Source organism: Neorhodopirellula pilleata (assembly GCF_007859915.1).
Lineage (GTDB): Bacteria > Planctomycetota > Planctomycetia > Pirellulales > Pirellulaceae > Rhodopirellula > Rhodopirellula pilleata.
The window spans coordinates 1-57671 of the sequence record NZ_SJPM01000016.1 but is presented as its reverse complement, the minus strand read 5'-3'; the positions used below and the strand labels follow the sequence as shown (position 1 = coordinate 57671).

Sequence of the window (57671 nt, the reverse complement as noted above, 5' to 3'; positions counted from 1 at the left end):
TACCTGATAAACCAAACTCAGAATTGTTCTCAAAGTACCGTGCCAAGGAATCGGGGCCGCTTCCTCTAGAGATCAAGCCGGCTTTTCAGTTCGATCCGTCTCGATAAGTCCGGGCGAGTTTTTTGTGGGTGAAATGCATTGGAAATGAAAATCAAAATGATGAGCTTCAGTATCAGCAAGCGTAGTCAGTGTTTTGCTCAGGCGATCCGTTTGGGTTTCCTAGCAACAGTTGTCGTTTGCATATCGTTCAGCAGCCAACGCGGTTCCGCAACCGCGCAAGAAATCGATTCGCCCAACACACTCCATGCAGCGCCGGCTGGTCCTGGCGATTGGTCCAAAGTGCGACTGTTCGGTCATGCCTTTCGGAATGACGATTACACGCCCGAACAATATGATTTCATACGGGACCATTTCCACATTTTTACGATCGAAAAGCGGCACGCCAAGAATATTTACGGCGCAATGAGCACTGAAAAAGCTGCGGCGGAAACCGCAACGAAACTGTTGAAAAATAATCCGGATATGCGAGTTCTGCTCTACTGGAGCACCAACACCGCATACACTCAGTTCTATACCACTGTCCGCGATACGGTTGCTGAACACCCGGACTGGATTGAGGAGGTTCGGGACGGGACTCTGCGCTGGACCTATCCCAACAACGCCGCTCGCAACTGGTGGGCCGACATGGCCGACCAGCTTGTCAAAGAAAGTGATTTGAACGGAGTTTTCGGCGACGGCGTCCCAGGTGCCAACGCTCGCGGCCAATTAGGAAGTGCCGAAAACTGCCTGGAGAGACTATCCAGTTTCGTTATCTATAACGGTTACCGCGTCCAGTCCTCCAGCAAATGCGCAGCCGGGGCGAGCACACTCGTTCATGCAGACGGCGTCTTCTGCGAAGCCTTCTTTCGCTCTTCGGTTGAGACCGCTGATGAAGGCGTGAAGCTGATGGAGGAGTTACTAGCCATTCCATCCGACAAATACATTCTATGCCGCGGAGCCGGTGACAGCGTCTTTGGTTCCACCCACGACTTTACACTCGCCTGCTACTTGATCATCGCCAACGACTACTCTTTCTACAGTTGGGGCGGCAGCAAGAATTCCTACGCCGCCGACGACTCCCTCATTTACTGGTCCGACGACTTTGACCAAGAGATCGGCAATCCGTTGGGTAAGGCCACCAAAAATGGCTACGCCTATCACCGAGATTTCCAGCACTGCAGTGTCGATGTAAACTTGGAAACAAAAAGTTCGTCTATCGTCTGGAAACGCGCAGATAAAAGTACCACTCCGGCAAAAGAAAAATGATGAGAATTGCTGTTTTCGCAAGTCTACTGTTGTCAGCATTGGTGAGCACCGGGTCGGGGCAGACAGAAAAGCCTGCCTCTGAACCAACGGTTTTCAGCGTTAAAAGCTTTGGTGCTATCGGTGATGGTGTTGCGATGGATACCCAAGCCGTTCAAAAGACTATCGATGCTTGTCACGATGCCGGCGGCGGTGTTGTTCGGGTGCCGGCTGGCGATTTTCAAATCGGTACGATCATCTTGAAGAGCAATGTCACCCTCTCGCTCGACTACGGGGCTAGCTTGCTCGGAAGCACGGATGTGGCTGACTACCCAACAGCGAACCTCAGCAGACCTCGCGAGGGCGACGCCCATTGCCTGATCTACGCTGGAAACGCAAAAAACATCACCATCGAAGGGCTCGGCGTGATCGATGGAAGGGGGACTCACGAGAATTTCCCCAGGAACAGGAGGGGTGGAAAAAACGCTGGTATCCGACCACGTTTGATGCGTCTGGAGAGTTGTGAGGATGTCACCTTTTCTGGCGTGACCTATAAGCGTCCGGCGTTCTGGGGGCTGCACCTGATCGACTGCAAACACATTCACTTCAATGCGGTGACCGTGCGATTCCGTAACAACAACTACAACAATGATGGATTTGATCTGGACGGTTGCGAGGATGTGCTCATCGAGAATTGTGATATCAGCACTGGCGACGACGCGATCTGCTTGAAGAGTTCATTAAACCCTTGCCGAAACATTGTCGTGCGTGGATGTCGGATGGACAGTAACACGGCGGCACTCAAGTTCGGCAGCTCATCCCGAGGTGGGTTCATGGATGTGACGGTGACCAACTGTTATTTTCATGACTGCCCCATGGGTGCAATCAAGCTGCAGTCCGTGGATGGCGGACGCTTGGAGAACGTCTACATCTCCAGAATAGTAATGAAAGATGTGGGCTGTCCGCTCTTCATGCGATTGGGCAATCGCGGCAGTACCTTCGGCGAAAGTGGAGAAAGTCCCGCGGTCGGTACATTGAAAAACATTCGCATCAGCGATGTGGTTGCAGAGGTCGTCGTCGAGGATCGGGCCAAAGCTGCTGAGGCTGTGTACAAGAATCTTAAAGTGGATGCGACCCCGGGGGTGACTGACAACGAGAAGTCCAAAGCCGGGCCGATTATGATCACGGGCATCCCCGGTCACTTCATCGAGAACGTCGTCCTGGAGAACATCGAGATCTTCTTTCCAGGACATGGCACGGAAGGAGATGCTGTGCGAGTTGTGGCGGAGGATGAAGATCGCTATCCCGAGCAGTTCTTCTTTGGTGTGTTGCCAGCTTGGGGTGCCTATGTTCGCCATGCGAAGAACATTGAGTTCGTCAACGTGAAGCTGGAAACACGGGCACCAGATGAGCGAGAGAGAATCCATCTGGAAGATGTCGACGGTTTTGTCGAACGATGACCCATTGCCCGTTATGAACGACACTATCGAACCAGCCCATCAGTGGAAACTGCAACCCTGAGTAGCTACCGTCGCCAGACGGTGGATTTGCCACAAACCCCACGCTCTGGTGAGCGTAGCCACCTCTAACCGAAACAAGTGAATGAAAATTCAGACGATCGCTGCCATCATGATTGCTATTGTGGCAACCAGCGGAATCACAGCTCAAGAAACACAGCGTGAGAGCAACGCATCGCGTGCGCCTAAGGGAGCCAAATACCTGGAGACGGGAGGAGAACGCAAGCTGGAAGTTGTCTACAAAAAGGTTTCAGGAAAAGAACTGAAGCTGGACCTGTATTACCCGGCGGACAAACCCTCCGAGAAATGTCCGGTAATTGTCTTTACTCACGGTGGCGGATGGGCCGCCGGCAGTCGGTACAAGGCCGCTAGCGGATCTTTCGCGACCGTTTTTGAACAGTTGATAAAAAATGGTTTTGCGGTAGTACCCGTATCGTATCGACTGGCGAAGAAGGACAGCGACGTCGTGATGCGTGATTGCGTCATCGATTGCAAAGATGCCATTCGGTATTTGGCAAAGAACTGTGAAGCATTGGGGATTGATCCCATGCGGATTGGTGTAATGGGAGATTCCGCAGGCGGCCAGATCGCACAGTTGCTGTTGCTGGCATCGCCGGAGCAATTGCCCGGAGATCCAGTGCTGGCCGAGGTGCCTTACCGAATGGTTGCCGGCGTCTCTTGGTATGGTCCGTGTGATTTTGAGAAGATAGATCTGTTCAACCACGATGACCGAGCCAACTTTATAGATCGGTTTGCCGCACGCATTCTTGGCTCGGATTCAGCGTCAACCGACAAATTGGCACGCTATCGGGAAGTCAGTCCAATCAACTACCTGAGTAAAGACAGCCCGCCGTTGCTGATGATTCAGGGTGACAAGGATACGACGATTCCCGTCAAGCATGCTTACCACATGAAGCAGAAAGCTGAAGCGGTCGAAGGGCCCGTTGAGATCATGATCATCAAAAACTCTGGTCACAACTGGCGCAAGGTCGATGCGGAAATCGATCCGTCCAGGGAAACGATTATCGAACGCACCGTGCAGTTCTTTGTCGACCATCTTTAGGATCGCTCGATGACACAGTGACGTGGAAGGCGACCGGTCCTGCCATCTTGCTCCGCAAATCTATCAAGAACCAACCCGATGAAACGTACCCTCGCCCTCCTCACTGTCCTGCTGCTGGCTCCGATGGCCATGCTGCGCGCCGCCGATCAACCAGCATCGCAGCGACCTAACGTCTTGATCGTCATCACGGACGATCAAGGGTATGGCGAGCTTTCGTCTCACGGCAATCCAGTTCTGCAAACACCGAATCTCGACAGGCTCAGTTCCGAAAGCATCCGGTTGACCGATTTCCACGTCGCTCCGATGTGCACGCCAACGCGCGGTCAACTCATGACGGGCGTGGATGCTCTGCGTAATGGAGCTTCGAATGTCAGCAGCGGTCGCACTCTGCTTCGCCGCGAGTTTCCGACCGTGGGCAACGTGTTCGCGGACTCGGGCTGGAGCACGGGTCTGTTCGGCAAATGGCATTTGGGTGATACCTATCTCTACCGCCCGCAGGATCGCGGATTTCACGAAAGCCTCTGGTTTCCGTCGTCGCATATCGGTTCCGTTCCGGATCATTGGGAGAATGACTATTTCGACGACACCTACATCCATAACGGCCACCGCCAAGCCTACAACGGTTACACGACGAATGTTTTCTTTCGAGAAGCGATGACGTGGATGAAAGGCGAAGCCGACGCCGGGCGACCGTTTTTCTGCTATCTGGCGACTGCCGCGGCGCACCAACCGCACTTCGTACCAGAGAAATACCTCGGGCCAGTCCGCGTAGCTCTGAATGCAGTTCGATCCAGGCTCCCGTCGCTTGAGCCAGCGACGGAGGAACAACTCGTCCGCTTTCTCGCGATGTGCGTCAACATTGATGAAAACATGGGCCGGCTGGACGAATTCTTGATCGAGCGGGGGCTGCGTGACAATACCGTGGTCATCTTCCTCACCGACAACGGCAGCACCTTCGGGCCGAAATACTTCAATGCCGGCATGAAGGGCGGCAAGACGGCGCTTTGGGAAGGCGGCCACCACGTGCCTTGTTTTGTTCGTTGGCCGGGCGGTGGGCTGCAGACAGCGGGCGATGTAGACGGGCTGACCGAGGTTCAGGATCTGCTGCCGACGCTGATCGAACTGCTCGGGCTAAAGATCCCAGCTGATACTCGTTTTGACGGCATGAGCCTCGCTAGCGTGCTGCGGGGCAATGCAGTTGTGCCGGAGGATCGCAAACTGGTGATCAACTACAGTCGGATGCCGTTCAAGACGGTTCGAACAACGCCACAAAATCCGGCGGTTCCGCGCCGCGAAGGCGCAGGCGTGTTGTGGCAGCACTGGCGGTTGTTAAAGGATAGTGAACTTTACAATCTCCAAGAGGATCCTTTGCAACAACATAATGTTATCGACAGCCATCCCGAGGTGGTGGCCGTGATGCGCTCGTATCTCGACCAGTGGTGGAATGGCCTGAAGGAAAACGTGAATGTCTTCGAGAGGTCCATCGTCGGAGACGATGCGGAGAATCCGGTACAGCTCACGGCCTGTGAATGGGCAGACGTGTTCATTGACCAACAGGCACAGGTACGACGCGGCGAACGCAAGAACGGGCTGTGGCACATCGAAGTGGCAGAGGCGGGCGACTACGCGTTTACTTTGAGCCGCTGGCCCCACGAGGCTGGACTTCGGCTCCAGGACGGCATCGGAGAAACCCGCGTGACAGACGGTGTGCTGACAGGCGGACTGGAGTGGCCGGTCAGCTCGGCGCGACTTCGCGTCGGCGATGTGGAGCAACTCGCAAAAGTGAATAAGGATTCCAGTTCGGTGCGATTCAAAATGTCGCTTCCCGCCGGACGCTCGACGATGCAAACGTGGTTGCACGACGAACACGGCAGGGAAATCGGTGGTGCCTACTATGTTGCGGTCGAGCGTCTCCGAACCAAGCCACCGGTGAGACTCATTCTCGACACTGACATGTCTGGCGACGCAGATGACGCGGGAACTCTGGCTATGCTTCACGCAATGGTTGACCGCGACGAGTGTGAGTTGCTCGCCACGATCGTGAATCGAGCCGATCTCACCAAGGCTTCGGCTGCGGCGGTCGACGCCATCAACACTTACTATGGACGGCCCAACATCCCGATCGGCACTGACAAGTTCGGCCCGACCGCGCTGCAGCGAACCAGTCTGTATGCGCCCGGCCTGCGTGACGGATTCCCGAGCGACGTCGGGCCAGACGACCAAGCTCCCGACGCGCTCGACGTTTACCGCAGCGTGCTGGCCGCGCAGCTAGACGGCAGCGTGACGATCTGTAGCGTGGGCGCTTTGTCCAATCTGGCGGAACTGTGGCGACGCGAGCCGGATTTGGTTCGTGCGAAGATCCGTCGTGTGGTCGTAATGGGCGGCCAGTTTCCTCCTGCGGCGAACCCCGAAACTAACATCGCGACTCACCCTGATGCGGCGCGTCTTGTCGCGGCGCAATGGCCTACAGAGATTGTGTGGCAAGGCTTCGAGGTGGGAAATCCCGTGATCACTGGCGAAGCACTGAAGCGAACACCGCGCAGTAATCCCGTGCGACGGGCCTTCGAACTGCGTCTCTTTCGCAAGCGACCTTCGATTGAGGGCGGCCAACCCAGCTATGATCAGGCAGCAGCGTTCTATGCAGTACGTGGCGAGAATGCAGAACTCTGGAATGAGGAACGCGGCGGTCGCGTGGTGATCGACGAACAGGGCTTTTCCCGCTGGGTGTCCGATGCGACCAGTCGACAGGTGATGGTGACTCGCAGTTGTCCTCCCGAACTCTTGGCTCGGCAAATCGAAGCCTTGATGGTCGCTCCGCCGAAGGGCTCAACAACCAAGCAGCCACAGTGACCCCCGATATCAACGACAGATTTATCAACGACAGAAGATGAACAATCAAATAGAAACAATGATGAAGGCAATCCACGTGTTCGTTTCAGTCGTTTTCTCGTTCGCGCCGCTCGAGGCTGCCATGGCGCAGGATTCGACGCTCGGGCTTGCTCCGCCAGATGGCGCAACCGTGCTGTTTGATGGATCGAATTTCGATGCGTGGAAGCCATTCTCGTTTCAGACGGTCAATGCGAAAGGCGATCAGAAAGAAATTCAGTGGCAGCTTGTCGACGACGAGGCGATGCAGATCAGCTTTGAATTCGAGGGCAAGAAACGCAAGCAGTTTCTTTGTACGAAAGAAAAGTTTGGTGACTACCGTTTGCATCTCGAGTTTCAGTTGCCGGAGGAAGGCGACGGCAACAGTGGAGTGTTCTTCGGACCGTTGTACGAACTGCAGATTCTCAATAGCACCGGAAAAGACCAGCTCAAGATGACGGACTGCGGCGCGATCTATCAAATTCGAACGCCCAATGAGAATGCATGCTTGGGACCGGGTGAGTGGCAAACCGTTGACTTAGAATATCAAGCGGCTCGGTTCACGGCGGCTGGCTATATTAATGAGAAAGACTCTGCCCGCGTCACCATTCGGCTGAACGGCAAGCTGATCCATGACAACTTCAAGCTTTCGCTGCGGAGAAACAAGTATGCTGCCTACCCCGAAGAACCGCTCTCGCCCATCGTGGTGCAAGAGCACGGCTCCGCAGTGAAGTTCCGAAATATTTGGCTACTTGAAAATGCGACCTACCATTAGGCGGATGCCTGTCTATCGTAGCTACGCTCGCCAGAGCGTGGATGGTCCGCCGTCTGGCGACGGCAGCTACGAATAATAGGACACTGAATTCACGCTCAATCTTATATTTACAGCGTTAACATTATGAAAAACATCGTTCTGCTGTTCCTCTCTGTTATTGGTGTCTCACTGACGCCAGCGTCACTTTTACGTGCTGCCGAGACGCCACCCAACGTGGTTTTGATCTTCGCCGATGACTTGGGTTATGGCGATCTTGGTTGTTATGGAGCAACCAAAGTGCAGACGCCCAACATCGATCGACTTGCAGCCGAGGGACGTCGGTTTACGGATGCGCATTCCGCGTCCGCAGTCTGCACGCCATCGCGGTATGCCTTGCTCACCGGGCAATACCCTCTGCGGGCAAGCGGGGGCAAGGGCGTATGGGGACCTGCGCCAGTGACTGCGCCGCTATTGGTCGACACCGAGAAGACCACGATCGCCGATGTTTTCAAACGCGGTGGCTACGAGACGGCCGTCTTGGGGAAATGGCATCTGGGATTTGGTAAGGGAAATAACGATTGGCAGGAACCGCTGCGTCCCGGCCCGCAGGATCTCGGATTTGATTACTACTTTGGGTTGCCGGTTGTGAATAGCGCCCCTCCCTACGTCTTTGTGGAAAACGATCGGATCGTCGGAAGCGATCCCGACGATCCGTTGGTTTTTCTCGGCAGGAATGCGGAGGACGCTACGCCGATCACGCCGATTCCTCCGGAAGCCGCACAACGCAGTCCAAATCAATTCGGTGGGGCAAAGGCGGCTCACAAGCTGTTCAACGATTACCAGGTTGGCACCACGTTGGCGGAGAAGTCCGTCGAGTGGATCAAAGAACGCAAGGATCAACCTTTCTTTCTGTATCTCGCGACAACCAATATTCATCACCCCTTCACACCGGCCAAGCGTTTTCAGGGGACCAGCCAGTGTGGACTCTATGGAGATTCCATCCATGAACTCGACTGGGTCGTCGGTGAGATCCTTTCATGCTTGGAAGACAACGGATTGAGCGACAGCACCATGGTGCTCTTTACCAGTGACAACGGCGGCATGTTCAACCACGGCGGACAGGCCGCTTTCACAGTCGGGCACCGGCAAAACGGCGACTTGCTGGGATTCAAGTTCGGCGTCTGGGAAGGCGGCCAGCGAGTGCCGTTCATTGTACGTTGGCCGGGCAAGGTGAAGGCAGGAACTACCTCGAACCAGGTGATCGGAAACGTCGACATGCTAGCGACGTTTGCGGCCTTGACTCAGCAGAAGCTGGATAAGGTCGAGCAGGCTGACAGTGTCAATATGTTACCCGCCTTCGTTGGCGAACCGAAGGAACCGATTCGTGATCATCTGGTTCTCGCCCCGCACAAGGGCACGCACCTGTCGGTGCGGAAGGGAAAGTGGATGTATATCCCACAGCAGGGCAGCGGCGGATTCACGGGGAGGAAACCGGGCGATCACACTTTCGCCGGACCGCCAGCGGTCAGCTTCGTGGGTTCGGTCAACAGCGATATCGAGAATGGAAAGATCAAAAAGGACGCGCCGCCTGCACAGCTTTACGATCTCGACGCGGATGTGAACCAGACACGCAACCTGTACAACGAGTATCCCGAGATCGTCAAGGAAATGAACGAGTTGCTTGCAAGCTACGCACCGCCGAAACAGAAGCTAGGTGCGGTGAAAGGAAGACCGAGTGCGCCGGGCAAGCCTGCAAAGAAGACACAGTGACACCGAGCACTATTTTGGTAGCTGCCGTCGCCAGACGGCGGAAACTCCACGCTCTGGCGAGCGTAGCCACGCCATTAATTTCCCGTTCACGAGAGAGAAAACGAATGATCCGAGGCTTCGGATTTGACAGGAAAATGTGGGCAGGAAAATCTCTGCCGGCTATTGTTTTGCCCCCATTTTCTTGCCCACTCATACTGTTGCTCCTCGCATGCGTCTTTGCAAACGCGGCGGACCGACCACCCAACTTCGTCATCATCTTCACCGACGACCAGGGCTACGGTGATCTGAGTTGTTTCGGCGGTAAACATGTCAGTACACCTCGCATTGATCAGATGGCAGCCGAAGGCTCCAGACTGACTAGCTTTTATGTCGTCGCCCCGGTTTGCACTCCATCGCGTGCCGGTTTGATGACCGGGTGTTATCCAAAGCGGATCGATATGGCGATGGGATCTAACTTCGGAGTGCTTCTCGCCGGAGACCCCAAGGGATTGAATCCCGATGAAATCACCATCGCCGAAGTTCTGAAAACGGTCGGCTACAGGACTGGGATCTTCGGCAAATGGCACCTCGGGGATCAGCCGGAGTTTCTGCCGACGAAGCAGGGGTTCGATGAGTACTTTGGGATTCCGTTCAGCCATGACATTCACCCGTTTCATCCTCGGCAGGATCACTACAAGTTTCCACCGTTGCCGCTGCTCGAGAATGAGCAAGTTATCGAGATGGATCCCGACGCCGATTACCTGACGAATCGAATCACCGAACACGCGGTGTCATTCATTGAGAGAAACAAAGACGAACCGTTCTTTCTCTATATCCCGCATCCCATTCCCCATGCGCCGCTTCACGTTTCGCCTCCGTTCATGGAAGGCGTTTCTGACGACATCGTGGCGACGCTGAAGGCGGAGGACGGCAATATTGACTACAAGACGCGGGACAATCTCTACCATCAGGCCATCTCCGAAATCGACTGGTCCGTCGGAAAGATCCTCGACACTCTCAAGGCCGGCGGTCTTGACGAAAACACGCTCGTCCTTTTCACGTCCGACAATGGCCCCCCGAAGAACTCTCTCTTCGCCAGTGCCGGCCCATTGCGTGGCAACAAGGGGACGACGTTCGAAGGCGGCATGCGAGAGCCAACCGTCGTTCGCTGGCCAAGCAAAATACCGGCGGGCAAGCCTAACGACGAACTCATGACGACGATGGATTTGCTGCCGACATTTGCAAAGCTGGCTGGTGCATCGATCCCAACGGATCGGGTCATCGATGGCAAAGATATCTGGCCAACGCTCCTCGGAGTGGCGAAGACCCCGCACGAAGTGTTCTTTTACCATGGCGGAAACGCGTTGAAGGCGGTGAGATCCGGCAAATGGAAACTGCATGCAAACCAAGGAAAGCCCACGCAACTTTACGATCTGGAGAATGACATCGGCGAGACAAAGAATGTCATCGAGTCGCACCCGGACGTCGCGAAGAAACTCGCTCAGCACTTAAGGACGTTCGAGAAGGAAATCGCCGACAATAGCAGGCCCGCCGCGTTCGTTAAAGACCCGAAACCACTCTCGCAGTAAATTTTTTCAAGACATCCTGCCACTCTGAGAAACAACCACCAGACTGACGGGAAACGCCGCCGCATCAGAGAAACTGAAATGAGAACCACGATTGCTGTTCTGTGGCTGACTTTTGGCTGGATCGACTTCGCCCAAGCTGAAACATCCACAACGCAGAAGGGAGTCCGCCCTAATGTCATTCTGATCATGACCGATGATCAGGGCTACGGCGACATGGCTTGTCACGGCAATAGCATTCTCAAAACGCCAAACCTCGACCGGTTGTATGCGGAGTCCGTTCGACTGACGGATTTTCACGTCAGCCCATTTTGCACACCGACGCGAGCGGCGTTGATGACCGGGCGCTATCCAGGTCGAACGGGTGCATATCGGACCAGCAGTGGCCGCACGATGATGCACACCGATGAGCGAACGGTTGCGGATCTGTTTGCGGAAGCTGGCTATGTCACAGGAATGGTTGGAAAGTGGCATCTCGGCGACAATGCTCCCCATCGACCTCAGGATCGTGGGTTTCAAGATGTGGTTTGGCATCGTTGTGGTGGCGTCGGCCAGGCGTCGGATTACTGGGGCAACGATTACTTCGATGACACCTACGAACGAAACGGAAAGTTTGAGAAGTTCGAGGGCTATTGCACCGACGTCTGGTTTCGAGAATCGATGCGATTCATTGAAGCGAATCAAACCAAGCCGTTCTTTCTTTATCTTGCGACTAATGCGCCGCACGGTCCTTACCTCGTCGATCGAAAATGGAGCCAGCCGTATGAAGAGGGTGCCAAGTGGGGAAGCGGCGCGAAATTCTACGGCATGATCGCAAACTTCGACCACAACCTTGGCGAGTTGCGTCGGAGACTCGACGAGCTTGAATTGACGAAGAACACGATCCTGGTGTTCATGACCGACAACGGCACGGCCAATGGAGGCAAATTCCAGGGGCTTGATTCGGAGACCGTTGAAGGATTCAACGCAGGCATGCGCGGTAAGAAGTCTTCCGTTTACGAAGGCGGGCATCGTGTTCCATTGTTCATTCATTGGCCGGCGGCTGGAATCATCGGAGGCCGCGACGTTGACTCGTTGGCAGCCCATATCGATGTTTTACCGACTCTGGCCGAACTGTGCTCGATCGAAGTTCCAGCGAATCACCAACCCGATGGCGTCTCTTTTGCTAAACAGTTGACCGCCGCAAATGCACCGTCGCATCGCGACCACCTGATCGTTCAGTTTCAAGGCGGAGCGTACTTTCGTGACGCTCCCCAGCCGTGGAATGACACGTGCATCCTTCAGAAAAACTGGCGACTGATCAACGGGAAAGAACTCTTCAATATCCAGTCCGATCCTGCTGAGCGCAACGATGTGGCGGCGGATCATCCCGAGATCGTCAAGCAATTGCGTGCGTACTATTTGCCATTTTGGGAGTCCGTTTCGCCTCGCATGACGCCTGTTCGCATCGACATTGGCAATCCAGCAGAAAGTCCAACGGTGCTTTGCTCGCAGGACTGGTACATGCCCAACGGAAACCCGCCATGGAACTTCGGCGAGATCAATAGGCTCCCGCGCACGACCGGGCCGTGGATGCTCGATGTGAAGCATGCGGGACGCTACCGCATCACCTTGCGGCAGTTTCCTGAAGTAGCCAACAAGCCAGTGGTCGCGGCCCTGGCAAAAATACAGATTGCCGGCTTGGAGAAACAGTCCATGGTCGAGCCGGATACCAGGGGCGTTGTGTTCGAGATCGATCTTCCTGTTGGTCCGACCGAACTGATGACTTTTCTCTACGACAAACAAGATCGCGCTGGTGGCGCCTACTTTACCGAAGTCGAAGCACTGTAATGCAACAAAGAGTGAGTCTATTCAAATTCGATCGCATCGCGATACTGTTGGTTCTGCTTGGTGCTTTCGATCCAACCGCTAAGTGTGCACAGCCAGCTGCGTCGAGCCTTTCGAATCCCAATGTCATCTTCTTTCTGACCGACGACTTGGGCTATTCGGATATCAGTTGCTATGGCGCGAAGAAGGTCATGACACCCAACATCGACGCCCTGGCGGCGGAGGGAGTCAAGTTCACTGACTTTCATACCGGGGCTTCGATCTGTTCGCCATCGCGTGCGGCGTTTTTGACCGGCGCCTATCCGCAACGATGCGGGCTATACATGGGCATCAACGAGAACCGCGAGGAGCATTGGTTTCTAGGATTGCATCCTGACGAGCTCACGTTGGCGGAGCAATTCAAGAAACAGAACTACCGGACCTTCATGATCGGCAAATGGCATTTGGGCAGCGAATCTGAATTCCATCCACTCAAGCAGGGGTTCGATCAATACTACGGCATGCCCAGCAATGTTGGTCACTCGCCCAAATTTTTCGACGGCGAGAAAGTACTCTTTGCGCAAGCCCCATTGAATCAGCTAACAAACCTTTACACGCAACGGGCTATTGATATCATCAAGCGGCGCAGCGACCAACCGTTTTTCCTTTACTTCGCCCACAACTATCCGCACACGCCGTACCAAGCCGGAAAGGAATTTATCGGCACGTCCAAGGATGGTATGCGCGGTGACGTGATCCAGGAACTCGATTGGGGTTTCGGTGAAATGATGAAGACCCTTAACGATACTGGCATCGCAGACAATACGATCGTCATCTTTTCATCCGACAACGGTCCAGTGAAACCGGAGTACGCCGCGCCGTTTCGCGGAACCAAGTACGTTACGTTCGAAGGTGGACATCGCGTTCCGTTTATCTTCCATTGGCCAGCGTTGATCAAACAGGGTTTTGAATCAGTGACTCCAATAGTCGCCATGGATCTTTTCCCGACATTGTCGGAGATCATAGGTGCCCCGCTTCCTGCGGATCGCAAGTTCGATGGTGTGAGTTTGGTGCCTCTGCTCAACGGCGAGGACTTGGCGCGGCAGGACACCGAGCCTTTCTATTACTACAACTGCGAGAACCTTCAAGCGATTCGCCAAGGCAACTGGAAATTGCACCTTCCTCGAAGTCAGGAGCAGGTGCCGTTTTGGGAAAAGAACAAGGCTTTCTTCCGTCTGACAAAGCCAGTTCTCTACAACCTGCGCACTGATCACGGGGAATCGCAAGATGTCGCCGCGGATCATCAAGAGATCGTGCAACAGATGCTGCAAACGGCCCAAGGTGCTCGCGAAGAACTTGGCGAATACATGCAGCGCGGTAGCGGCCAGCACCCGACCGGTTCCGCCATTCCCCATGCCCCGATCATCAGCACCCGGAAAGATTGGCAGGCGGTCGATGCCGCCACGCGGGCAGCCATCCAAGCAGAGCGTCTCAAGAGACATCCGGAATCCGAATCTGCGAGAATGAAAAATGCGAACAAGCAGAAACAAAAGGCGGGTTCCTTGAATAGCCGGAAGAATAACAAGCAATGAAAATAAGCTCATCGTTGGCGAGATGCCTGTGTCTCGCTGTTCAAATCGTGGTCTGCGGCTCAACGCTAGCTGAGACGGAACAAAGGCCTAACTTCGTGATCATCTTTACTGACGACCAAGGCTACGGCGATGTCGGTTGTTACGGCTCACCCGATATTCGTACGCCGCGTCTGGATGCGATGGCAGCCGAAGGGATGAAGTTTACCAGCTTCTACGCGCAACCAATTTGCGGTCCATCACGTGCGGCGCTGATGACCGGTTGTTATCCCATGCGGGTCGCGGAACGAGGCGACACAAAGCAGATCCACCCGATTCTGCACAGTGACGAAATCACCATCGCGGAAATCCTCAAAACGAAGGGCTACGCTACCGCTTGCTTTGGTAAATGGGATCTCGCCAAGCACGCTCAGGAAGGGTTCTTCATGGACCTTTTTCCTACACGGCAGGGATTTGATTATTTCTTCGGTACTCCGACGAGCAATGACAGAATTGCCAATCTATACCGTAACGAAACGCTCATCGAGCCCAAAACGGATATGGCGACGCTGACCCGACGTTACACCGACGAAGCGATTGGCTTCATGCGGAAGCACAAGGAGGATCCGTTTTTCGTGTACCTCCCGCATACGATGCCGCACACCCGACTGGATGCGTCGCCGCAATTCAAAGGCAAGAGTAAGCGAGGTCTTTACGGTGACGTGATCGAAGAGATTGATTTCAATGTCGGTAGAGTGCTCGACGCCGTCACAGAAATGGGGCTGGCGGACAATACCTACGTCATCTTCACCAGCGATAACGGGCCGTGGCTGACTAAGAATAAAGATTATGCGAACGGACGATTACCAAGCGACCACGGCGGATCAGCGGGGCCGCTTCGCAGCGGCAAAGTATCGACGTTTGAAGGCGGCGTGCGAGTGCCTTGCATCGTCTGGGGGCCCGGTCGAGTTCCCGCCGGGACAACGTGCGACTCCATCGCCAGTACGCTGGACTTGCTGCCAACGCTGGCTGCATTGGCGGATGCTGAAACCCCTTCGGATCGAGTGATCGATGGCGAGGATATTCGGCATCTGTTCCATGGTGAATTCGATAAGGCGACGGCCGACAAAGCGTACTACTATTATTTGCGAGTCCATCTGCAAGCCGTTCGTCAGGGCCAGTGGAAGTTGCACTTGCCACGAGATGCCGAACCGATCGGGGCAGCCCCATTCCGTCGGAACACGCACATCGCGCCAGCTGACCGCATTGGTTTCGACAGTCCGTTTCTGGTGGATCTTGAAAACGATCTTGGTGAAACAACCAACGTGGCTGACGAACATCCGCAAATCACTCAACGATTACTCGGTTTGGCCGAGACGATGCGAGAGGACTTGGGAGACTACAATCGAGTCGGAAAGAACATGCGGTTCTTTGACACGAATGGTCCACGGCCGACCACACCGCCAGTCCCGCAATAAGCCAAAGCAACGTCGAAGGAAAGCCCACGTATGAGACACCTCCATTACATCGTTGCACCGCTGTTGATGGCAGCAATCGTCGGTTCAATGCCGGGGAGGTTACGTGCCGAATCCATTTCAATTGAACAGTTCAAATTCAGTGGAGGAATTGTCGTCGTACTCGATTTCGACGACGGCAAGTTCATTGCGGACCTGGCAACCGACAAGCCGTTCATCATTCACGTACTGTTGAGTGATGAGGATCATGTCGCGGCGGCTCGAAACGCCATTCAAGAAGCTGGTGTTTATGGCAAGGTTTCGTGCGATCTCTACAACGGGCGCGATCTTCCGTATGTGGATGGACTAGTGAATCTGGTGCTTCACAAAGAATCCTGCCAGGTGCCGGAAGCGGAACTGATGCGAGTATTGGTGCCCGGTGGTCGTCTGGTTACGGAAGTGGCAGACGGCTGGAAGAAAGAGGCGAAGCCGGTTCCTGATGGGCTCGACGAGTGGAACCAGTTCTTGCATGGTCCAGACAACAACGGTGTCTCGCTGGATGATGTCGGTCCTCCCCAGCGATTGCGTTGGCACGACACGCCGGAATTCGGACGCTCCAAGGCGCTTTCACCCTCGTTCACGAACATGGTCTCCGCCGACGGAGTGCTGCTAACCATCGAAGACCGAGCGACGACCGAAGACATCAATGCTCCAGTCGATTACTACTTGGTGGCCCGCGATGGCTTCAATGGCATCGAGCTGTGGAAGAGGCCGATGAAACAGTGGAGCGAGTGGCAGACCGGCAGCATCAAATCGATTCCGACTCAGCAACAACGCTGCTTGGCGGCGGTAGGCAAAACGGTTTACGTGTGCTCGGGTTTTGGTGGACCCGTGATGTCATTCTCGATCCGCACGGGTGCGCCGAGGCAAGTCTACGAACACTCGAAAGGGGCGACGGAGTTTGCCATCGATGGCAACGTTCTCTACGTGATCAAGGGCACGCCGTACAGGCTTCCGAGAGCGGAAGCAGTCGACAGTGTTGCTGAGCTTTGTGCGATCGACCTTGAGAAAGGCAATGTCGTGTGGAGCCACTCGATCGATGACGAATACACCGGAGGCACGTTCGCGGTGAAAGGCAATCGTGTGGTCTATCACAGCGCGAGTGGGCTGACGTGTCTCGACAGCTCGAACGGCGATGTGCTCTGGACGGACACCGTTGCGATCGAGACCGAGCCGACAAAAACGCCCAAGCAGTCCACTGCTAACAAACGGAGAAAGCCCGTCATTTCGCCGCTGGCGTTTTCCGCCAACATCCATCCGACGTTGGTGCTGACCGACGATTCAGTCTTCTGCGCGGTTCATAAAACGATGATGGCGAAGAACCTTGCGAATGGCAAAACGCTGTGGACGGCGCCAGCGGGCGAGAATTACATGAAGAGTACTGAGATCTTCTTCACGGATGGATTGGTGTGGAGCCGTGATTTGAAGGGACATGATCCGATCACGGGAAAAGTCGTGCGAACGCTGACGCAAGAGATGAATGGTCCGATGTCGCACGACCGTTGTTACCGGAATCGCATCACCCATCGCTTTTACTTAAACAGCGCTTCGGGCGGCACCGACTTCATGAAGCTGGATGGGAAAGTAGAAAGTCCGAATCCGTGGGCACGCTCCACTTGTGGTCTTTCAGTGATGCCAGCCAATGGCATGGTCTACAACGGCCCGTATGTATGTCAGTGTGCGATTGCAACGATGGCCACTGGTGTGAATGGCTTCTACAACGGCTCGGGTAACACGGAAGAGCGATTCACTGTCGAGATTGAACCGCAATTGGTGAAAGGGCCAGCCTTTGGAAGCGTGGCTGGTGCGGCCGCGACGATTGGTGACTGGCCGACGTATCGATATTCCAGCACACGCAGCGGGATCACTTCGACCAGCACACCCGAAACCCTTGCAACGCGGTGGAAGGTCGATATCGGATCGCATCCCACTGCGCCTGTGGTCGCCGGTGACAGTGTTTATGTCGCGGATCGAGATGGCTACACGCTTTACTCATTGGATCGTGAGACCGGCGTGGCGCGATGGTCGTTTGTTGCGGATGGTCGCATCGACAGCCCACCGACCTATCACAATGGAATGATTCTGGTCGGCTCTCGCGGCGGTTGGGTTTATGGCCTGCGGGCGTCCGATGGTCACTTGGCTTGGAAGTTTAACGGGTTGCCCCAGCGGCGGTTGATCTGTGATACGGGACGCCTCGAATCCGCGTGGCCAGTTCACGGTAGCATCATGTTGTTGAATGATACGGCTTACTTCGCAGCCGGACGCAGCACGTTCCTCGATGGTGGCATTGCCGTATTTGGACTCGACCCGATGACCGCCGCGATCAAGCACAGCAGAGTCATGCAGGGTCCGTATCAAGACGACGTTCGAAGTTTCCCGGTGCAAGCCAGTGGACAGTTCCAGCTGGAGGGTTGCAAGGCGGATATCTTTTCTTTCGCCGGAGACGAGTTGTTCATGCGGAATCAAGCCTTCAAGCCCGATCTCCAGCCGATCGTTTCCGAGAGTGTGAAGACGCTGCACTTGCTGGCTTCTCCGGGATTGTTGAATAGTTCGCCCCAGCATCGCACTTACTGGACAGTGGATCGCGACCTGCGATACGGTGGCGCCATGGGAACGTTTGGTGCTGGTCCTGCGGGCGATACGATCGCGTTCGATGGCAAACGGTTTTACGAAATCCGTGGATACGCTCCCGGTCGCAATCTGCCAGGCCGAGGACGCGATCTGGATCAGCTAGAGCTTTACTCCGTCCATTCGGGAAGTTACGGAGGCATGACCGAGAAAGAAGACAAGTCCGCCATCCCCGCGATGGGCAAGTGGACGCAGCGTTGGACGACGCCCACGCCCTTCGCCGGTCATGCAATCGCTGCCGCCGAAAATACTGTGATGGCGGCTGGTGTTCCCATGCTCGATGGTTACTCGGTCGAAGACACCAATGCATCTTATGCAGGACAGAAAGGCGGCATCGCGTGGCTGCTGGATGCGAAAGACGGTCACCAACTTCAGGAATTGCGTTTCGATGCAGCGCCAGTCTGGGACGGCATTGCGATTGCTCACGACAGTTATTTCATGTGCCTGAAAGATGGATCAGTTGTTTGCCTTTCCGCTACTGCTCCGAGAACGAACTAGTCTTCGCTAGAGTGGCGTAAGCCAATGTGTCGCAAATCATCAACGCGACGACGCATTTTCCTCTCGCAACGCTAGCTTCTCGTGCAACAATGGATCTTAACGGCACGTTCAACGCTCACACATTCCTCGGCCAAACACCAATGGAATCGTTGGGAAAAAGAGTGTCGGATTCGACGTCGAAGAAATGCCGTGCTCTCGCGTACTTAGCTACATCGGTCATCGGTTGTGGTGATATTCAAAGAAAGGACAGTTGCAGTATGCGACGCACGCTTCCATTGATCGGTTCAATCGTTTGCTGGGCCGCCGTCGTGACCTCATCGAAGGCGGCAGATCCAGCAACCGAGACTCCGACGGCTACCGAATCGAGTTGGTCGGGTGCTCCATGGGATCGAGTTCCCCTCAATATCCACTTCGGTAAACGGTCAGGTGACTTGACGGATGATGAGGTCGATTTTGTTGCCCGACAAAGCAGGCTAATTGTTTTAGAGAAGAGTCACGGGCTATCTGTGCATGGCAGCACGGAAGCGGGGATTGCGGACTCCGCACGACGAATCACGACTCTCAATCCTGATGCGAAGGTGTTGTTCTATTTCAATGCGTTCATCAACTGGCCAGGCTATGACGCTTTCAAGACGTATCGTCCCGAATGGACGTTGAAAGATGCGAACGGCAAGATCGTCAAACACAATTCGGGGACGCCGCGACCGGATCCTTCCAACCCTGAGTTTCGCGAGTGGTGGTCCGAAGTGGTCGCTAAGGCGAACCGTTCTGCACCACTTGGTGGCGTTTTCATTGACGCAATCCCACAAGCCTTATCGCCGGCACTGGTCGCACAAGTCGGTGATGTCAAGGCACGCGAAGTCGTTGCTGGACTGCGCGAGATGATCGCGTTCACGAAGCGTAAGTTAGGACCAGAAAGTATCGTTCTCGCCAACGGATTGCGGACGACAGATTTTCGAGAGATTCTCGATTGGGATGGTATTGATGGTGTGATGATCGAGCATTTTGGCGCCTTCAAGACCGCGCAGCCTCAAGATATGAAGGCTGATCTCGATTCGATCGAACTTGCCGCAGCGAAAGGGAAATTCGTCGTCATCAAAGGCTGGCCAGGCTTCACATGGCTAGACCAGGACATGATGCGGCGTCCGAATGCGGAACTGTTGGAAATGGCGCGTCAACGCATCACGTTTCCGCTGGCGTGCTTTCTGATTGGCGCACACAGCAGTTCCCATTTCTGTTACTCCTGGGGATACACGGATCGACACGGCATGCTTGAGTCCTACCCGGAGTTCGACCGTCCACTTGGTCCGCCAAAGTCGGCTGCAGTGTGGCAGGGACTCATGGCGACTCGAGAATTCGAACATGCGTCCGTATGGATCGATTTGATTAAAAAAGAAGCCCGCATCAATTGGAATCACAAATGAACATGAATCGAAAACAGATACCGCTTCCACTCGGAGTCATGCTATTCGTGATTGTTTTGTTTGCATTCACACAAGTGGAAGCTGACGACGTCAAGCCACATGTTGTGTTGGTCGTGGGGACGCAGCACTATTCGCCTGAACTCAGTATGCCGTTATTTGCTAGAGAGCTAGAGCGATTCGGTTTTCGCACCACGGTTGTGATGGGCGAGGGCGATCCCGAAAAGAAAACCGAGAATGTGCTTCCGGGTATCGAAGCACTCGCCGATGCCGACTTGGCGATTTTTTTCATGCGGTTTTTGAATCTTCCAGACCGAGAATGGCAGCCGATCGAGGATTACTTGAAATCAGGCAAACCGGTCATCGGTCTTCGTACCGCCAACCATTCATTCAAGTACCCGAAGGCACATTCACGGTACGAGTGGAATGACGGCTTTGGTCGCCGCGCTTTGGGCACGCCCTACATTGTTCACCAGACGACTCCCACCCAAGTCAGCGTGATCAACAAATACACGTCGCATCCGATTATGTCACACGTCTCGCAAGCAGACTGGGTGTCGGCGGGCACGCTCTATTTGACCCGACTCGAAGGCGGTTGCGTGCCACTGCTTTCCGGAACCGGGCAAGGTAAGTCGCGTCTGCTCGAAAAGAGTTTTGGCGTTTTTTTGGCCAATGAAAGCGAAGCGGACATCGTGGCTTGGGCGTGGCAGAACGAGTGGGGCGGCAAAGTGTTCGGTACAACATTGGGACACCCAGCCGACTTCGGCGAGGAATCGTTCTCTCGCATGCTCGTCAACAGTGTGTGCTGGGCGACTGAGCAGCCAATACCGACTGCCGATGAGAAAATCACGACATGGACGCTCCAGCGGGCTGACAAGTAACCAAAGTCATGAGAAATCTAAACCAATCTCCTGTCCACGTTCTGACGATCGTAGCTACGTTCGCCAGAACGTGGACCGCCTCGCTGCAAGTTCTCCTCGCCAGCATGTTGGCCGTCGGGACGATCCAAAGTGTCCGCGCCGAGTCACCAGTTCGCGCGGGCGATCACATTGCGATCATCGGCAATACGTTCGCGGATCAATTGCGAATTCACGGCTATCTCGAAACGATGCTATTGCAGCATTGGCAGGACAAACCGGTATCGATCCGCAACCTTGGTTGGGGTGGCGACATGCTCACGGCTCGTGACCGTCCGACGGGTTTTCCGACCGAGGAATCAACCCTGAGAGAACATCAGACCGATGTCATCATCGCATGTTTCGGAATGGGCGAATCGTTTGCCGGTGAAGCCGGTTTGGATGCGTTTAAGAGCGACGTTTTGTCGGTTCTTAAAGCCTACTCTGGCAAGACGTTCAACGGTAAATCCGAAGTGCGGTTGATACTGGTATCGCCGATTGCAAATGAAGACCTTCAAACGCTGACGCCAATGCACGAACAGCGAAACCGCGAGCTTGCAATGTACAGCCGAGCAATGAGCGAAGCCGCCACCGCAACAGGAGTTCCGTTGGTCGATCTATACGAGTCCTCCCGCTATTGGATGGATGAGCCGATAGGACCAAACTTCACGACTAATGGAATTCATCTCAATGCGTTCGGATATTGGGCCGTGAGTCATCTAATGTTCCGCAATCTAGTCGTCGATCATCAAAAAGACGTTCGACAACCTTGGCAGATGCGAATTGACGCGATGACGACTGCCACGAGTGCTCGCGGAGTCGAGGTTACAGACGTCGTACACGATAATTCGTCGCTCACATTCGTCATCAAGGAATTGACGCCACCAAGTGCGCCGCCTCCGACGGTCGAGATTCTACCTCCTCAACTCATGCATGAGCGAGACACCCTGACGGTCGCAAATCTTGAACCCGGAAGCTACACCCTAATAGTTGATGGTACGACCGTTGTTTCGGCACGGCATGACGAATGGGCGAACGGCGTTGCCGTGGATGCTTCACCTGCCCACCTCGAAACAGAGTTGCTACGGAAAGCGGTGAATGACAAGAATTTGCAATTCACGTACGGCTGGAAAGCGCTCAATCAAGTCCACATTGTTGGCGAGAGAAAGTCATCGCCGAGCGGTAAAGCATTGCCAGCCGAAGTTATCGAGTTCAAAAACATTTCTAGTCAGCGCGACCGTCAGCTAAGCGGTTTGATTCAATCGAAGACTCGCAAGTGGCGTCTTGACCGTGATGGGACGTAGGAACGATCACCGGTACGTAGATGAACCTTTGTAAAACTGATTTCCCCAATCGACCTATGACTATTCTAAACATTCAAACGATCCGCAGTTTGGCGACCGCAGTTGCGTGTTTACTCGCATTCACGGGCAGCGTGCTTGCCCAAGACGCGACTGGCATCAAGAACTTGGACGGTGCCGAGGTGGACTTGATGAACAATCATGATCCAACGTCCGAGCTCGAGAACTTTGAGCTCCTTGATGGTTACCAGGTCAATTTGTTTGCCGCAGATCCGATGCTCGCAAATCCTGTTCACATGATCTGGGATTCGAGAGGGCGTCTCTGGGTCGCGTGCTCCTGGGCTTACCCGCAACTCAAACCCGGCGACGTGGCGAATGACAAGATCATCATTCTCGAAGACACCGACGACGATGGTGTTGCCGACAAGTCAACCGTGTTCGCCGACGGGCTTTATCTGCCGACTGGGATCGAATTGGCCAATGGTGGTTGCTATGTCGCCCAGTCACCCGATGTGTTCTTTTTCAAGGACACGGACGGCGACGACGTTGCGGACGTGAAAGAGTTGGCGCTGACAGGGTTTGGAATTGAGGACAGTCATCATTCGATTAGTGCCTGGCGGCGCGGACCCGACGGATGGCTCTACTTTCAAGAAGGAATCTTTTTACACGCCCAAGTTGAAACCCAGCATGGTGTTGTGCGAAATGCAGAAGGCGGCGTCTATCAGTACAACCCGCGGACGCAAGAGTTGCGGGTCTTCTGTACTGGCACCGGCGGGAACCCATGGGGGCATGTGTTTGACGATTGGGGCCAGTCGTTCATGGTCAACAATCCGAGGATCATGTACCTCTCGCCTGCGACAGGGAACAGTGGCAAGAAAGTGCCTGTGCCTGTCTTGACTAGCACGGAAAAACAATGTGGTGGCGATCTTGCGACGGGCACGCATGTCGGAGATGACATTCGCGGTAACTTGCTCAGCGGACGTTTTAAGAGCCGCACGGTTATCCGCTATGAGTTCATCGAGAACGGGGCGGGATTCAGTGCCAACGTGTTGCCGCCGTTGATGACATCCAAGCATCCAAACTTCCGCCCGGTCGATGTGAAGGTTGGTCCCGATGGCGCGGTTTACGTTGCCGATTGGTACAACTCGATCATCAATCATGCCCAGCACGACTTTCGCGACCCACGCCGCGATCATGAGCATGGACGCATTTGGCGAATCACGCATAAGGATCGACCGCTGATCCAAAAGCCGAGTTTCGTCGACGTTTCGATTGAGGAATTGATTGAGCATCTGAAGAGCCCCGAGGCCTGGACGCGTCACCAAGCGAGAAAAGAGCTGAGCGAGCGAGACGCTGACAAAGTGCTCGCGGCTTTAGAACGTTGGGTCGACACGCTTCATCCCGATGCATCGGAGTACAGCCACTGTTTGGTGGAAGCGATGTGGGCATGCCAGAATGTTGAACGACCCAGCGAGAAGATTCTTAGAATGGTATTGAATGCCAGCGATGGAAACGCTCGATCCGCTGGCGCGAGGATCATTCGTTACTGGCACGAGCACTTGAAGGATCCGATTGCGATGATTGCCCAGACGAGTGGAGATCCGTTCCCGCGAACGCGGATGGAAGCGGTTCTATCGGCGGGTTTTATCCCCAAGGCTGAGGCTTTCGCCGCCGCACTGAATTCCCTCGACTATCCCAGTGACGAGTTTCTAGATCGCGTCTTACCGCAAACAATGTCGGCGCTGGAAAAGTATTGGCGTCCGGCACTCGAAGCAGGCACACTGAGTTTTGCGAAGGAATCACATCGAGCGTTTGCTCAGCAGGAGGCTGGGATTGGATTTGATCGTCGACTAGTTGAGTTTCTGCAGCAAACGTCGCCGAGCCTGCAAGACATTCGTGGAGTTTGCGATCAACTGAAGGCAAACGGCACCGAGAACCAGATTCTGCAAGTCGTGTCTGCCGTCACGTCACCGTCCAGCGTCGCATCGTCTGAGGCGAGTATCGCGTTACTAGAAACGATCCGAGGGCTCGCTGGTGAGCACAGTTCGAGGAAACTAAGTCGTCAAATGCGAGGCCTCGCAAAGTTGTTGGGTCACCCGAACGAAACCATCGCGAGTCTAGCTGCCGAGAATATCGGCGTGTGGGGTGTTACTAGCGCCGACGCGAATCTTGTTACTGTCTTAATCGATGTCGAACGACCAGCAGCCGTGCGGCGATCAGCGGCCGTGGCGATCGCAATGCTAGGTACCACGAAAGACATCGAGACGTTGGTCGATCTTACAAATCGTGGTGATATCGAGACACGCTACATCGCACTGGTGGGACTCGCCACGGGAGACTTGGGTCGTGGTGTACTCGCCGCGGCACGTTTACTGGCCGAAGATCCGAGCGAATCAAATCCAGTTCCCGCCGTTCAGACAATCTTGAAGAATCGTGGAGGCGTCAAGAGTTTTTCAGAAGCTATGGTTGGTGTCGCGATTCATCCGAAGGTGAAGTCACGCGTGAGTGAGTTCCACCGAGCATCAGGGGCACTCCCCGTTGAAGTAGCCGAGTTGTTCCAGAGCGCCAATGGAAGTGCATCGCTGAGTGCAACGCTATTGGCGGAAGACAAATATAAACTAACCAGTGACGTTGAATTGTTTGGTGACGCCGAGCGTGGAGAAATGGTCTATCGTAGAAAAGAACTCTCCTGCACGAATTGCCACGCGATTGGACCTGTGGGATCGCTCGTCGGTCCGAACTTGGTGGCTGTCGGTGCGGCGGCAAAAACGGACTACATCATCGAGTCGATTCTCCAGCCGAACAAGGCCATTGCTGAGCACTACGAAAATCGCATGTTTGTTCTCGAGGACGGCACCACGCAAACAGGAATTATCACATTCAAGAGTGACGATGAAGTGGTAGTGCGAGATGCGGCCCAGGGGGGCAAGGAAATCCATTTACCCTTGGAAGAAATCATCGCTGAGAAACCCATGATCTCAGCCATGCCAGCGGGGTTGACGGATCAACTTGCAAGCCGGCAAGAATTCCTCGATCTCGCGAAGTTTGTATCGGTGTTAGGCAAGCCGGGAGCGTTTGCGAATGACGAAAGTCCTGTGATCCGGAAATGGCGAGTCGCGGCAAACCCTGTAAGTGACAATGTTAGCAGTGACTCCGCCGACTGGATCACCGCCTACAGCAAAGTCAGCGGCGAGTTGCCCAGCAGCGATTTCCCTCGCGGTGCACGCATCACGGCGATCGGTTTCGTCAACGTCCAAGTCCCTGGCGAAATAAAGCTACTGATTAACGACGTGACCGGCCTCCGAGTCTGGATCAACGCAGCAGAGTTGCTTGACCTTTCAAGTCCGCATGAATTTGCAAAAGGTCGCCATTCGTTAACATTTGAGATCGACGTCGCCAAACGTGGCCAAGCCGGCTTGCGTGTCGAACTGGTCAACGCAACAAAATCAACAGCCAAATTTCAAGCCGAGGGCGGCTTTTAATTGCGTTCGCCAGAGCGTGGGGTTTTCGGAAGCTTGCTCGACAACGAGCAGATAGATTGATTCCTGGATTACAAAGTGCACTCGCTTGCTGGCATCCCCAATTCTTAAAGATTGAAGAACAAAACAACTGCCACGTTAGTTTCTTGACGTGGCAGTATTCATTCATTGGACCGACTGGCTGGTTAAGCCAAGATGTCTTTGATGACGTGACCGTGGACATTGGTTAGTCGACGTTCCAAGCCGTTGTGGTAGTAGGTCAGTCTTTCGTGGTTGAACCCAGGTGGCTGCTCGGGAATATCCCACGAACTCGACGGAATCTGGCGCACGACGCGGCCCGGTTGCCTAAGTAACCCTGAGGGGAGGTCAGCTCATTCACGTGAATGGCAGTTCGCACCACGCGGCTCAACGACAACGTTAAGAACTTTTTCCCAAAACGATCGATCTGCTTCGCCGTTCGAGCCCGCGAGTCGGAAGGTCTAGAGGTAGCGAAGTCTTGTTGGTCGTTTAGGTGTGGTGAATGCAGCACTTGTTCCCGAAATCGTCTCGAGTGAACCGTCCGTTCTTACGTGAACCGCGCAGTTTTAGGAGCACGGAAGCAATTTGCTTCCGCAGCGTTTTGGTGAAGCATGGCATCGAGCGCGCATCGGGTTAAAGTACGGCATAGGTAACCTGAGAGGGAAGCATCGAAACGCTCGCAAATTATTTTGCGTTTTTTGGCCAGGTCTTCGTGATTCCGACCGTTCTTCCGGTAGGTCTACAAGTAGAGAAGTCGAGGTTGGTGTTTGGAGCACTGAGCCGATTAATTTTGCAAAGTTCTACTTTTTCCAACGGAGGTTTTCGTGACAGCAATAATTCCCACATCTCAAGAACCATTGGCGAGATAGAGACCGTGTTTTCCGTGGTTTTACGACCGCTCGCGACCACACGGACATCAACCGACCGGCCTTTCCGCTGCGAAACGAGCTCGTTACAGCGGCGGTTGGCCGGACCGCCGAACGCTCTGTTCTTTTGCATTTTGACCGTTTTTTGCCGTGTCAAAGCGTTTTCGTGGTCAGCGAAATAACGTCGCCAATCGAAGCGATAAAAGAAGTTTGACAAGCCTCCTTCAATTCCCATAATCCCAATCGCTCGACCACCGAGCCACTCAGCCAACCAACCAGCGACCAACTCAGCCACCCGGCTCCTCGCCCGCCCGCGATTCTTCGCGGCGAGCTTCTTTTGAATCTGCCACTGACGCCTGCATCGGGTGACTCCGCAGATTTTGGTCCCTCTCTTTTGTGGCTTCGCCGCCTGCCCATCAACTGGCAACCGCTGCGAGGCCTTCCCTCGCGCAAACAGGAAATTTATGTCACAGCCCCCGTTGTTGTTAACCGTCGGTGAAATCGCCCGACGGTTGGACACCAAAGTTCACCGCATCGAATACGTCATTCGGTCAAGACGCATCGAAGCGACCGGCTGGGCCGGCCACGCCCGCGTGTTCTCCGAAGCCAACTTCGATCACATCGCCAGCGAGCTGATTCGCATGGATGCAGATCGCCACCCTTCCACTCGCTCCAACGGTTGAGGAATAATCGAATGACGAAACAAACCCAAGCCAAAGCCGCCAGCACGATTCGGGATGCGGCATATCGGTATATCGACGCAGGGTATCGCGTGCTGCCGGCCAATGCACGACGCAAGTTCCCAACACTCAAGTCTTACAAGCAGTATCGCAACAAACCGCCAACGGAAAAACAAAACGAAAGGTGGTTCTTATCAGCCAACGCGGTCTGCATCCTGACGGGCGAGGTGTCGGGCAGTTTGGAAGTGCTCGACTTTGATCAAGGTGGTCGCGCGTTCGACGCTTGGTGCGATTTGGTGGAAGAACATGACCCACGTTTGTTACAGCGTTTGGTGGTGCAAAAATCGCAGTCTGGCGGCCGGCATGTGTTCTTCCGCAATGAGCTCTTTACGCCAAAGAGCGACGTGCTTGCCCGCACGCTGACGCCTGAAGTCGACGGCAAAACCGTTTTGATCGAAACGCTTGGCGAAAGCAGCTTAGTGATGTGCGATCCGTCTCCGGGCTACGTCGTTCTGCAAGGCGACTTGACCAAGCTGCCAGTGATGTCGATCGACGAGCGGGCGATCTTCGTCGACGCGGCTTGCTCGCTCAACGAAGTGAAGCTGACCAATGGAGATGCACCGACGACGAAAGCCACCAGCGATGGAACCCAGCCGGGCGACGACTTTAGTGAACGAGGTGACGTCGCCGCGATTCTGACGAAACACGGCTGGCGATTGACTCGTGATGGCAACAACCAGCAATGGTGCCGGCCAGGGAAGACGACCGGTTGCAGCGGGACATTGAAAGACGGAGTGTTCTATGTGTTCAGTTCCAACGCGTCGCCGTTTGAACCCAACCAGTCGTACTCGCCGTTTGCCGTCTACGCGTTGCTCGAACACGGCGGTGACTTCTCCGTGGCGACGAGGCAGCTTGCTGGCGAGGGTTACGGGAAAGCGGAGGACAATGACGTGAACCTGTCGAGCTTTCTTAATGGCTTATCGGGTACGAAACAAACAAAGACGAAACTGCCGGCGGAACCTGAGTTGCCTGACCCCGGCCCGGTTCCCGAGCTGTTACTGCAAGTTCCCGGCTTCATTAGCAACGTCATGTCGCACTGCCTCGACACGGCTCCCTACCCAAACCCCACACTGGCATTCGCCGGTGCGATCGCGTTGCTCGCCACTTTGGCCGGCCGCAAGGTGCGTGACCCCGGTGACAACCGAACCAACCTGTACTTGCTGGGTCTGGCCCATTCGGCCGCCGGCAAAGACTGGCCGCGAAAGTTGAACGTGCAGATACTGCACCAAGTCGGTTTGGCCGACTGCATTGGCGAACGATTCGCATCAGGCGAAGGGATTCAGGATGCGTTGCATTTGACACCGTCGATGCTGTTTCAAACCGATGAGGTCGATGGCATGTTGCAGTCAATCAAGAAGTCCAACGACGCGCGTTACGAGAATGTGCTCTCAACGCTGTTGACGATGTATTCATCCGCCAACACGATTTATCCAATGCGTCGCAAGGCGGGCAAGGAATCGCCGGGAACCATTGACCAACCGTCGCTAGTGGTTTTCGGCACCGCGATTCCCAACCACTACTACGCAGCACTATCGGAACGAATGCTGACCAACGGCTTCTTCGCCCGCATGATGATTCTGGAATGCGGCCAACGGGGTGAGGGCCAAGAACCTAAGATCGCCGAAGTGCCTAGTGCGATCATCGACGTGGCAAAGTGGTGGGCGGACTACCAACCCGGCGGCGGCAACCTTAGGACATGGCATCCACGACCGAGAATTGTGCCACACGATGATGCCGCGAAGAAAATCCTGGTCGAAGCGAGATTGCATGCCGAGCGTGAGTACGCCAAGGCGGAGCGAAAGAACGATTCGGTGGGCACCACGGTTTGGGGCCGCGTCAACGAACAGACTCGCAAATTGGCGTTGTTGTACGCGATCAGTGCGAACCACGAATCGCCGGTGATTTGCGAACCGGCGGCGAAGTGGGCGATGACGCTGGTCGATCACCTCACCAAGCGAATGCTGTTCATGGCATCGTCGCACGTTGCTGAAAGCCCATTTGCAAGTGATTGCTTGAAGGTATTCGCCAAGATTCGCAAAGAGGACAACCTGAAGATCGGTCACAGCAAATTGCTAAAGGCGATGGCGATGGAAGCGGTGCTCTTCAAAAAGCTGATCGCAACGTTGGTAGAACGCGGTGACATCACCGTCGAGGAAGAGGCGACCGCTGGACGAATTGGAACGCTGTACCGATTGAACCGCGTCCAGCAAGACTGACTCGGAAAGAAAGTTGGCTTCGGAAAGAAGTCGGTCGGAGATTGACTGCTGGTCGCCGGAAAGAAGCCGAAAGAACGGAAAGAAGTCAGAAAGAAGATTGATTGAAAAAGAACGTAAATAACACACTTCTCTCTCTTCTTTCCCTCTTTCCCTTCCCCCTCCCCTCACACCGATTTTCTGGCTTCGCTGCGTGCGTGTACGACATGGCCCGGAAAGAAGAAAGAAGTCCTTCCGCCGGTTGCTTTTGCCAGGCTACCGACAGTGGCCACGAAGACAGGAATCGAACGGGTCCTCCCGGCGGATCGTTTTCATGACAGGGCTACCGGAACAGCAGCATTAGTACTCAGAGTTTGTTTCCTGGAACACGTTGTCCGACTTTTGGAAAAGTAGATGCAACCAAAACACTTTCAACTGGCTTCGCGGCTGCTTGCTGAGATCGAGGTCTTTGCCGAAATCGACGTCAGCGCGATCGGGATCAGCAGCACATGGCTGGATGGCATGCGGATTCGTGGGATCCCGTTCACGCCGGAGTACTGGTCGGCCACGCAGGGCCCAAGCCGAAAAATGCAGCTCGTTCGCGCTGCCCGTGATATGGAGCGACAGGGATGACGATCGGAACCGTTGGAGACGGAATCACTGTCGAACGTGTGACCAATCAATCAACTGGGTACTGCCCAGAACCAGAGTCTTGGGAGGCTGCTGCTGATGCGTTAGATCAAATACCAGTCGAGCATCCTGACTGCTTCGACCCGGAATCCGTTTTCCGTCGTTGCCCAACCTGTTCGCAAATCAACATCGTCAAGGATCAGTGGTTCGTCTGCGGAGTCTGCCAGTCAACTCTTCCTGCTTTATGGAATTTTGTGTGACTTGGCCTACGCCGTGAGTGAACCTTCTCTCCAGCAAAGTGTCACCTAAGCAACTCGAAACCTGAAGGGACGGTGCGCCATGCCACATACGAATCAACAACATTCGGAACAACGGACATTTTGATGGCGTAATCCCGCACGAACATATTGAGAGCCAACTCAAGCCCACTCGGTGCAGGTCAACCGTGTGGGCTTCTTTTGTTGGTGTGGAGCGAGTGATTGAAATGGAAGCAGTTGTATTTGCCGGTCTGCAAGGTTCAGGAAAGTCTTCGTTCTTCAAGGAGCGGTTCTTTGCGACTCACGTGCGGATCAGCCTCGACCTTTTGCGAACTCGAAATCGGGAGAACCGCATCCTAGAAGTTTGCCTTGAGACGCAGCAGAGGTTTGTGATCGACAATACGAATCCAAAAAGTGACGAACGGGCTAAGTACATCAGTGTGTCACGGGATTCAGGATTTCGAGTGATCGGCTACTACTTTCGCTCAAAGGTGGACGACTGTTTGAGAAGGAACGAGGAACGGGCTGAACGAGTGCCAGAGGTAGCGATACTCTCGACGGCAAAGAAGCTAGAGCTTCCAAAGTTGGACGAGGGCTTCGACCAATTGTGGTACGTACGAATTGAAGACAACGGGTTTGTGGTTGAGGAATGGAACAATGAAATTTGACGATCTTGACAAAAAGATGCGGATCTACGAAACCGCCGCCGATCTGTGCGTGCTGCCGGGCATGTTCATGGTTGCTCGCATCGACGGTCGCAGTTTCACCCGATTGACGAAGGAAGTCTGTCAGTTTGAAGCCCCGTTCGATGTTCGATTCCGTGATCTGATGGTGGCAACAACCGAGTCGCTAATGAACTGTGGATTCAAAGTGCTTTACGCCTACACCGAGAGTGATGAAATCTCACTTCTCTTTGGACCTGATGAGCGAGTGTTTGGCCGGAAGCTCCGCAAGTACAATTCAACGCTGGCCGGTGAGGCAAGTGCCCAGTTCTCTGTGCGACTCGGGCAAGCTGCGTCTTTCGACTGTCGAATTTCGCAACTGCCAAGCGTTGAATTGGTCGTTGATTACTTCCGCTGGCGCAATGAGGACGCTGCCCGAAACGCCTTGAATTCATGGTGCTACTGGACGCTGCGAAAGCAAGGACTCAAAGAACAAGAAGCAACCATGCGACTCCTTGGGAAATCGGTGAGCCAAAAGAACGAAATGCTATTTCAGCTTGGAATCAACTTCAACGAAATCCCTCGTTGGCAAAAGCGTGGTGTCGGCCTTTACTGGGAAAACTACGACAAGCCTTCAGTCAACCCAATAACGAATACCGAGACGGTTGCTCGCAGGAAACGCATCCAGACGAACTATGACATTCCGATGAAGAGCGATTACGGCGTTTTCGTCGAATCGATTATTTCACAATCTCGAACAGCAGGAGTGGCATGATGGGTGCCTCACACGGCGGTTTTGTTAAGTACCCTCGCACTCCGCATCTGTTCGGATCGAAAGGGACAGCAGACGACAAACATCTAGGCGAAGCGGAATCGAACGATTTCATTGCTGACGAATCCTTGATCGTTGAAGAGAAGATCGACGGAACAAACGTCGGCATCCATTTCTCTGATGACGGTGAAATCGTTCTGCAATGCCGAGGCCACTTGATCACTGAGGGAATGCATCCACAGTACGACTTGTTTAAGCAATGGGCTGTGGTCAAACACAATGTCTTGGAAGAGCGGCTCGAACAACGGTACATCCTGTTTGGTGAATGGGCCTACGCCCGTCATTCGATCTTCTACCGAGAACTAACACACTACTTCTTCGAGTTTGACATCTATGACAAAGAGGCGGAGGCATTTCTCGATCTCCAGCAGCGATTGAGTCTGCTTGAAGATACAGGGATTGAAACGGTTCCCGTTTTGCACATGGGCGTCCTGAAACGAAAAGAGATGGAAACGCTTATTGGTCCGTCGCAATTTGACAGTCAGTTTGAAAACCCCGAAACCAATGAGACGGACAACTTGATGGAAGGTCTCTATTTCAGGACGGAAGCGGAGGGATCGGTGACTGGGCGAGCTAAGTTCGTTCGTCCAGAATTTGTCGAGAAGATCAAGCAGAGCACCCACTGGCAGCAGCAGGTGATGGTGCCCAATGAACTTGCTGATGATGTGGATATTTGGTCATGAATTGGAAGCAACTCAAAATCGCATCGCTTGACGAGATCACGGCATGGGCTGAAACCCAGCCGTGGTGTCGAGCGATGACGGATTGCGCACAGGATGCCGAGTGGCATTCGGAGGGAGATGTCTGGACTCACACAAAGATGGTTTGTGAACAGCTTACGCAGTTAGAGGAATGGCCTGAACTATCCGCTCACGACAGAACGGTGCTGGTCTTTACAGCACTGTTCCATGACGCCGCCAAACCGCTGACCTCTCGGGTCGATCCCGATACAGGACGCATCACTTCGCCAAACCATGCCGTGAAGGGTGAGCATCTCGTTCGTGGAGTCCTGCGTGATCTGGGATGCGATCTGGAAACTCGTGAGCAGATTGCACGCCTCGTCCGATACCACGGTAGGCCAGCCTTCTTGCTGGAACGCACCGAGCCGACGCATGAAGTCGTGCGGCTTTCGTGGCTTGTCGAGAACCGATTGCTCTATTTGTTTGCTCTGGCGGACACTCGTGGGCGAAGCACCGAATCGATGACTCGCCCTGAAGAGAATCTGAATTATTGGAAGCTGCTCTCGGAAGAGTCGGCCTGCTACGACAAGCAGTATTCATTTGCCTACGCCCATGCTCGATTTCTGTTCTTCCGTCAGCGTGAGCCAAATTTGCACTATGTGCCACACGAAGAGTTTTCTTGTCAGGTAACAGTGATGGTTGGCCTACCCGGAAGCGGCAAGGATACGTGGTTATCTCGAAACCGCAGTGACCTACCTGTTGTTGCCTTGGACGACATTCGTGGCGAACTCAACGTCGATCCCACTGACAATCAAGGCCAAGTTGTGCAACTGGCTCGTGAGCGATGCCGTGAGCACCTTCGAGCCGGAACGTCGTTTGCGTTCAATGCGACAAACACGATGAAGCAGACCCGTGGACGATGGATCGACCTGTGTGCCGACTACAACGCTCGCATCGAACTGATCTACGTGGAACCACTATTCAAAGACTTGCTCAAGCAGAACAAGAGCCGTCAGAACCCAGTTCCCGAGCAAGTCATCAAGAAACTGGCTGCAAAGTGCGAACTACCAACATGGGCCGAAGGTCACACGCTGATCCTCAGCAATGGAGAGTGACCATTGGCTGAAAGTAGATTCAGGCTCATCGAACCTTAATGAGGTACGATTTGTCAGGGAAGAGTCAAGTAAAAGTACAAGGCCGAGGGCATGTCAATCTGGAAGTTATCAGCGTCCGCCGAAAAGGATGCGCAAATCCTTCGCAACCTTTTGCATAAACCGCCTCTGTTGGGCGGTGCAAAGAAGATCTGCACACTTATTGAGCGACTCTCAGCAACAGACGAGCCCGCTGCGATACCGTCAGTGGCTAGTGGACTCTTTTCATCAAGCGAGACGATTCACAACGCAGCATCGTCTGGGATTGCCAAGCTGCTTAATCTCGTTCCGACGATCGAGTTGATTCGATTGAGTGAATTTCTCGGCGGTTACTTCTACGGGTACGTCTATGAACGACGGGACAGAATCAAGCCTAGGCAAGTCGAAGCGTATCTAAAGAAAACCAGCGACATTGCAGTTGGGAGTCTGCTGAGCCTCCACAAGAATGGATACGTCCGTCAAATTGCAGTCCGTTTCCTATCAGATGTTGATTCCGGCGAGGAGATTCGGTTTCTGCTCCTTCGTCAGAACGACTGGGTTGATTCGATATCTGAAACCGCTCAATCGGCAATTTGTGATCGTCTGACAGGCGATAATCTCGTCAGCTTTGTCAGCGAATCGGATCTGCTGATGCATCTGCTTGAATGCAAGCGAAGGGACCTCAGCAAGATAGTCTCGCTTTACATTGACCTGTTGATTGCCCCACAGCACCGTGAGCATGTGAACGAGGCTGTGAATTCCTGTGGAAAGCAAACTGGCCGCAAGCTCATCGGGCTTCTGCTTTGTCGTGATGGCGATCATCTGGCTGATGTAGTCCAATTCGGTGTTTCTTCGCATGACGGTGTGGTTCGCTCCAAATGCCTGCGGCGAGCGAGCGACTGCCTGCCAGCCGATGTATGCACGGAAATTGCGGAACGATTTCTTTCTGACAAGTTCATTCCAGTTCGCCTTGAAGCATACGAATTGAGCGCCGCTTCATCTCCTGCCATGAGCACTGGTATCTGGAAACGGGGACTGTTCGACAAAAGCCGCTCTCTAAGAGAGACGGCGATGTTTTACCTGAAGAAAGATGGGTGTGATGTAGCGTCAATTTACCGAAAGCATCTTTCTCGTTTTCCGAACAGCCTTCCGGCCTTGTCGGGGCTCGTAGAGAGTGGAGACGAAAAAGACATTGCGCTGTTCTTTCAGTGCCTAGCGTCACCTTACGCAAGTAGACGAGCAGAAGCGGTTCGTGGACTTGGTCGGTTTGACAGAAAATCCGACGTAGGCCGTATTCAGCAATCGTTGCTCGATGAAAGCGCAAGGGTCGTCAGAGCGGCTCACCAGCAACTTTCGACAACGAGAAACCAACTAAATCCCGAACACTTGTTTGGTCTGATTGACGATTGCAAAAACTTGGCTGGCAAGAAGGCAATCCTTCACTTGTTGCTCGGCTTGGGAAGATGGCCTGCATTGAGTTTCTTGATTCGTGCGGCTGCAAACGAAGACGCCTTAGTTGCGGACTACTCAAGATCTCTTATCGACGCTTCTTTCTGCATGAATCGTGTGTTCACGCAACCATCCAGCGAACAGAAGAAACAGATCCAAACAGCAATCGATGAATCCGCAAACGATCTTGCGAATTCCGTCATCCTCGACCTGCGCTCGTATCTATCGAGTTACGGCTTTTCAGTTTGAGCTTGTCTCATAGCCACACAGACGGCAGAACGGCTCAACTTCCCGGAGAATACGCATCTCAACAATGAACATTCACAAGTTCGCTAACCTTGGCGACCTGAAAGCGATACGAGATGAACTCGCCAAAGGCACATCCGTTGATGCCAGAGATGAGCGTGGCTTCACACCTTTGGCGTGCGCAGCTAGTAGCCAGACTGCCGACGAGTCCATGCTACGGCTGCTCATTGAATCGGGAGCAAATGTAAACGCTGCCGTTGGTGAATCGAAAGAGTATCCGCTCGGAATAGCAGCTTGCTCGGGAAGCATGAGGAAAGTCCAGCTTCTCGCTGAAGCTGGGGCCAATGTCCGGCACACAACGGAGAGCGGGTACACGGTTCTCATCAACATCATGTACAAGCTGTTCGACGATGAGCGACTGGTGCCGATGATCGAGCTATTGGTGAAACTTGGAGCCGAGACTGATTGCGAAACCGGATATGGTGAATCACCATTGAGCGTCTCTGCACACTTTGGTCGTTTCGACGCTGTAAGTGCGTTGCTCGACGCAGAGGCTGATCCGTCACCGCTTCAGTGGACGAAGCTAATGCAGGCCATTGCCCTCGGAACCGTCGATGAGGTTCAGACGCTGCTTTTGGAGAAGGACCATCGGCTTGATGAGCGTGATCGCTGGGAACGAACACCGTGGCTGCTGGCTTGCGTGACCGGAGATATTGCCAAGGCAAAACTGATTCTTGAAGCTGGGGCCGATCTCAAGGACCGAGAACGCATGGGTTCGGCTGCTCTGGCGATCACTGCCGAAAAAGGCAATGTTGAAATGCTCTCGTGGCTGTTGGACGTTGGGGCAGATATTGAAGCCGTTGACGGTGCATCGAACACAGCCCTGATGCTCGCCGCACAGGCGGGCAAAACGGATTGCGTTCGATTGCTGCTCGAAGCTGGTGCCCTATCGAATCGGAAGAACGAATACAGTGACAGCACGATGTCGATGGCCTCAACTGAAGGCGTAATGCGTCTGCTTGTCGGAGCCGGGGCGGACATATCCGAAATCAGCACCGAGCTAAAACGAACGCTGCTTGGATTGCAAAGTGTCGAATCGCTGAACGTCACGAAGAAAGAATACAAGTCAGGTTGTCGCCCGAGGTTTGGCAAGTCAAACCCAGAGGTGATGGACATTCCGTTTTGGCATGAGATGGTACGAGCAGGGATCTCTGCGTATCAGGCGAAAGACCAGTTCAACGACGTTAAGAATATGTCGCAAGCGACATGGTGCTACAGTCGGTTCGGCGTCTCGTTCACGGAACTTCCTGATGGACGGTTCGTCCAGATTGGCGGTGAGCATGAAGACTTCTACGATCCCGACTTCTGCATCTACAACGACGTGCTCATTCACGAGCAAGATGGGCAGTTTCAAATCATGGGCTATCCCGAGAAAGTGTTTCCTCCAACCGACTTCCACTCAGCGACGTATCTTGACGGGTTCATCTATGTCGTTGGCGGCTTGGGCTACAGCGGCTCAAGGCAATTCGGAACAACGCCGATTTACCGATTGAACTGTGAGACGTGGAAGATTGAGTCAGTCGCATCAACTCGAGACAAGCCCGGCTGGATCTACGAACACAAAGCTTGCTTCGATGATTCGGGCTTGCTTGTAATTTCGGGTGGAAAGATCTGTCTTGAAGTGAAAGGTGAAGAGGAGCACGTGGATAATGAAAACGTGTTCACTCTGGATCTGTCGAGCAGGGTCTGGACTCGTGCTTGATCCTCTTCAGGTGCATTGCCAAAGATATCCGCTGATCTTGCAGCCATCGCACCAAAATCCGTAGCCGAATGGTCGAAGGACAGTCCAAAAGGTTCGGCGTACCTTCATGTCTTTCGCAAGACGGGTTTGCAACTCGCTTTGTCGGGCGAACACCAAATATCCGATGTGGCCAAGGACGCCAGCATCACGTCCGGTGTCATGGAGGCAAGTTACGCACAAGAGTTCGATGAAGAGCTTTGGCGAAAAAGCAACCGAACGTACCGCCGAATCCGGGCGAGCCTGACCCAAGAGGTCGCCGTTCGCTACGGCGACGACGATTCGGAGCGTGAACGGCTCCTCGAAGAACTGGACTTAGCGAGAATGAAGCTCGATTGGGAGAAGGTATCTCAGCTTGCCAAGCAAATCGATCTTCTAAGCCAAGAGACTGGCTAAATTCACTTTCCTGTGAAATCCTGTGAAATGCACTTCAACGGTCGATGCCCACTTTTCACAAGAAATGAAAAAAGCCCACAATTTGCAGGCTTTTTGAGTACAGCGGAAGCAACCGTTTTCGTTAGTTGTCTATACTTGCAATTGTGATGCTGGCGACTCCGCGTAGGGTATGACGGGTGCTACCGCACTTTAGTCGTTCCCAGCGCTCTAAACGAGCAGCCCGAGGTCGTGGGTTACCTCGAGTATTCGGCGGGACATCGTGCGTCCGCGTGCGTAGTGCGGGAGGCCAATCGTCTATTATTGAGCTGCTTTGTAGGCGTCGCGAAGGTCTCGAACCTTGTCGTGGCCGGCTTTGACTTTCGCGTATTGGGCTGTGAGGACGTCGTTGACGGCACTGCCGGCTGTTTCTTTCAGAATGTCTTCGTAGGCGGCTTTGATGTGGTCCTCGCCTCTTTCGGCCTCGATCAGAATGACGTAGGGGTCGCCGCCGTTGAGCTTGGAGCGGATGTTGATCCAAATGCGGTGCGTTTTCGCGGCGACGCTGCCATCGTCTTCGGCTTCTTCACCATTGAATTCGACGAGGGTTTGTAGCTCGGTCGCCATGGCGGAACGCTCGTCGCCAATTTGCTTGAAGAGCGTTTTCAACTTGGCGTCGGCAATCTCTTCGGCCGATTCGTGGAAGCCATTGTAGGAATCAATGTTGGCTCGGATCAGCTTCTGCATCTTGGTGAGCGTTTCGTCGGACAGATTGGATTTGGTTTCGAGTGCCATGGTTTCAGTCTCCGTGATTGAATTGGTACGATCGTGAACGTCCACGATCAGCGGACTTGGAGACGAAGCAAAGGATGTGCCAGTCGCTGCGCTTCCCCGCGGCACAGCAGTTGCCTCTGTGTTCCTATTCAATCAACCAATACAACAACTCACTTGAGAAATCACGCATGTCAACAACTCTGATCACGGGCGCTTCATCGGGAATTGGGGCGGAACTAGCTCGGTTGTTTGCAGCGGGCGGTGACGATCTTGTTTTGGTGGCTCGTGGCGAAGAGAAACTTCGTGAACTTGCCAGCACGCTGGAGGCGAAGCATGGTGTGCGAGCGACCGTGATGGCCGCTGATCTGTCAAAGCACGAGGCGTGCGAACGATTAGTGCAGCGACTTCGTGGAGAAAATTTGTTGGTCGATCATTTGGTCAATAACGCAGGTTTTGGTGCGTTGGGCGATTTCGCTGAACTGCCAGTCGATCGGCAAGTGGACATGTTGCAGGTGAATGTGGTAGCACTCACGATGCTGTCTCGTTTGTTGTTACCCGAGATGATTCTGCGCGGGCGTGGTGGAATCCTCAACGTTGGCTCGATCGCCGCTTATCAAGCCGGCCCGCACATGGCGGTTTACTACGCGACGAAGGCGTATGTGTTGTCGTTCACGGAAGCCTTGCGAGAAGAACTGATTAACACACCGCTGCATATCACGTTGCTGGCTCCAGGCCCCACATCGACCGGGTTCGGCGAAGATTCCGGGATGGGTGACCTGGCAATGTTTGCGTCGGGCGCGATGCCGGTCGCGGAAGTCGCCAAGGCGGGCTACGACGGCTATCGCAAGAACCAGGACGTCGTGATCCCGGGCTGGAAAAACCGACTGATGGTAACTTCCACCTCGTTTCTGCCGCGAATCGCAACCCGCAAGCTCGTGGGACGACTGCAAAATCCATCCGGTCGCGAAACGACATGAATGAGATGTCTGAGCCGATACGCAACGATTCGCAACGTGGCCTGGAGCCGCTGGCGATTTCGGTTGTCATTATCGTTTTAATCGCGAACGGGTGGATCTCGTACGCCAATTCGCAGCGGTTGCGCAAGTATGACCGGTGGGTCTCTCACACTCACCAAGTGCTTTTTCATGTCGAGTCGTATCAAGCATCGTTGATTGATGCGGAGACCGGTGGACGAGGTTTTTTGCTGACCGGTGACGAGTCGTTTCTGGAGCCATATGAATCCGGTATCGCCGCAGTCGCTGTTGAACTGGAAGCCGTCGATCGGCTGACCGAAGACGGGTCGTCGCAACAGATGCTCTTGCCAAAGCTAAAAGCGGCGGGCGAGGCGGCGCTCGCTCAACTGGCAATGATGGTCGCTGATCGTAGGGACGGAGAGTTAACCCAGCAGGAAGTCATGGTCGCTGTGGCCGAGGGCAAACGGCTGATGGATCAACTGCGTGAATTGGTTTCGCAGTTCGGTAGCGAGGAACGCGAGCTATTGCGATCTCGTGAGAGCGAGGCTGCGGAGCTGAATCAAAACTTTGTGACCACGACGATGCTTTCGACGTTGGTCGGTTTGGCGCTTGTTGGCGGTATCATCGCGATCATTCAGCGGAATCGTCGGCGCACCGAACAAGCCGCTGCGGAGATTTCGGATCAACGCAAACGAGCCGATGAGGCGCGCGCCAACAAGCTGGTCAGTGATCGACAGTTGGCGGACTTTGTGGAACAAGTCAGCGATTACGCGATTTTTCTGATCGGTCCCGATTTGAAGGCCGCCAGTTGGAATCGGGGCGTCGAGCAAGTGCTTGGCTACACGGAGGAGGAATTCCTTGGTCGAGACATTCTCGAAGCGATCTTCCTGCCGGAATCGGTTGCTGATGGGACCGCACAGGGTGAGTTTGTGATTGCCAAGAAGGAAGGCGAAGCGAACGATGATCGCTGGATGAAACGCAAAGGCGGTCAAGCGTTCTGGGCGTCGGGAATCACAACGGCGGTGTTTGATGACGCCGGCAAATTGCTCGGGTTCAACAAGGTGCTGCGTAATCTGACGGATCGCAAGTTGGCCGAAGAAGAACTCAAGGCGTTGGCGGCGGAACTGTCTGAAGCGGACCGCAACAAGACGATGTTCTTGGCGACGTTGGCTCACGAGCTGCGCAATCCCCTGTCGCCGATCAAGAACACCGTTCAGTTGCTGAGCCGTTCGAAGTTGAATCAGGACGTGCAGGAATTGTTGGACGTGATGGAACGTCAAGTCGAACAGATGGCAAGGCTGATTGATGACCTGATGGACGTATCGCGGATCAGCCGCGGAAAGGTGGAATTGAGACGCGAGTGGGTGCCGTTGCGCGGGATCGTCGACTCCGCGGTCGAGGCGAGTGCCGGATTGATGGCCGGAAACGGGCAACGATTCTCGCTTCAATGGAATGTCGGTGACCTTTACATGCTGGCCGACCCGGCTCGCATTTCCCAAGTGATTTCTAACCTACTCAATAACGCGTCGAAGTACTCGCCAGAAAATACGCCAATCACATTGCAGGTCAACCGTGTCGACGGTCTCGAAGATGGTTCCCTCGCAGAAATGATTGTCAGCGACGAGGGCATTGGGATCGCCGAGGCGGAACAGGACGAAGTGTTCAAGATGTTCTCTCAGTTGGCCGAGTCAGTCGAACGGGGTTCGTCAGGTCTGGGCATCGGATTGACGCTGGTCAAGAACTTCATCGAGATGCACGGAGGAAGCGTCGCGGTCTTTAGCGAAGGGGTCGGAAGGGGCAGTCAATTCACGGTGCGTTTGCCGGTGGTGGACGCGGCGGAAGTCCAGACCACGACAGAAGTTTTCGTTGATACGGTGACGGTCATCAAGAGTTTTCGCGTGTTGGTGGTTGACGATTCGCGTTCCATCACGTTTGTGATGGAACGACTTCTAAAGAGTCTGGGGCAAACGGTTCAAACGGCAGTGAACGGTTTATTGGCGGTCGACGCAATGAAGACGTTTGACCCGCAGATCGTGTTCTCCGACATCTCGATGCCGGGCATGAACGGCTATGAGTTGGCGAAGTATATCCGCGCGACACCCGCGTTCAGCGACTTGTACTTGGTAGCGATGACGGGGTTTGGTCAGCCGACGGATCGGGAAAAAGCGATCCAAGCGGGTTTCGACGATCACGTCGTCAAACCAGTGGATTTTTCCGTCATCGAAAGATTGCTACGCCAACGCAGTCAGTGATCGTGTGATGCTTCCGAGTGCCGCGAGCACAAATTGACCTGGCTTGACAAGCCGACGCGTAGCTCTTGAAGTTGCGATTTTGTTTCTCTTCCGGGCCGAATGCCCAGTAATTTACCTAGCCCAGCCCAACGGGCTGGGAAAGCGTTGTGTTTGTTCGCAAGGGCCGTAGGTCCGACCATTTTTGTTCGCGTCGATTTGGAGCATTCAAACTGTCGGGCCGTTGTCCCTACCAATTCCGTTGTTTTCCGAACCCCAGCCCCGATGGAATAGGCTAGGCAAATGAACAGGCTTCACCCCTTAATCAAAAATCGCAACATTAAAACTACCGCGACGGGCTACCAAGCCAGGGCAATTCGTTCTCGCGACACTAGGTAAACGGCTCGGCCTTCGGCCCGAAACAAAAACAGCGGAGTTGTGGGGTACGAAGAAAGCGACGGCCATCGGGAACCGCTGACGCCTTTTGCTACCGGTAAAACATTAGAGTTTCGGTACGCGGATTGCGTAAGCCGATGTTTAAGATCACCGCCGCTCAAGAATTCTTTTGAGCGGCGATCGTTGATTGTAAACCTTCCAAGGAGGACTGAAATGTCTCAAGCGGCTCATACCGTAAAAGAAACTTCGACCGAAACCTGGACTAGCGAGTCTTGGGCACGCGTTTGTAACGCGGTCCAAAAGCGTTGGCCCCACATCAGCGAAGGCGAATTGAAAGACTTGCCATGCAAAGTCGATTCCATGGTCAGTTTCCTAAAAGAGTTCACCGATACGTCACTCGACGAAATTAAATCCGTCGTTATGGAGTTTGCACCCGAGGGCGGTTTCACCGAACGTTTTTCGGCGATCGCAGAAAACGTGACCGAGCCGATTCACTCGGCATATGAGCGCGCCCGATACGAAGCCGATGAGCACCCCATGACGACGTCGGGAGTCGTTTTCGTCGCCGGACTGGCGCTTGGCATTCTCGGAACGGTTGCATACTACAGATCACGTCAAGAGCCATCGCGTGTGTCTTTGTACGACTATCTCCCAGACCGATGGGCCCGCTAGTTATCTCGCCAACTTGAAAGAGGATGGACACCATGTTTTGGTTGATTGGTTGGATAGTTTTCGGATTCGTTGTCGGCTTGATCGCCCGTGCTCTCATGCCGGGCACTCAGCCGTTGGGATTCTTCCGTACGATGCTTTTGGGAGTCGCTGGGTCATTTATTGGGGGGCTGATCGGATTCTTCATCGTCGGTGGCTCCCTGATCCAGTCGAGCGGTTGGATTGGTTCTATCATCGGGGCGGTGATTTTATTGGCTCTTCAAATTCGGCGCGGTCGAATTGCAGCGTGAAGTTACAAGGCCTTTGTTCGGATTTGACGCCGTATGAGTGACACGACGATTCCCATACCGCGACTCGACCGCGATGAGATCTCTGCAGTGGTCCAAGTCGATTTTGGTGGAGCTTCCGAAATCGGTCGGAAGCGTTCCCAGAATCAAGATCATTATATGATCGCGGAATTAAAACGGCAGCTCTCGGTTCTCTCGACCGACGTTCCGCTGGAAAGCTGTGATGCGTTGTACGGTTCAGAGCCAGGGCACCTTCTCGTCGTTGCCGACGGAATGGGCGGGCATTGCAATGGGGAGATCGCCAGCAGTACTGCGGTACAGGTATGTGCCCGCTACGTGCTCGATATGATGTACTGGTTTCTGAAGCTCTCTGCTCAGAACGAAGAGGACTTCACGGACGAGCTTTCTCGTAGTCTGAGTTCGGCCCAGAAGGCGCTGTGGAGTCAGTTGGAATCCGGATCGAACCCAATGGGGACTACGGTAACACTCGCTTATATCGTGTGGCCGAGAATGTACGTGATTCACGCCGGCGATAGTCGTTGTTATGTATCACGCGATGGTGAGCTGAAGCAAATCACGACGGACCACACGGTTGCTCAAAAAATGGTTGACGAAAAAATCATGACGCAAGAAGAGGCTGCGACGTCTCCGTTCAGTCACGTTCTTTGGAATTGCGTTGGTGGCGGAGATCACGCAGTTCGCCCCGAGGTCGTGCGTTACCGACTACGGCCAAGCGATCAGGTACTGCTGTGCAGCGATGGTCTGCATGGGATGATCAGCGATGAAGCAATCGCAACGGTGTTGAATTCGTCACCCGATGCCGCCGCTTCGGTGAAGCGGTTGTTGGTCGAGGCGAACGATGCGGGCGGACGGGACAATATCACGGCGATCGTAGGACGTTTCGAGCGTGTTTAGTTTTGCGGAGTCAAAAACTGCGTAGCTGTGGTGAAAGTAAGAGATGCGGTTGCCTCGCCGTCGGTCACGTCGATAGATCGCCGCCCGAATCGGCGTTATTGCACATTCCTTTCTACCCAAAACATCACGCCATAGACGACGCCAAAAGCTCAACTTGCGAGCGACGACTCCTACCTCGATGACGCAGGAAATCCACTCCGCCGGAGCGCCGGTAACTGGTTCCATCATTCCATCCAGTGGCCCACCTAAAAATTCAACTGCGACCGAGTCGTCCGGCATCGAGTGGCTCCATTTTTTTAAAGTCAATGATTGCCCTCGACGAGCTTTAGCATCGCGGGATCAATATCTGACGTAGTGGACGAGGCCACGTGTCCTTCAGCACGGGCCTCATCCACTAAAAAAGGCTTCACTTTTTGTAAACGCGATGCCTGGCTCAAGCATCGCTTGGAAAACCACCTTCAACTTTAAGCGTTCACATCCACAACAATCCGAGTGGGCGATGTGGAATCACCGGCTCATGTTGAAGTCAGCGCCTTAAGCCCCTGCGATGCTAAGCGATGCGGACGAGTTGTTTGCCCAGGTTGTGTCCTTTGAAGAGACCGATAAATGCGTCAGGTGCGTTTTCGATCCCATCAACGACAGATTCTTCCCACACAACTTGCTTCGAATCGATCAGCGGTATCATGTCGCCGATGAATTCGTCTCGCGAGTCCATGTGATCCCGGACGATAAACCCTTGCATGCGGATCCGCTTGCCAATGACGTTGGCTAGGTTTCGCGGTGCCGCGGGTGGTTCGCTCGCGTTGTAAGTTGAAATCATACCGCACTCGACACAGCACCCAAAGTCATTCATGGCCGCCAACGCCGCTTCCAGGTGATCGCCACCGACGTTGTCAAAGTACACGTCAATCCCATCAGGTGCCGCACTCGACAAAGCACGCAACAAGTCATCCGTCTCTTTGTAGTTGATAACAGCGTCAATTTTCGTATTGGCTTCAAGCCATGCGATCTTGTCCGAATGACCGGCCGATCCGATCACTCGACACCCTTTCGCCTTTGCTAGCTGGACGACGATCGAACCAACCGCACCCGAAGCGGCAGAAACAAACACGGTGCTGCCCGATTGCAATTTTGCAATCACATTCAGACCGACCCATGCGGTCATCCCCGTCATTCCAAGGACGCCAAGGTAGGTTTGAGGCGGCACTCGTTTGGCATCGACGATCGTCGTGCCGTGCCCATTGGATTTCCAGTATTCTCGCCACCCAAAATTGCCCAGTACGATATCACCGACGTTGAACTTGCTGTTCTGCGACTCCACCACCTCACCAACGCAACCGCCTTCCAACGGCTCGTCGATCTGAAAGGGCTTGACGTAGCTGTCACCGTCTTTCATCCGGCCCCTCATGTAGGGATCCACCGACATCCATTGGTTCTTCACCAAAAACTCTCCGTCATTGATCGGCGTGAGTGTCGCGGTGGAGCTTCTGAAATTTTCGGGCTTCGGCATCTCATCGGGTCGAGACGCCAAAACAATTTCTTTTGACTGAGTTGCTTGTGAGGCAGAAGATGTCATGCGAGTTTTGCTTTTGAAAGAGTGGCTGTAAGGCGAGCGGTAGGAACAGATTTACCGGGCAAAGGTAGTGGACGAGGCGACGAGTCCTTCAGGTTGGGACTCGTTGCCTCGTCCACTGCGACAAGAAATATTGCCGCGAGAACGAATTGCCCTTGATTGGTAACCCGACGCGTTAGCGAAGGATCGAAGTGGAGTCCCTCGCTTACGCGTCGGGTTACCATTTTTCCGAGCAACTTTGAGTCGTTCTCGAGGCACTCCCCGCCGCCCTCCTGATATGTGGAATGAAATACGTTTACGCCAAACTGACGTCACTCGGTTGATAGGTTGAGAAATCGGTGTAGCCCTCGGCGCCAGGCGAATACCAAACTTCCTTGGACGCCGCTTCGTTTAGCGGCCAGTCGTTCGCAAATCTTTCGACCAAGTCGGGATTGCTGATGAACGGTCGACCGAATGCGACAAAGTCGGCCAACTCGTTGGCGATCGCGTTCTCTGCTTGATCTCGGTCATATCCACAATTTGCCATCAAGCGACCTTGATAGACTTTGCGAATATCGGTCAAAGTGATCGGTTCGCCGAGTTCATGGAATCCAAACGCGAGCCCATCCAGAACGTCCAACCAAGCGAGGTTGTATTGATTCAGTTCCCCAGCCACGTAGAGGAAGGTTTCGCGGAAGTCGGGCGAGCCCATGTCATTGAAGGCCCCGTTGGGCGAGATGCGAACACCGATACGCGAAATGTCATAAACCGATTGACAGGCCTCGATGACCTCCCGCAACAGGCGAAAGCGATTTTCCACACTGCCACCATACTGGTCAGTTCGATGGTTCGTCTTCGATTGCAAGAACTCGTCCAATAAATAGCCATTGCCCGCGTGAATTTCGATACCGTCGAAGCCTGCGGCTTGAGCACGTGCGGCAGCCGATCGGTATTCTTCGACCAGACGCGGAATCTCTTCGGTCGTCAAGGCTCGCGGTGTTTCGCGCGACTTCTTCTCGCCTGATGGCGTGAGAATCTTGTCGCCTTCATGTCGGATTGCCGACGGTGCCACCGGCGCCGATCCTGAATGAAAGTCACTGTGCGACGCGCGACCGGTGTGCCAAAGCTGCATGAAAAAGGCGGTGCCTGGGCGTTGGTGAACGGCTTCAACGACTTGCGTCCACGCTTGACCTTGCTGCTCTGTCCAGATGCCAGGGGCATTGACCCAGCCCACGGCCTCTTGCGAAATGAAGGTGCCTTCGGTGATGAGAATGCCAGCCGAGGCACGCTGCGCGTAGTACTGGGCCATCAACTCGTTGGCGGTCATTGTTTCGCCAGCGCGTCCGCGTGTCATCGGTGACATTGCGATGCGATTCTTGGCGGTCAATCCGTCCCAATGGAGTTCGGATAAAAGGTTGGGTGCGTGAGGATTCATTTTTTGCTTTTTGTTGTTGTGGTGAATTGATATGCAAAACGGTGGCTTCAATTGCCAAGATGAATGAGTTTCTTGTTCACGAATTCTAGAATTCCTAAATGAGATAACTCGCGGCCGTAACCAGAGTTTTTAATACCGCCGAACGGTAGCTCGGCCTGAGACTTAGTGGGCTGGTTGACAAACATCATGCCTGTCTCGATTTGTTCAGCAACGCGGCGACCACGCTGGGTATCTCGCGTGAAGACACAGCCACCCAGTCCGTACGAGGAATGATTGGCAAGTTGGATGGCTTCCGGTTCGTCTTTGACGACGTACACGGTCGCCACTGGACCAAAAATCTCTTGATCGAAAGTCGTCATGTCGGATGTCACGTCGGTCAAGATTGTTGGATTGAAAAACGCGCCTTCTCGCGGTGGACGATCGCCGCCAAGGACGACGGTTGCGCCCGCGTCGATCGCGGATTGAACTTGTTTCCGAACCGCTTCTGCGGCTTTTTCGGATGACAGCGGCCCGAGCGTTGTGTCCGCATCCATCGGATCGCCGAGTTGCAGTGCGGCCATTTGTTCCGTGATTCCGGCAATGAAGTCGTTTGCGATCTCTTCGACAACGATGAATCGTTTGGATGCGACGCAGGACTGACCTGCATTGACCATTCGCCCCTTCACCGCCTGCTGGATGGCAAGCTCCATATCAGCATCCTCCAGGACAATGAAGGGATCATTGCCGCCAAGTTCCAAAACGCTCCGCTTCAGATGCTTCCCCGCGATCGCGGCAACAGCAGCTCCGGCAGGCTCGCTACCGGTCAGCGAAACACCTCGCACCCTGTCATCCGCGATGATCGTTTCGACGAACTCTGTAGGAATGAATAAGTTGGTGTAAACACCGGTGGGAAGTCCGCAGTCGGCGAACAGAGTTTCGATCGCCACCGCGCACTGTGGTACGTTGCCGGCGTGCTTCATTAGCACCGTGTTGCCAGCCATGATATTGGGGGCTGCGAAGCGAACGACTTGGTAGAACGGGAAGTTCCATGGCATGACGCCCAACACCACACCAATCGGTTCGTGGCGTATGTAAGCTTCGGCACCGTCGACGTCGAAAGGCTGATCGGCGAGAAAGTTCTCGGCACCCGAAGCGTAAAACTCCGCGATCGTGGCGCAGTACTCAATCTCGTATTGGCTCTCTGAGAATCGCTTGCCCATTTCGAGCGTGATCAAGCGAGCAAATTTGTTCTCATCCGCACGGAGCAACTCAGCGAACTTGTTGAGGCAACCTTTTCGTTCCTGAAAGGTCGTTGTCTTCCACTGCTGGTAGGCGTCGTCTGCAGAACTGATCGCTTCGCGGATGTCGTCCTTATGTAGTGGCTCGAATAGACGGACGGTTTCGTTAGTGGCTGGATTGATCGTTGCGATAGACATTGCGTTTAGGTCTTTGGTATTGGAGAGGTGACGGTTGATGGTAGTGGACACAGCACGAGGTTCATTTGCTTCACTATTCCTCTTGAGCCTGCACCATCCACAGATGCTTCTCGAGCGGGGCTGAGATGCCAATCAGCATGTCTTCGCTGATGGGGTCGAGATCACCGAGCTTGTCGATCGCGTTGCGCAAGCCGTCGATGGCAGATTTCATGGCATCGGCGACGTGCGTGACCGTGCTGGCAACATCAACGAACCCGTCAGGATACGTACCCAGTTCCGTCGCATCGGCAACCGTCCGCGATCGTCCGTCGGCGGCCATTCCCAACGTCGCGATTCGCTCGGCAACTTCGTCGCTCGCATCGCGGACGGTCGCGATGATCTCGTCGAGATGCACATGCACGCTGCGGAAATTGGACCCGAAAACGTTCCAGTGGGCTTGCTTGAGCAACAGCGCGAGGTCGATCAGGTTGGTCAAGTTGTGCTGAAGCAGATCGGTGACCTTTTCGGTCTTGACACTACTCAGAATGTTGCGTTGGAACTGGGGCTTGTTGGCAGTTGTCATGTTTCTCTCTGTCGTGAAAGGGTTGAGTAAAGTGTGCGACGCCGACTTGGCCCATGTGAAGATTCGCAGCGGCGGAACGTTGGACCAAAACATTTCTGTGTTCGGCTCGCCAAATTGTGGTCGAGTAAAACGGGTGACGTCACGCAGAACAGGGGGGAGCAACAAGCGTGCCACGGCCCGCGACATTGCGTTGGATTGTCCTATCCACCGAGTCAGCGGCGAGCTTCTGGGCGCAAAGCATCGCGTTAAGAACAAGTGGAGACGTTGGTAGTGGACGAGGCCACGAGTCCCTTGCGGCAGGACTCGTGGCCCTTGTCCACTACGTCAGTCGTGGTCTGAAAGGATGCAACCTGAGCGATGATCGGCCAAGACGCTTTTGTGAAGGAGTTCAACATCGTGCGATCAACGTTTGAAGCGATGGATGAGGCAACGAATCCGTCGGCTCGGGACTCGTTGCCTGATCCACTACCAAAGTCGTCACCCGTTGTTCACGCGATGCTTAGCTGAGCAACTTTTCGATTAGGACGAGCAGCTCGTCGAGTTCGACAGGCTTGGTGTGGTATTCGGTGCAGCCCGCTTCGATCGCGCGCTCGCGATCTCCGTTCATCGCGTGGGCAGTCAACGCGATGACGGGGACTGAGTTGCCCGCGGTGCGGATTTGACGGGTTGCTTCCCATCCGTCAAGAATCGGCATGTTCATGTCCATCAGCACGATGTCGGGTTCATCGGTTTCCGCTTGAGCGACACCTTCGCGGCCGCCGACCGCGACCGTGACATCGAAGCCACGGCGTTGCAAGCGTCGAGCGAGGACGTCGCGGTTATCTTCGTTATCGTCAACGATCAAGATTCGTGGCATGGTGGTGTCAAATTAGGTTGATTTAAGTGGTGGGTGTAGGTTTTGCGACACTTTGGACGATTCGCCGAACTTCGTCGAGGAAGCGATGACGGTTGAGGCCACTTTTGGTGAGCACTTTTTCAACGCCACCGGCGAGTCGCTCGCGATCGTCGTTGGTCAATTCTTTGGCGGTCATCACGACCACCGGTACATTCTGCCACAAGGGATTGCCTTTGAGGATGTCCAGAAACTCAAAACCATCCATTGTCGGCATCATCAGGTCCAACAGGATCACCGACGGGATTTCTTCCTGCATTCGGTCCAACGCGTCGGCACCGTGAATTGCTTGCGTGACTTTCCAGCTTTGCACACTGAGCGTCCGCTCAATCGCTCGTCGCGTGGGTTCGTCGTCGTCGACAATCAAGACGGTGCCTTCTCCATCGAGGACATATTTTTGCAACATGGAAAGCAGTCGATCCCGGTTGACAGGTTTGACCAAATACTCGGACGCGCCGAGCATAAAACCAAGATCGCGGTCGTCTTGAACTGATTGCATCACGACCGGAATGTCGGATAGTTCGTCATCCGCCTTCAGTGTGCTGAGCACGGACCATCCATCGACCTTAGGCATGTTCACATCCAAGATGATCAGGTCAGGCCGATGCTCACGTGCCTTGATTAGTCCGTCTTCACCATCTATGGCCGTGATCGGGCGGATACCTTCGTTGATCAAAACGCGAGTCAGGATGTCGCGGACCGCCGGGTCGTCGTCGATCACCAGCACCATGCTGGCTCCCTCATTGCCGATGACCGCTATGTCGGCGGTTGGCGTCATGTCCTCCATCTGCGGAGCCGCTCGCGGGGTGCTGTCCAGCTTTGTGGGCACCGTGACCGTGAACGTGGTGCCCTCGCCCTCCACACTCGCGACACTGACGTTGCCGTTCATCAAGTCCGTGAAACGTTTGATGATCGCGAGTCCCAGTCCCGTGCCGCCATACTTTCGTGTCGTCGATGCGTCCGCTTGCATGAACGGCTGGAACAGCCGCTCGACTTGCTCTGCCGTCATCCCGATGCCGGTGTCTTCGACGTCGATGATCAATTGATGCTGATCCACGTCTTGCCCGACGCGGACCGTGATCTTGCCATCTTCGGTGAACTTGCTGGCGTTAGCGAGCAGGTTGTAGAGCACTTGGCGAAGCTTGGTCACGTCACCCTGAATTTCGTCGACTCCATCATGGATTTCAAAATGAATCTCGTTGCGATTCTTCTCGACGAGTGGTTCCACGGTGGCAATGACCTCCTCGATCATCTTGGGAACCGAGAATTTTTCGGCGTAGACTTCCATCTTGCCTGCTTCGACTTTGGAAAGGTCCAGGACGCCGTTGACCAGTTCCAACAAGTGTTTACCGGCGAAGCGAATCCGCTTGAGGTCGGGGATGAAGCTGGGCACGTTATGGTCCTCGGCTTCCTCGGCCAGCAATTCGCTGTACATGATGACGGCGTTCAGCGGCGTGCGGAGTTCATGACTCATATTGGCCAAGAATTGCGACTTCGATTCGTTGGCGGCCTCGGCAAGTTCTTTCGCATCGCGGAGCTCTTTCTGCGATCGCAATCGAGCCGATATGCCGGCGAACGTCACGACGGCACCTTCGATCCGTTCCGCATCTTCGCCCGTTCCACGCAGCGGGAATGACGAGTACTCAACCGGTACTGCCGTGCCGTCGAGTCGCCAGAACACTTCCTCATCGACGCGGCAACCATCTCCGGTACGCATCGAGCGGTAGATCGGACATTCCTGCACGTCGTAAGCGGTTCCATCGGGCTTGGCATAGTGGACGACCGCATGCATGTCCTGGTCTTGAAAATCCTCCGGCTTGCCGCCCAACAACAACGCACCGGCACGGTTGATAAACGTGCAGCGACCGTTGGAGTCGATGCCGTAGATGCCTTCGCCGGTCGATTCGAGCAGTCGCTGGTTGTACCGCGCCAGCTCGTCTTTCTCGCGATGGTGTCGCCGTTCCGAAGTCTTCGACAACTCACTCAATCGCCAGTGACGGCGTAGCAACAGGTACGTGCCAGCGACCAGAGCCGTGGCAAATAGAGTCGTCGCAATCACGGTCCAGCGAGTTTGCCACAGCATGCTCCGATAGTTCTCCGTTCGCTCGGCCAACAGCGATCGTTCAGCGTCACGCAATGTTCGCACATTGTCGCGGATTGCACGCATCTGCGATGAATCGTTCCTTAACGATTCCGAACGCCAGAAGTCGTCTTGCGCTGAGATCGAATCCAGGGATGCGTAACTTGACATCGACGCGATTTTAGGGTCGATCAGCTCTGACAGTTTTCTCATTCGTGAATGCTGAACCGCGTTGTCTTTGGTCTGATCCAGCAGGGCCGCCTCGTGCTCTCGCGCCGCGGCGATCGCGGTTTGGTATTCAGTCAAATAGCGATCTTCACTCGTCAAGTAGAACGCTCGGGCGGCCGATTCAGCATCGGCTAGATCGGACGAGAGAGCTTCAAGAGACGCTAGCACTTCTTGAGTATGAACAACCCATTCCGCCGACTCAGCGAATTCGCGTACGTTGCGATAGGTGGCCAATCCGGTCAGCAAGAGAGCGACGAGTGCGATCGCCAATCCAGCCGGCGCGATCCAACGGGTCCAATCCAGACCCAGCTTTTCAAGTGGTGTCGTGCTAGCTTGCATGTGTCGCCCCCTCGAGCATATCAGCACCGTCCTGCGATTCGATTGCCGGTGTGTCCGGTTTTTCCATCGCGTCTTGACGAAGCATCTCGATTTGATGAATGGCTTGGCCTAGCGAAGTGGTCAGATAGCTGGCTCCGTCGCCTCGCAATTCCACCAACAGCTCGTCGTAGTCCGCGATCTCGCCCAAGTAGACGACCACGATGTGGGAGCTTGGTGATCGACGCCGAGTCTCCTCGCACATGAATTTCAACTGCGGCAAACCACCCGGCGGCATCACCGCGAGCAACACGACATCCGGCTGCTGCGTCTCAACTTGTTCCAGGACACGAGAAGGAAGCTGTTTTGTTGTAAAGCAGTTGGTGTCGCACGTTGCGTTGTGCAAGTGCTTCAACATCGACAGCACGATCTGTTCAGACTCGTGGTGGACGGGATATCCAAGCACGCAATACCGATCATCGGCTGGCGTCTCGACGTCCGCGGCTTCCTTTGCGTTGTCAACCTCCGCCCGCGTGGCTTGCCAAATGAATCTCTCTTCTTCGGCGCTGATGTTTCCATCCGAACGCTCTCGCCGCGTCCATTGCAATGCCGGAACCAACACTTCCTCAAACGCCTTTTCATCACCATTCTCTTTTCGATAAGCCTCAACCACCGACGTGGCTCCCTTGGCATCGTTAGCCAATAGCCGCTGGAAATACTGCAGTCGTGCGTCTAAAGTTGGTTGCTCGGCGAGCAACACCTTTAAGAACCGCAGGTTGGGCAAGTGCTGGCCCAGCACGACGAGGCACACGGTCAGCGGCGTGGACAGCAGCAACCCGATCGGTCCCCAAATCCAAGCCCAGAAGAGCGCCGCGATCAAGAGTGCGATCGGCGTCAGTCCGGTCGTTTTACCGAACACGATCGGTTCAATGATGTTGGCCGTGATCAACTCGGAAGCGGCGAAGAAGATCAAGACATTAATCGGCTGCGACCAACCGCTGGACGTCGCGATGCTGATCAGCAGTGGAAAGAGCACCGAGGCGGGGCTGCCCAAGAACGGGATGAATCGAAAGCACAACGTCAGGAATCCCCACAGCGGTGCGTAGGGCACGCCCAGCAGATAAAGCCCAATGCCGAACCAGAGTCCGAAACCGGCGTTGACGACAAACAGATAGAGCAAGAATTTGCTGACGCGATCGGCGGTGTCGACCATTAGCCGAGTTGTGCCGGTCAGTGCCTTGTCGCCGATCAGCGAAATCAGTCGGTAGCGAACGTCCTCACGACAGATCATCAAGAACATCACCAGCACGATGATCAGTGCCGCGGTCGCCATTGGTTCGACTATGGGCAGCAGGATGTCCGACGCTGCCGCGATGCGTCCGTCCTCGGCAGCGGCGACGACGATCGTTGATGGTGCGTCGTCGGCTAACTCGTCCTGGTCGGTGTTCGATCCATCGGCAAATTTGTCGTCGAGTTCCTTATCTAGGTTTTCTCGCGCCGGTTCGGCTTTGACACCTTCCTCGGGAAACAATTCTTGAAACATGGCTGTCAAGCGAGAGAACGTTGAGTCTTCACTCACACGCAGCGAAGCGATCTTCGATTTGATTTCTGTCTTGTGATTGGGAAGGTCCGCCGCCAAGCTTTGGACCTGAGACACCAGCGCCCAAGTTGCCAACGCAATCAACCCAAAGGCAATCCCGGTCGCGACGAGCACCGATCCGACGCGACCAATGCGGTAACCTTTGATGCTCCAACGCTCCAACGTCATCGACAGCGGCGAAAGCACAAACGCCAACATTGTGCTCAGGGCGATCGGCACCAATACAGGCTTGGCGAAATACAGCAGAGCCAGCACCATCAGGACGGTCGCCAGCGTGTAAAACACGACTGCGATCCCTGATGGGGCGGCAAATGATGACGAGTCTGGTCGGTTGCGTTTCACAGAAAGTCGCCTGGGATGGTAAAGTGTTTCATCGCGGAATTGATGGGCACACCAAATGCACCTCTCGTGCCGTTTTCAATCGCCTTGGTCGCTCATTGAACGAGTGCCTCGAGAACGACTTGAAATTGCGTTTTGTTTCACTTCCGGGCCGAAGGCCCAGTCATTTGCCTAGCCCAGCCCAACGGGCTGGGTAATCGGCGTGTTTATCCATCAGGGCCGAAGGTCCCGCCATTTGTGCTCTCATCCATTTGCCGCGATCAAACTGCCGGGCCGTTGGCCCTACCATTTCTGTTGTTTTTCAAATCCCAGCCCCTTGGGCTGGGCTAGGCAAACGAACAGGGCTTCGCCCCTAAATCGAAAACGCAACTTCAAAACTAGTGTCGGGTTACCCAGCCAGGCCAGTTCGATCTCGCCGATTGATCGATCGACGACCAGCGTGGTCGACTAGCGGTCGACGTCGACCGTGATGCCGCCATCATCGACGTCTCGTTCAACCGAGACCCCACCGCCGTCTGGGCCTTCGATGTCGATGACGGTTTCTTTGCGATCACATCCGGTCTGCAGGACGAATGCTGCCGCCAGAAAGGAGGTCATTAAGTAAATGGCGATACGTGGTTTCGAGTTCATGTGATTTCTTTTGCGAGGAGATTTGACCGAGACAATGAGAAGTACGCCTCATTGTTTAACCGTTAGCCGCAGGCGTACGCGCATGGGAACAGACGTGCGTCTGCGGCTAACGGTTAAACGAACTTGGCGTGTTCAACTAAATTCGGCCTAACAGTAACAACACAATTAGAATCAAAACGACCAAGCCGAGTCCGCCGCTGGGTCCATAGCCCCAATTGCGGCTGTGCGGCCATGCGGGAACAACGCCCAGCAGCAAGAGGATCAAGATGATGAGCAGGATAGTGGACATTGAAATCGCCTCGGAGTGGAACGAATGGAACCTGAGGTCTCTCCAAAGACGCAAATGATGGACCGTTTGGCGCGAGAGTTGCATCGTTTGAGATAAAAGACCCTTTCTCACTCTCACCCACGGCAATGCGATGTATATCGGCGGCGGAATTCTCGGTACGATCCTGGTCATCCTGGCAATCATTTATCTTGCGAAGCGAATCTAAGCATGACGTTCTGCGTCGGAATCAAAGTCAACGAAGGAATCGTCGCGCTGGCCGACACGCGGATCGTTCGTGGCAGTGAACAGGTCAACAAGCAGAAGTTAGCCGAGTTCCAACTCGCGGGGTCTGCCTTGTTCACCATGACCAGCGGCTTACGGTCGGTCCGCGATAAGACGTTGACTTACGTCGACGAAACACTTCGCGGCGAAGATGTCGTACGCGATAGGCTGTACCAATTCGCCAATTTGTTTGGCAGCCAGTTGCGACGGGTAAAAGACGAAGATGGTCCATCGCTGGCGTCGACCGGTCATGCCTTCAACTTGCACGCGATCATCGGCGGTCGGCTGATTGCTGATCAAACGCCTCAACTGTTTTACATTTACCCCGAAGGGAATTGGGTCGAAGTCGCATTCGATTCGCCCTACTTCATCATCGGTCGAACCTATTACGGCAAACCGATTCTTGATCGGCTACTGACCAGCCAAACACCGTTGTCGTCGGCGATCGCATTGGCTTTATTGGCCTTCGACGCAACACGGACGAGCGTGACGGACGTCGACTATCCCGTTGACATCGCCGTGCTGGGCAATCAAGACGCCACGCCTCGTTTCCATCGCTACACCGAAGCAGACCTTGCCGAAGTGATCCAGCATTGGACTCAGGCTCTTTCCAATTCGCTGAACTCCCTGCCCATGCAATGGGCTTCCCCACTCCTTCATCCATTCCAATGACACAAATTCAAATCGGTAGTACGCTGACTTACGACGTGAAGCAGCCCACGATCTTCCTGCTCAAAATCGCAGCGGCTTGGACTCAGCACCAAATGGTCAATAACGAACGCATGACGTTCGATCCGCCGCTCAACGTCGAGCAGTGTCAGATCGGACCGGATGGCAACCGACTGCATCGCGTCGTCGTCGAGCCGTGCCAATTGTCGATCTCATACGAGGCGACCGCTGATTTGACGCCGGACATCGACCGACCGCGTGAAGTGGGGGAATCTCAGCCAGCACAGATGCCACCCGAAGTGCTGACTTACATGAACCCAAGTCGCTATTGTGAAAGTGACGTGCTGGCGAGGTTCGCGTATGAAGAGTTCGGAAGTCTGAAGCCGGGCCATTCACGCGCTCAAGCCATTTGCGACTGGGTGTTTGATCACCTCGAATACACGCCCGGCAGCACCACGTCCACGACGACGGCCAGTGACGTGTTGTTGCAGCGAACTGGCGTTTGTCGCGACTACGCGCATCTGGCGATCAGTCTTTGTCGCGGAGTCGGAATTCCCGCCCGCTACGTTTCTGGTTACGCCGTCGACCTGCAACCGCCGGACTACCACGGCTTCATGGAAGCGTTCCTGGATGGACAGTGGTACCTGTTCGATCCGACGCGGTTGGCGTCGACGCTCGGATTGGTACGGATCGGTGTCGGTCGCGACGCGGCTGACGTGGCGTTTTGTACCCTGACGGGCAGTGCCACGTTGTTGGAAAAGAATGTGTGGGCGAATTTGTTGGAAGACCCCTCAGGGGTCGGCCGAAACCCGGCTGTGTCAACGGCGTGAGTTATTCAGCCCGACATCACGGCTGAGGTCAATGCGGCAAGACATCTCTCTCGCGGACCGGCAGCCCATTCATTCTCCTTGCCCACGCCAGGAGAAGAACCACGAAAAATGTTCATCTGAGGACAAGTACCGATTGATGTGCGAACGTCATGGTGTTGCCACCGACGAGAAATACGTTTGAAATTGATCAGACGCGAACACGGTCGGTTACGTTGGACGTGTTCGTGATTCGCACACAAACGGTCGGGCCGTTGGCCCTATTGATTGGATTTGATCCCTGTCCCCAGGGCGTTGCCCTGGGCTAGGTAAATGGCTGGGCCTTCGGCCCGAACGGTAAACCATGTTCAATCGCATCCAACGGTTTCCGGCTCAACATCTTCCGGCCCAACGGGCCATTCGTTTGCCTAGCCCAGTTGGCTATACACTGGCGAATGGATACTACAAAAAAACAGGGGATGCCCCGAAACTGGTTTTTTCTTTCAATAGACCAGCAAATAGGAGGTCATCCCCATGACTGCTAAGAGAATGTACCG

General features: G+C 54.5%; 44 protein-coding genes (1 of these 44 running past the window's edge). 33 read left to right on the top strand and 11 right to left on the bottom strand.

Annotation, left to right across the window (positions count from 1 at the left end):
• From Pla100_RS25765 to Pla100_RS25690, 16 genes are all read left to right on the top strand, one after another.
• Positions 1-107, top strand: partial view of a sulfatase family protein gene (locus Pla100_RS25765; RefSeq protein WP_146581456.1) — the final stretch only. It extends 1336 nt beyond the left edge of the window; 107 of the gene's 1443 nt are visible here — the last part of the coding sequence; the start codon falls outside the window, past its left edge; the stop codon is at positions 105-107.
• 37 nt (positions 108-144) lie between these two features.
• Positions 145-1305 carry a putative glycoside hydrolase gene (locus Pla100_RS25760; RefSeq protein ID WP_146581454.1) on the top strand — a complete coding sequence of 387 codons (1161 nt, stop codon included), beginning with the start codon at positions 145-147 and terminating at the stop codon, positions 1303-1305.
• Positions 1302-2741 (top strand): glycoside hydrolase family 28 protein, encoded by a 1440-nt coding sequence (locus Pla100_RS25755; RefSeq protein ID WP_197168233.1) that lies wholly within the window; start codon positions 1302-1304, stop codon positions 2739-2741. The genes Pla100_RS25760 and Pla100_RS25755 overlap by 4 nt, the downstream gene beginning before the upstream one ends.
• A gap of 142 nt (positions 2742-2883) precedes the next feature.
• Positions 2884-3861, top strand: a complete 978-nt coding sequence (locus Pla100_RS25750; RefSeq protein ID WP_146581452.1) for an alpha/beta hydrolase — start codon at positions 2884-2886, stop codon at positions 3859-3861.
• A gap of 78 nt (positions 3862-3939) precedes the next feature.
• Positions 3940-6711 carry a sulfatase-like hydrolase/transferase gene (locus tag Pla100_RS25745; RefSeq protein ID WP_146581450.1) on the top strand — a complete coding sequence of 924 codons (2772 nt, stop codon included), beginning with the start codon at positions 3940-3942 and terminating at the stop codon, positions 6709-6711.
• A 37-nt stretch (positions 6712-6748) separates the two neighbouring features.
• Positions 6749-7501, top strand: coding sequence for a 3-keto-disaccharide hydrolase (locus Pla100_RS25740; RefSeq protein WP_390620663.1), 753 nt, complete (start codon positions 6749-6751; stop codon positions 7499-7501).
• Positions 7502-7624: 123 nt separating this feature from the next.
• Positions 7625-9250: a sulfatase family protein gene (locus Pla100_RS25735; RefSeq protein WP_146581448.1), complete on the top strand. Its 1626-nt coding sequence runs from the start codon at positions 7625-7627 to the stop codon at positions 9248-9250.
• A gap of 197 nt (positions 9251-9447) precedes the next feature.
• The gene (locus Pla100_RS25730) at positions 9448-10818 is read left to right on the top strand and encodes a sulfatase family protein (protein WP_231603592.1); all 1371 of its coding nucleotides are present in this window, start codon (positions 9448-9450) and stop codon (positions 10816-10818) included.
• Positions 10819-10896: 78 nt separating this feature from the next.
• Positions 10897-12645 carry an arylsulfatase gene (locus tag Pla100_RS25725; protein ID WP_146581444.1) on the top strand — a complete coding sequence of 583 codons (1749 nt, stop codon included), beginning with the start codon at positions 10897-10899 and terminating at the stop codon, positions 12643-12645.
• A gap of 11 nt (positions 12646-12656) precedes the next feature.
• On the top strand, positions 12657-14213 hold the full coding sequence (locus tag Pla100_RS25720) for a sulfatase family protein (protein ID WP_231603590.1): 1557 nt from the start codon (positions 12657-12659) through the stop codon (positions 14211-14213).
• A gap of 95 nt (positions 14214-14308) precedes the next feature.
• The gene (locus Pla100_RS25715) at positions 14309-15667 is read left to right on the top strand and encodes a sulfatase family protein (protein ID WP_231603588.1); all 1359 of its coding nucleotides are present in this window, start codon (positions 14309-14311) and stop codon (positions 15665-15667) included.
• Between the two features lie 30 nt (positions 15668-15697).
• Positions 15698-18829 carry an outer membrane protein assembly factor BamB family protein gene (locus tag Pla100_RS25710; protein WP_146581438.1) on the top strand — a complete coding sequence of 1044 codons (3132 nt, stop codon included), beginning with the start codon at positions 15698-15700 and terminating at the stop codon, positions 18827-18829.
• 257 nt (positions 18830-19086) lie between these two features.
• Positions 19087-20253, top strand: coding sequence for a putative glycoside hydrolase (locus Pla100_RS25705; RefSeq protein WP_197168232.1), 1167 nt, complete (start codon positions 19087-19089; stop codon positions 20251-20253).
• Positions 20250-21131, top strand: coding sequence for a ThuA domain-containing protein (locus tag Pla100_RS25700; RefSeq protein ID WP_231603586.1), 882 nt, complete (start codon positions 20250-20252; stop codon positions 21129-21131). Before Pla100_RS25705 ends, Pla100_RS25700 begins: the two co-directional genes overlap by 4 nt.
• Positions 21132-21139: 8 nt before the next feature.
• Positions 21140-22450, top strand: a complete 1311-nt coding sequence (locus Pla100_RS25695; RefSeq protein ID WP_146581434.1) for an SGNH/GDSL hydrolase family protein — start codon at positions 21140-21142, stop codon at positions 22448-22450.
• Positions 22451-22506: 56 nt separating this feature from the next.
• The gene (locus tag Pla100_RS25690; protein WP_146581432.1) at positions 22507-25929 is read left to right on the top strand and encodes a PVC-type heme-binding CxxCH protein; all 3423 of its coding nucleotides are present in this window, start codon (positions 22507-22509) and stop codon (positions 25927-25929) included.
• Positions 25930-26628: 699 nt separating this feature from the next.
• On the opposite strand, the gene Pla100_RS25680 is transcribed toward Pla100_RS25690, so the two are convergent.
• Positions 26629-27105 carry a hypothetical protein gene (locus Pla100_RS25680; protein ID WP_146581430.1) on the bottom strand — a complete coding sequence of 159 codons (477 nt, stop codon included), beginning with the start codon at positions 27103-27105 and terminating at the stop codon, positions 26629-26631.
• Between the two features lie 169 nt (positions 27106-27274).
• On the opposite strand from Pla100_RS25680, the gene Pla100_RS25675 reads away from it, so the two are divergent.
• The 10 genes from Pla100_RS25675 (at position 27275) to Pla100_RS25625 (ending at position 37822) form a co-directional block, all read left to right on the top strand.
• Positions 27275-27493, top strand: a complete 219-nt coding sequence (locus Pla100_RS25675) for a hypothetical protein (RefSeq protein WP_146581428.1) — start codon at positions 27275-27277, stop codon at positions 27491-27493.
• A gap of 11 nt (positions 27494-27504) precedes the next feature.
• Positions 27505-29766, top strand: a complete 2262-nt coding sequence (locus tag Pla100_RS25670; protein WP_146581426.1) for a bifunctional DNA primase/polymerase — start codon at positions 27505-27507, stop codon at positions 29764-29766.
• 390 nt (positions 29767-30156) lie between these two features.
• Entirely contained in the window at positions 30157-30375 is a 219-nt protein-coding gene (locus Pla100_RS25665; RefSeq protein WP_146581424.1) for a hypothetical protein, read from the top strand.
• A gap of 481 nt (positions 30376-30856) precedes the next feature.
• Positions 30857-31297, top strand: coding sequence for an AAA family ATPase (locus Pla100_RS25655; RefSeq protein ID WP_146581510.1), 441 nt, complete (start codon positions 30857-30859; stop codon positions 31295-31297).
• On the top strand, positions 31287-32066 hold the full coding sequence (locus Pla100_RS25650) for a tRNA(His) guanylyltransferase Thg1 family protein (protein WP_146581420.1): 780 nt from the start codon (positions 31287-31289) through the stop codon (positions 32064-32066). Before Pla100_RS25655 ends, Pla100_RS25650 begins: the two co-directional genes overlap by 11 nt.
• Before the next feature lie 125 nt (positions 32067-32191).
• Positions 32192-32806: an RNA ligase family protein gene (locus Pla100_RS25645; RefSeq protein ID WP_197168230.1), complete on the top strand. Its 615-nt coding sequence runs from the start codon at positions 32192-32194 to the stop codon at positions 32804-32806.
• On the top strand, positions 32803-33918 hold the full coding sequence (locus tag Pla100_RS25640) for an AAA family ATPase (RefSeq protein WP_146581419.1): 1116 nt from the start codon (positions 32803-32805) through the stop codon (positions 33916-33918). The genes Pla100_RS25645 and Pla100_RS25640 overlap by 4 nt, the downstream gene beginning before the upstream one ends.
• 90 nt (positions 33919-34008) lie before the next feature.
• Positions 34009-35631 carry a HEAT repeat domain-containing protein gene (locus Pla100_RS25635; protein ID WP_146581418.1) on the top strand — a complete coding sequence of 541 codons (1623 nt, stop codon included), beginning with the start codon at positions 34009-34011 and terminating at the stop codon, positions 35629-35631.
• A 64-nt stretch (positions 35632-35695) separates the two neighbouring features.
• Entirely contained in the window at positions 35696-37390 is a 1695-nt protein-coding gene (locus Pla100_RS25630) for an ankyrin repeat domain-containing protein (RefSeq protein ID WP_146581417.1), read from the top strand.
• Positions 37391-37405: 15 nt separating this feature from the next.
• Positions 37406-37822, top strand: a complete 417-nt coding sequence (locus Pla100_RS25625) for a hypothetical protein (protein ID WP_146581416.1) — start codon at positions 37406-37408, stop codon at positions 37820-37822.
• A gap of 297 nt (positions 37823-38119) precedes the next feature.
• Here Pla100_RS25625 and Pla100_RS25620 read toward each other — a convergent pair whose 3' ends face one another.
• Entirely contained in the window at positions 38120-38593 is a 474-nt protein-coding gene (locus Pla100_RS25620) for a PA2169 family four-helix-bundle protein (RefSeq protein ID WP_146581415.1), read from the bottom strand.
• Between the two features lie 167 nt (positions 38594-38760).
• Between Pla100_RS25620 and Pla100_RS25615 the strand changes: the two genes are divergently transcribed.
• The 5 genes from Pla100_RS25615 to Pla100_RS25595 all read left to right on the top strand — a co-directional run bounded on the left by Pla100_RS25615 (position 38761) and on the right by Pla100_RS25595 (position 44041).
• Positions 38761-39549 (top strand): SDR family NAD(P)-dependent oxidoreductase, encoded by a 789-nt coding sequence (locus Pla100_RS25615; protein WP_146581414.1) that lies wholly within the window; start codon positions 38761-38763, stop codon positions 39547-39549.
• A complete protein-coding gene (locus Pla100_RS25610) occupies positions 39546-41798 on the top strand; it encodes a hybrid sensor histidine kinase/response regulator (RefSeq protein WP_146581413.1) in 2253 nt (750 codons plus the stop codon). Before Pla100_RS25615 ends, Pla100_RS25610 begins: the two co-directional genes overlap by 4 nt.
• Positions 41799-42383: 585 nt before the next feature.
• Positions 42384-42842 (top strand): hypothetical protein, encoded by a 459-nt coding sequence (locus tag Pla100_RS25605; RefSeq protein ID WP_146581412.1) that lies wholly within the window; start codon positions 42384-42386, stop codon positions 42840-42842.
• 23 nt (positions 42843-42865) lie between these two features.
• A complete protein-coding gene (locus Pla100_RS25600) occupies positions 42866-43129 on the top strand; it encodes a GlsB/YeaQ/YmgE family stress response membrane protein (protein WP_231603584.1) in 264 nt (87 codons plus the stop codon).
• 33 nt (positions 43130-43162) lie between these two features.
• Entirely contained in the window at positions 43163-44041 is an 879-nt protein-coding gene (locus Pla100_RS25595; RefSeq protein ID WP_146581410.1) for a PP2C family protein-serine/threonine phosphatase, read from the top strand.
• Positions 44042-44591: 550 nt separating this feature from the next.
• Here Pla100_RS25595 and Pla100_RS25590 read toward each other — a convergent pair.
• From Pla100_RS25590 to Pla100_RS25550, 9 genes are all read right to left on the bottom strand, one after another.
• Positions 44592-45617 carry an NADP-dependent oxidoreductase gene (locus Pla100_RS25590; protein WP_146581408.1) on the bottom strand — a complete coding sequence of 342 codons (1026 nt, stop codon included), beginning with the start codon at positions 45615-45617 and terminating at the stop codon, positions 44592-44594.
• Positions 45618-45909: 292 nt separating this feature from the next.
• On the bottom strand, positions 45910-47028 hold the full coding sequence (locus Pla100_RS25585) for an alkene reductase (RefSeq protein WP_146581407.1): 1119 nt from the start codon (positions 47026-47028) through the stop codon (positions 45910-45912).
• 47 nt (positions 47029-47075) lie between these two features.
• Complete coding sequence (locus Pla100_RS25580; protein ID WP_146581406.1) at positions 47076-48443, bottom strand: NAD-dependent succinate-semialdehyde dehydrogenase; 1368 nt, start codon at positions 48441-48443, stop codon at positions 47076-47078.
• Between the two features lie 73 nt (positions 48444-48516).
• Positions 48517-49005, bottom strand: a complete 489-nt coding sequence (dps, locus tag Pla100_RS25575; RefSeq protein WP_146581405.1) for a DNA starvation/stationary phase protection protein Dps — start codon at positions 49003-49005, stop codon at positions 48517-48519.
• A 499-nt stretch (positions 49006-49504) separates the two neighbouring features.
• Positions 49505-49861, bottom strand: coding sequence for a response regulator (locus Pla100_RS25570; RefSeq protein ID WP_146581404.1), 357 nt, complete (start codon positions 49859-49861; stop codon positions 49505-49507).
• Positions 49862-49883: 22 nt separating this feature from the next.
• On the bottom strand, positions 49884-52544 hold the full coding sequence (locus tag Pla100_RS25565) for a response regulator (RefSeq protein ID WP_146581403.1): 2661 nt from the start codon (positions 52542-52544) through the stop codon (positions 49884-49886).
• Entirely contained in the window at positions 52534-54405 is a 1872-nt protein-coding gene (locus tag Pla100_RS25560; protein WP_146581402.1) for an AI-2E family transporter, read from the bottom strand. Before Pla100_RS25560 ends, Pla100_RS25565 begins: the two co-directional genes overlap by 11 nt.
• Positions 54406-54906: 501 nt before the next feature.
• On the bottom strand, positions 54907-55089 hold the full coding sequence (locus tag Pla100_RS25555) for a hypothetical protein (protein ID WP_146581401.1): 183 nt from the start codon (positions 55087-55089) through the stop codon (positions 54907-54909).
• A 136-nt stretch (positions 55090-55225) separates the two neighbouring features.
• Positions 55226-55378, bottom strand: a complete 153-nt coding sequence (locus Pla100_RS25550; protein WP_197168227.1) for a DUF3309 family protein — start codon at positions 55376-55378, stop codon at positions 55226-55228.
• 207 nt (positions 55379-55585) lie between these two features.
• On the opposite strand from Pla100_RS25550, the gene Pla100_RS25545 reads away from it, so the two are divergent.
• Together Pla100_RS25545 and Pla100_RS25540 are read left to right on the top strand one after the other, a co-directional pair.
• The gene (locus Pla100_RS25545; protein WP_146581400.1) at positions 55586-56311 is read left to right on the top strand and encodes an Ntn hydrolase family protein; all 726 of its coding nucleotides are present in this window, start codon (positions 55586-55588) and stop codon (positions 56309-56311) included.
• A complete protein-coding gene (locus Pla100_RS25540) occupies positions 56308-57138 on the top strand; it encodes a transglutaminase-like domain-containing protein (RefSeq protein WP_146581398.1) in 831 nt (276 codons plus the stop codon). Before Pla100_RS25545 ends, Pla100_RS25540 begins: the two co-directional genes overlap by 4 nt.
• The last annotated feature ends 533 nt before the right edge of the window (positions 57139-57671 follow it).

Excerpts from the sequence above, each read along its gene's own strand:
- Pla100_RS25760 (WP_146581454.1), top strand. The coding sequence starts at position 145 with ATGAAAATCAAAATGATGAGCTTCAGTATCAGCAAGCGTAGTCAGTGT.
- Pla100_RS25755 (WP_197168233.1), top strand. The coding sequence starts at position 1,302 with ATGATGAGAATTGCTGTTTTCGCAAGTCTACTGTTGTCAGCATTGGTG.
- Pla100_RS25750 (WP_146581452.1), top strand. The coding sequence starts at position 2,884 with ATGAAAATTCAGACGATCGCTGCCATCATGATTGCTATTGTGGCAACC.
- Pla100_RS25745 (WP_146581450.1), top strand. The coding sequence starts at position 3,940 with ATGAAACGTACCCTCGCCCTCCTCACTGTCCTGCTGCTGGCTCCGATG.
- Pla100_RS25740 (WP_390620663.1), top strand. The coding sequence starts at position 6,749 with ATGAACAATCAAATAGAAACAATGATGAAGGCAATCCACGTGTTCGTT.
- Pla100_RS25735 (WP_146581448.1), top strand. The coding sequence starts at position 7,625 with ATGAAAAACATCGTTCTGCTGTTCCTCTCTGTTATTGGTGTCTCACTG.
- Pla100_RS25725 (WP_146581444.1), top strand. The coding sequence starts at position 10,897 with ATGAGAACCACGATTGCTGTTCTGTGGCTGACTTTTGGCTGGATCGAC.
- Pla100_RS25710 (WP_146581438.1), top strand. The coding sequence starts at position 15,698 with ATGAGACACCTCCATTACATCGTTGCACCGCTGTTGATGGCAGCAATC.
- Pla100_RS25705 (WP_197168232.1), top strand. The coding sequence starts at position 19,087 with ATGCGACGCACGCTTCCATTGATCGGTTCAATCGTTTGCTGGGCCGCC.
- Pla100_RS25700 (WP_231603586.1), top strand. The coding sequence starts at position 20,250 with ATGAACATGAATCGAAAACAGATACCGCTTCCACTCGGAGTCATGCTA.
- Pla100_RS25695 (WP_146581434.1), top strand. The coding sequence starts at position 21,140 with ATGAGAAATCTAAACCAATCTCCTGTCCACGTTCTGACGATCGTAGCT.
- Pla100_RS25690 (WP_146581432.1), top strand. The coding sequence starts at position 22,507 with ATGACTATTCTAAACATTCAAACGATCCGCAGTTTGGCGACCGCAGTT.
- Pla100_RS25675 (WP_146581428.1), top strand. The coding sequence starts at position 27,275 with ATGTCACAGCCCCCGTTGTTGTTAACCGTCGGTGAAATCGCCCGACGG.
- Pla100_RS25670 (WP_146581426.1), top strand. The coding sequence starts at position 27,505 with ATGACGAAACAAACCCAAGCCAAAGCCGCCAGCACGATTCGGGATGCG.
- Pla100_RS25665 (WP_146581424.1), top strand. The coding sequence starts at position 30,157 with ATGCAACCAAAACACTTTCAACTGGCTTCGCGGCTGCTTGCTGAGATC.
- Pla100_RS25655 (WP_146581510.1), top strand. The coding sequence starts at position 30,857 with ATGGAAGCAGTTGTATTTGCCGGTCTGCAAGGTTCAGGAAAGTCTTCG.
- Pla100_RS25650 (WP_146581420.1), top strand. The coding sequence starts at position 31,287 with ATGAAATTTGACGATCTTGACAAAAAGATGCGGATCTACGAAACCGCC.
- Pla100_RS25640 (WP_146581419.1), top strand. The coding sequence starts at position 32,803 with ATGAATTGGAAGCAACTCAAAATCGCATCGCTTGACGAGATCACGGCA.
- Pla100_RS25635 (WP_146581418.1), top strand. The coding sequence starts at position 34,009 with ATGTCAATCTGGAAGTTATCAGCGTCCGCCGAAAAGGATGCGCAAATC.
- Pla100_RS25630 (WP_146581417.1), top strand. The coding sequence starts at position 35,696 with ATGAACATTCACAAGTTCGCTAACCTTGGCGACCTGAAAGCGATACGA.
- Pla100_RS25620 (WP_146581415.1), bottom strand. The coding sequence starts at position 38,593 with ATGGCACTCGAAACCAAATCCAATCTGTCCGACGAAACGCTCACCAAG.
- Pla100_RS25615 (WP_146581414.1), top strand. The coding sequence starts at position 38,761 with ATGTCAACAACTCTGATCACGGGCGCTTCATCGGGAATTGGGGCGGAA.
- Pla100_RS25610 (WP_146581413.1), top strand. The coding sequence starts at position 39,546 with ATGAATGAGATGTCTGAGCCGATACGCAACGATTCGCAACGTGGCCTG.
- Pla100_RS25605 (WP_146581412.1), top strand. The coding sequence starts at position 42,384 with ATGTCTCAAGCGGCTCATACCGTAAAAGAAACTTCGACCGAAACCTGG.
- Pla100_RS25600 (WP_231603584.1), top strand. The coding sequence starts at position 42,866 with ATGGACACCATGTTTTGGTTGATTGGTTGGATAGTTTTCGGATTCGTT.
- Pla100_RS25595 (WP_146581410.1), top strand. The coding sequence starts at position 43,163 with ATGAGTGACACGACGATTCCCATACCGCGACTCGACCGCGATGAGATC.
- Pla100_RS25590 (WP_146581408.1), bottom strand. The coding sequence starts at position 45,617 with ATGACATCTTCTGCCTCACAAGCAACTCAGTCAAAAGAAATTGTTTTG.
- Pla100_RS25585 (WP_146581407.1), bottom strand. The coding sequence starts at position 47,028 with ATGAATCCTCACGCACCCAACCTTTTATCCGAACTCCATTGGGACGGA.
- Pla100_RS25580 (WP_146581406.1), bottom strand. The coding sequence starts at position 48,443 with ATGTCTATCGCAACGATCAATCCAGCCACTAACGAAACCGTCCGTCTA.
- dps (WP_146581405.1), bottom strand. The coding sequence starts at position 49,005 with ATGACAACTGCCAACAAGCCCCAGTTCCAACGCAACATTCTGAGTAGT.
- Pla100_RS25570 (WP_146581404.1), bottom strand. The coding sequence starts at position 49,861 with ATGCCACGAATCTTGATCGTTGACGATAACGAAGATAACCGCGACGTC.
- Pla100_RS25565 (WP_146581403.1), bottom strand. The coding sequence starts at position 52,544 with ATGCAAGCTAGCACGACACCACTTGAAAAGCTGGGTCTGGATTGGACC.
- Pla100_RS25555 (WP_146581401.1), bottom strand. The coding sequence starts at position 55,089 with ATGAACTCGAAACCACGTATCGCCATTTACTTAATGACCTCCTTTCTG.
- Pla100_RS25550 (WP_197168227.1), bottom strand. The coding sequence starts at position 55,378 with ATGTCCACTATCCTGCTCATCATCTTGATCCTCTTGCTGCTGGGCGTT.
- Pla100_RS25545 (WP_146581400.1), top strand. The coding sequence starts at position 55,586 with ATGACGTTCTGCGTCGGAATCAAAGTCAACGAAGGAATCGTCGCGCTG.
- Pla100_RS25540 (WP_146581398.1), top strand. The coding sequence starts at position 56,308 with ATGACACAAATTCAAATCGGTAGTACGCTGACTTACGACGTGAAGCAG.